Raw genomic sequence first — 57671 nt, 5'->3', positions numbered from 1 at the left:
GTCAGGCATGCCCCATCGCCGATCGCTGGATCGAAGCGGAAGGCCGCAACGCGGCGACGGTCCGCAATCCGGCGACAGGCTTGCCGCTGGGGGTGGTCCCTGACCTCGGTGCGGCGGAAACGGAAGATGCGATCCGCGCCTCCGTGATTGCCCAGAAGCTTTGGGCGAAGAAGACCGCCGGGGAGCGCGCCGCCGTTCTGAAGGCTTGGCACCGGCTGATGATCGAAAACCGCGACGATCTGGCGATGATCCTGACGCTGGAGCAGGGAAAACCCCTGGCCGAGGCCAAAGGGGAGATCACCTATGGTGCGAGCTTCATCGAATGGTTCGCGGAAGAGGCGAGACGCATCAACGGCGAGGTCGTACCGGGACATCAGCCGGACAAGCGGATCCTCGTCCTGCGCCAGCCTGCAGGCGTGGTGGCGGCGATCACGCCCTGGAATTTTCCGAACGCGATGATCACCCGCAAAATCGGCCCCGCGCTTGCCGCCGGCTGCGCCGTCGTTCTCAAGCCGGCGCTGCAGACGCCATTCTCCGCCATAGCGATTGCCGTTCTCGCCGAGCGCGCCGGCCTGCCGCCTGGGCTTCTCAACATCGTCACGGGTGATGCAGCGGCAATTGGTGGGGCGTTGACGGCAAGCCGTGACGTTCGAGTCCTGACATTTACCGGCTCCACCCGGACGGGCGAACTGCTTTACCGGCAATGTGCGCCGACGATCAAAAAGCTCGGTCTCGAACTTGGCGGTAATGCACCCTTCATCGTGTTCGACGACGCCGATCTCGACGCTGCGGTCGAAGGCGCGCTCATCGCCAAATTCCGCAACAACGGCCAGACCTGCGTCTGCGCCAACCGGCTCTATGTCCAGGACGGCGTCTACGAGGCCTTTGCCGCCAAGCTCGCCGAGGCCGTTTCGGGTTTGAAGGTGGGTAACGGTCTCGACCGTGACGTCGTGCTTGGCCCGCTTATTGACGACAACGCCGTCGCCAAGGTCGAAAGCCATATCAGCGATGCCGTAGCAAAAGGCGCCGGGATCGTCCTCGGCGGCAAGCGCCACGCGCTTGGCGGCCATTTCTTCGAACCGACGATCCTGCGCGATGTTGCTGCCGGCATGCAGGTCGCGCGCGAGGAAACTTTCGGGCCGCTTGCACCGCTTTTTCGTTTCCGTGACGAGCAGGACGTCATCGAACAGGCAAACGACACCGAGTTCGGGCTTGCGTCGTATTTTTACGCCCGCGACCTGTCGCGGGTATTTCGCGTGGCCGAAGCGCTCGAATATGGGATGGTCGGCGTCAATACCGGTCTCGTCTCGACCGCGGAAGCGCCGTTCGGCGGCGTCAAGATGTCGGGTCTCGGTCGCGAAGGGTCGAGGCACGGATTGGACGAATATACCGAGCTTAAATATGTATGCTTGGGCGGCATTGCCTGAGCTGGTCGGTGCTTGGGCTTTGCAACGGGCCGCGCTTCAAGCGCCATACCCAGTCGACCGTGAAGAATGCCAGCCGCTAAGCGGTGCGGGTGTTTTCTCTGCCGTGGAACCAGGCGAGCATCAGCCACAAAAGCTTCCTGAACCAGTTGAGGAGGAGGGAGAAGTTGTAGCCGGCAGCAGCCAGGATGGCATTGGTGGCATCGCCGTGTTCGCCGGCGAGATAGTTGCGGCCCATGAGGTGCTCGGCCTTGATATGGCCGATGACCGGCTCGACGGCCGCGCGCCGCCGCATCTGGCGCTTGATTGCCGGTGTGACACGGCGGTTCTGGCCGCTGGTGAAAACCCGGAACCTGTAGCTTTCCGGCGCATTGTGGCCGGGGTAGCCGGCGTCGGCGAGGATGCGCTCGATGTCGTTGCCGATGGTCTCTTCCATATCCGGGATCACCGTCGCCAGCGTGTGGCCGTCAGCAGCGTCCCGCTGCCAGTTCGGGCCGCATCCGAACACGAACCGTCGTAGCAGATCGCCGCAAAAGCCAGCAACCGCCGGATCTGATCGGTATCCTTCGTCTGTCGTGCGAGCTGCGAAAAGCAGCTCCGCCGTGTTGTCATCTCACCTCACCGCGATAGAGGAGGAAAAATAAACGACCACTAGATCTGTTGCGCGTTTTTCTGAGATTGGCTGCGATAGAATTGAACGCTGCCGCTACGCGAAATATACAGCACCGATGCTATGCTGAAACCCGCAACACCGATTCCAGCAACCAAATCGACGACATAGTGTCCGCCTTCGGTGATGGCAGCCAGCAGCATTAGCACATTTAAGAAAATCATCGGAAATCTTATCCATCGTATTGTCCATGCGCCCCAACTGCACAACACAGCTACCGCCGCATGGACCGACGGAAATGAGATGATGCCGCTTGCATGCTCCAATTGCAGGACAAAATTTGGGTCATTTCTGACGGCTACAATTTGTGGGACGTATTCAACTCCGAGTATGCCATTAATGTTTTTGAGATCGCCAGGGCGGAGGGAAAAATCTGTGTAGGTTCCGAGCGCTGGATACCAAATGGTGATGATACTCGCGATGACGCAAATGAGGCCATATGTCCCCACGACCTGATACGCGCGAGAGCGATGACCGCACAGGCTCAGCACCACTGGAAGGAATAAGAGCTGATAGTGGAATGTTTGATATGCAGTCATCAGTGACTTTGCGAGCAGCGGATGCGCGTCGAAAAAGGCAATCAAACTCAACCAGTCGATGCCAAGAAGGCGATCCATTTGGAGAAGCTGCTGATCCTGCAGGGGCAGCTTCAGCGCAAAAGCAACGTAGGTGGACACGACGAGCGGACTCGTTAGCAATAAGCCCATGCCAGTGCATTCAACAATGCAGAGCAGTGACGGGATCCCGCGCCAATAACACAGGAGGCCAAAGCCCAAGAGAAAAATCATGGCACCCGCGCTTAGCTGCGTGAAGCCTCTTGCATCCACCGACAGGCCAACGAGCCAAGCCAGTATCGGAACAATCGCGTAGGCACATCCGGTAAGGCCTATCAAAAAGGCTCGCGCTTTGGATGTCTCGGACATGAGATAACCTATTGACGTGTGCGGGACCTATTATCAATCATAAGTTAAGGTTTAGTGGATTTTGTGGCCGTTTGTTGCAACTTGAAAGCGTCACCTTTGAATCGAGCCACGAACGAACAATGCCAGTGAAGGTCCTTATCACTCCGAACCTTGAATGTAAGGAAAAATTCCATTACTTTGGTATTGACTTAAGAAGGAGATTTTCCATGCCTTCCCTTGCCGTCACAATGAAAGGGCAGATCACGCTGAGACGGGATTTGCTGACGCATCTTGGGGTCAAACCGGGGGAGCGGATCGAATTCGACAAGCTCCCCGGCGGCGAACTGCGGGTCAAGGCTGCTCGTCCAACGGGGACGATCGACGATTTTATCGGTCGGCATGCTGGCAAGACGAAAAAGCCGTTGACCATCGAAGAGATGAACGAAATCGCAGCTTCGGGCTGGGCCGGCGAGGAATGAAAGTCACAGTCGATACCAACATTCTTGCTCGGGCAGTCCTGCAGGATGATGCCGAGCAGGGAAGGGCAGCGGCAAAGCTCCTCAGGCAAGCATCGCTGATCGCGGTTTCCCTGCCGAGCTTATGTGAACTGGTCTGGATATTGCGTCGAGGAGCCAGGCTGTCAAAGGAAGATGTTTCACAGACGATCCACGACCTGCTCAACGCGGGCAATGTGGCGATGAACCGCCCTGCGGTCGAAGCAGGACTGGCCATGCTGGAGGCGGGCGGCGATTTCGCGGATGGTGTGATTGCCCATGAAGGAGCATGGCTTGGCGGCGAAAGCTTCGTATCTTTCGACAGGCAGGCGGTGGAACTGCTAATCCGCCAAGGCCAATCCGCGCATCTTCTCGCCTGAAATTCCGCCGGCTCATGAGCGAGACGGCGCGGACGTTAGCTTCAGAACCGATGTTCCGCTCCTTCGACCGGATTTGCCCAGACCGTCATTCCGGGCGCATACGGCGTCTCGCCTTCGGCGCGCACCACCATCTCGCCGAGTTCGGGAACATCGAGGTAGAGGATCGCGTCGGCGCCAAGCCGCTCGAGATGCCGGATCCTGCCCTGCCATTGCCCGACACCTTCCGAAAGCCTGATATGTTCCGGACGAATGCCGTAGGTCGTGCAGTTCAATCGCCGTGCGGTCTCGCCGCCATAGAGGTTCATCTTCGGGCTGCCGATGAAGCCGGCGACGAAGGGTGTTGCCGGATTGCGGTAGAGCTCCATCGGGCTGCCGATCTGTTCGACCACCCCGCCATTCAGGACGACGATCTTGTCCGCCATCGTCATGGCTTCGACCTGGTCGTGGGTGACATAGATCATCGTCGATTTCAGGCGGGCGTGCAGATCTGATATCTCAAGGCGCATCTGGGCTCTGAGCGAAGCGTCGAGATTGGAGAGCGGCTCGTCGAACAGGAAGACCTTGGGATCGCGGATGATCGCCCGGCCGATAGCAACGCGCTGCCTCTGGCCGCCGGAGAGTGCTTTCGGCTTTCTCTCCAGCAGCTGGGTGAGCTGCAGCGTTTCCGCTGTCGCCGCGACCTTGGCGGCGATTTCCGCCTTTGGGCGGCGGGCGAGCGAAAGGCCGAACCCGATGTTCTCGGCGACGGTCATGTGCGGATAGAGCGCATAGCTCTGGAACACCATGGCAATGCCGCGCTCGGAGGGTTCGGAATAGGTCACATCCTTGCCGCCGATGGTCAGCGTGCCGGAGGTCGTTTCTTCCAGGCCGGCGATGATGCGTAGCAGCGTCGACTTTCCGCATCCGGACGGGCCAACGAAAACGACGAACTCGCCGGAGGCAACCTCCAGATCGACTCCCTTGATGACTTCAAGGGCGCCAAAGCTCTTGCGAACCTGTTTGAGAGTGAGTTCAGCCATTTTGCTACCCCTTTACGCCGCCAGCCGTCATGCCCGCGACAATCTGCCGGTTGAAGAAGATGAAGACGATCAGCGGCGGGATCGTCACGAGGAGGATGTTCATGAAGAGGAGATTGTATTGGCTCGAATACATGCTCTGGAAATTATAGAGCGTCAGCTGCACGGTCACGTTCTCCCGGCCAGGAAGGTAATAGAGCGGATTGGTGAAGTCGTTGAAGATCGCGATCGACTGCACGACGATATTGGTCACGGTCACGGGTTTCAGAAGCGGCAGGATCACCCGGAAGAAGATCTGCCGGGGCTTGGCGCCGTCGATCAGCGCTGCCTCATCGAGATCGCGCGGTATGGTCGAGATGAACGACCTATAGAGCAATATCGAAAAGGAGAGATTATAGGCGACCTGGATCAGGATCATCCCGGTCATGGTCTTGAAGAGACCGATCTCCTGCAAGAGGCCGATGGTGGGCACGACGGCCGGCGGCATCATCAGGCCCATGAAAAGCGCAATGGAGGCCACCCTGTTCCAGATGGTCTTGCGGCGCTGCATGACATATCCGACCATCGCCGACAGCAGTATGAGGATCGTGACAGAGACGACGGTGATCACGGTGGAGTTGAAATAGGCGAGCACGAGCTGATAGTCGCGCGCCTTGAAGACGGCCACCAGATTATCCCAGAGCAGCCAATGCTCGGGCAATTCGAAATCCAGGCGAGACGCTTCGGATTTCGATTTGACTGCCTGGAGAGCGACGAAAACGAACGGCATCACGAAGATGACGGCCGCCACTGCAAGCGCTATCGCGCCCGTCACATAAGGGCGGCTGCTTCTCATTCTTCGACCCCGCGCCGGTTGAACCAAAGGGTGAATGGCAGGATGATCACGGCGATCAGCGCAAACAGGATGACGTTGCCGGCCGTCGACAGGCCGTAGAAACCGGCCTGGTACTGTTTGTAGATGACCGAAGCGATCACATCGGAGGAGAAACCAGGCCCGCCGCGGGTCATTGCCCATATCAGGTCGAATGACCGAAGCCCGCCGATCAGCGACAGCGTCACGACGATGACGGTGGCGGGACGCACGAGCGGCAGGGTGATCCGGAAAAATTGCTGAAGGCGCGTGGCGCCGTCAATTCTCGACGCCTCATAATAATCGGGGCTAATGGCGGCAAGGCCGGCGATGAAGATCAGCGTGGCGAGCCCGACACCCTTCCAGACATCGACCAGGGCCACTGAAAAAAGCGCCAGTGCCGGATTGGTCAGCCATCCAGGTCCCGGAATGCCGATCGTCTCGAGCGCGACGTTGATAATGCCCTTCGTGGGATGCATCATCACCGCGAAGGTGATGCCGATGCCGATCGTCGACACCAGGACGGGGAAGAAGACCAGCGTTCGCAGGAAACCGCGGGCAAAAATATTACTGGTCAGAAGCACGGCCAGCAGCAGCCCGCAGACCGTCTTCAGGCCGGACGTCGTCACAGCGTAGATCAGCGTGTTGACGAGCCCCTGGATCAGGAACGGTTCCGAAAAGAACTGCTGGAAGTTCTCAAGCCCGATGAATTCGGCGGTCGACAGATCCCAGCGCGTCATGCTGAACCAGAGAGATGAAATCGTCGGAACCAGAAACAGCACGCCGTAGATGATTGCGGCCGGAATGAAAAACCACAGCGGGTAGGGCGATTTTCGCGAGCGGGGGGGTGTCTCGATCATGACTACCTCTTCGATCGGGTGGAACCTCGCTCCTTCGGGAGCGAGGTTGCCCGCAATTCAAAGTGTTACAGCCTCCTTTGCGCGTCTGAAAAGACGCGCGGCGCTGTAGCCCGAAGGATCGCTACCAGTTCGGCAGACCGAGCTGCTTGGCCTGCTTGCGCACGTCGTCGTCATAGAGCTTTGCCGCGTCGGCCGGCTGGCGAATGCCGGAGCCGACTTCGACGGTAATCTGCTCGAGGGACGGTCCCTTGATCGGCGAAACGAATTCCAGTGCCGGTGTCGTCATGCCTTTGGTTTCGAAATAGGGGAGCATGTCCTTGACCACAGGCGGCACGTCGGCCGGCAGATCGCAGCCCTCGACGAGCGAAGGTCCCTGAACGGTGTTGATTTCCATCATGATCTTGCAGCCCTCGACGCTTCCGGCAAAATCCACGAATTTCTTCGCTTCTTCGATATGCGCGCTGGCGGCGGGAATGTAGAGGGCCGGCGGCATCCAGACGGTCAGGCCGTTGGTTGCGGCGGCGTCGCTCGGCTGGGCGAAGAAGCCGACATCGCTGAGGTTTTCGGGATAATTCTGCTTGAGCACGCCGACTGCAAAGGTCAGCATCGGATAATGCGCTGCCTCGCCCGTCGAAACCATTCTCAGGCCATCATCATAACTTGCCGCGCCGAAGTCCTCATTCATCAGACCGGCGTCGTGAACATCCTTCAGCCGTTCGAAGCCTTTCATGGCCGCAGGCGTCTCGGCATATTTCGCCTTGTTGGCGGTGTAGTCGGCGGCGAAGTTCGGCACGGCGGCATGCAGGTTGTAATAGTCAGCCAGAACGAACAGCTGCGAGGTCCAGGTATCGCGGTAGGTCTGCACCACTGCGACCTTGCCCGATGCCTTAACCTTTTCGTTGTTCGCCATGAAGTCCGCCCATGTCTTCGGGACGGTGAGGCCGAGGTCCTGGTAGATTTTCCTGTTATAGAGGATCCCGCCCGCCATCGCCGTGCCGAAGGGAACGCCGTAGAGTTTGTCGTCGGCGCGGACGACTGACTTGAAACCGTCGTCCACCTTCGCTTGCGACGAGAGGCCACTCAGATCGACAAGCGTCTGTGTCGGCTTCAGCGCCTGCAGCAGCGAACCGGAATTATAGAGGAACACATCGGGCATTTCACCGGTCGCCAGGCGCGTCTTGACGATGTTGTCGCCTTCGCCGCCACCGGGCCGCTGCTCGATTTCGATCGTTACGTCAGGCGCCTTGGCCTGGTAGGCGGCAACCAGCGCTTCGGCGGCCGCGACTGTGTCCGGGCTGTTGTCGATTAGCAAAGACAGCGTGGTGTCCGCATGCGACGGGCCAGCCGCGACCAGTGCCAAAAGCGCGGAGGCGCCCGCAAGAACGAGTTTAATCCGATGTGTCATGACGTTCCTCCTCTGAACGATGTGACGTGTATGCTCCTCAAGAATTGGGTAGGGAAAAGACGAGCCGGTGCGTCCCCGAGGGAAGAATGGCTTCCTCGACGACAGGCTCTCCGTTGAGCGACGGGTTTTGATGCCGTTTTCCGGGCCGGAACCGGCCGATGCAGCCCTCCGGAAGCGTCAGCACGTAGGTGACCTCGTTGCCGGCGCAATGCCAGCCGGCCTCGATGCGTCCCTGGCTGATATCGTGATAGGCCGAAACCGGCGAAAGGGATGGAATCGGTGCGGGATCGACGATCACCTCGATAAATCCGGGCGCGCTCGGGCTTGGCGAAATTCCGGCGACGCTTTCGAACAGCCACTGGCAGACGGCGCCATAGGCATAGTGGTTGTAGCTGTTCATGTCGGGTTCGTAGATGGTGCCGTCGGGCGCCATGGAATCCCAGCGCTCCCAGATCGTCGTCGCTCCCTTCGAGACCTGATAGAGCCAGCCCGGTACATCCTCCTGCAGGAAGACCTTTTCGGCCAGATCGTCCATCCCTAGTTTCGTCAGCGCCGGCAGCAGGGCAGGCGTGCCGATGAAGCCGGTGCCGATTTTGTAGTCGGCATCGATGATCACCTGTCGGAAATGCTGCTGTGCGGCTTGCCTATGCTCGGCCGGTATCAACTCGTGCAGGAAGGCCAGCGCATAGGACGTCTGGTCGTTGTGTGCGAGCCGTCCCGATGGCGTGATGAACTCGTTGGTGAATGCCAGCCGGATTTCGTTGGCGCGCTGTTTCATTCGCTCTTCAAGCGCATGCTCGCCGAGCGTGGCTGCGATCCTTGCCAGAAGGTCGGTCGAGATGAAATGGTAGAGTGTGGCCGCGCAGTCGTCGGCGATCGTCGGGCGAGGCTTCCGGTTGTCGCCGACCGGCTGCAGCCAGTCGCCGAAGGTAAAGCCGCGGTCGCCCCAGCGCGACGGTGGGCGCACCAGCGGACCATCCGAGATCGACCAGACGAAATCGACCCAGCGCACCATCGAATCCAGACATTCCGCCAGGACAGCCCGATCGCCGTAATGGGTGTAGAGAACCCAGGGGATGACGACGATCGCATCGCCCCAGCCGGTCGAGCCGGCATAGCCCGGGAAATTGGCCGGATGCAGACGTGTCGGATCCGGTGAAAAATGCGAGACGGCGCCGTCCTCGCGCTGGTCGGCCATCACGTCGCGCAGATATTTCCTGAGGAAGGATTGGCTGTCGCTCAGCCAGCAGGCGGTTGCGGCAAACACCTGGGCGTCGCCCGTCCAGCCCAAGCGCTCGTCGCGCTGCGGGCAATCGGTCGGCACTTCGACGAAATTGGCGCGCTGCGACCAGATGGTATTCTCGACGAGGCGATTGACCAGCGCATTGCCCGAGGTGAAACCGCCGGCCGGCTCGGGCACCGACGAAATCGGCACGGATGCGATCGCCAGGATCTTCGCGTCGCCCTTGACCGTCACCCTGGCATAGCGGAAGCCGTGGAAGGTGAAATGCGGCGCGTAAGTCTCCTCACCGTCGCCGCGCAGCGTGTAGACTGTATGTGCGGTGGCCGTGCGATAGTTGCGATTGTCGAAGTGACGATCAGGGCCGAGAACTTCCGAATGCTCTACCCGCACTTCGGCGCCGGCAATGCCGCGGACCGTGTATCTGATATAGCCGCCAGCATTCTGGCCGAAATCGTAGACCGTCCTGCCGTCATCGTCGGTCCAGCTTTCCACAGGGGCGAGTGGCCGCAACTCGCGCACCGCAGCAGTTTCATGCGCGACGAGCAATTCCCTGTCGAACGGCAATCTCTCGGTGCCGTGGGTTTCGACGCGGTTTTCCTGCCGGGCATCGTAGACCTCGCCGAAATAGATCCCCGACTTCAGGATCGGCAGAAGACCGCTTCGCCATGTGGTGTCGGTCGAAAGAATGGTGCCATCAGGTCCGATCAGATCGGCGATAGCGCCGATTCTGTCGCCCCAGCAGTTCGGGATCGCTTTAGCGCCCCACATCAAAGGCGACCGGTACCACCCGTCGGCAAGCCAGATCTCGATCCGGTTCTGGCCCGGCTTGAGCAGATTCGAGACATCATATCGCTGATAGGCAAGGCGATCGTCGTAGTTCGTCCAGCCTGGGGTCAACAGGTCGTCGCCGACGCGAATGCCGTTGATGAAGCAGCGATAGAGGCCAAGAGCGGAGATGAAGAGTTCGACCGGAAGCCCCGCGCCATCATGATCGAAGGTGCTGGAGACGAAGCTTGCGACCGTTCCCTGGCCGCCGTCCGACAGCGGCGCGATCATATCCCCGGACCAGGCGCGCGAAACGAGATTGCCGCTGACGGCTGCCGGCTGAAAGTTCATAAAGTCCTCCCGACAATTTGTAGAACGTTCTCCATATAACGTTCTACATTTTCTTCGGAAGCGCAATAGAAATTTCGTTGCCAGTCTGCCATGGTGGTTCAGCGGGCGCTGTTGACGACTCGCAGCCGCAAGCCAGAGATTTCATGCCCATCGAAGACAAACAAAAGCCGCAACGAAACGATCGCGTGACGATCCGGACCGTGGCAACCCATGCAGGCGTATCGGTCGCAGCGGTTTCCAAGGTGATGCGCAACGCCTACGGCGTCAGTGACGCGTTGCGCGCAAGGGTGACGGATGCCATCGAGGTGCTCGCATATCGCCCATCGCGGGCAGCCAGGGGGCTGCGCGGTCGAAGCTTCACCATCGGCGTGCTCCTGATCGACATTCGCAATCCCTTCCTTCCTGAGGTGATTGCCGGCGTGAACGGGGTGCTGGCGCCCTCGCATTATCAGGCGATGATCGGCGTCAGCGATGCGCGCGTGCAACTGGAGACGTCGTTGATCGAGTCGATGATCGACTACAAGATGGACGGCCTGATCCTCGTTGCGCCGCGCTTGCCCTCGGAGATCCTCGCAAAGTTCGCAGTCCAGATACCGATCGTCGCGGTCGGTTACCACGATGCCGGCGCGACGGCCTTCGACACCGTCAACACCGACGATCAGCGCGGCGCGGAGATCGCCGTGGAAGCGCTTCTTGCCTGCGGCTATCGCGACATCGAGATGCTCAGCCTTGGAGAGCGCGAGGGACACGCGGTCTCAGTCGTCCGCCAGCGTGAAATCGGGTTTCGCCGGGCGATGCAGCGCAGCGGGCTCGGCTCGTCTGCAGTGATCGGAAAAATTCCGATAGCCTCGCCAAAGCGGGAAGAGGCAATGCGAAAATTCCTATCGAGGAAGGACAGGCCGCACGCCGTGTTCTGCTGGAGCGATCTCGACGCGATCATCCTTCTGAGCCTGGCCATGGAGATGGGTGTGCGCGTGCCCGAAGACCTCGCCGTCATCGGATACGACAACTCGTCGACCGCGGCACTTGGCCTCGTCAATCTCGCAAGCATCGATCAGTCGGGCAGGGAGCTCGGCCAGGTCGCCACCAGGGCCTTGATTTCCAGAATAGAAGGCCGCACCAGCGCCGAGCATATTCTCCAGACACCGTCGCTGGTCAGCCGCAACAGCCTGATCCGTTCCGGCAATGGCACGGACAAATAATAGCGACGGCGCCGCCTTGTCTCTGTTCTTGCCGTCGTTTTCAGTCGGATCGAAGGGGGCTGCCGCACGATTGCCGCACGACCAGGCGACACGGCAATCTCGTGATGCCGGCAGGGACCGGTTCACCCTTGGAGAGGCTGAGGATTGCCAGGCCGGCGCGATGGCCCAGTTCCTTCAACTCCATGTCGATGGTGGTCAGCGGCGGGCGCGTCTGCCGTGCCACGACCTCCCAATTGTCGAAGCCGACCACGGCGACATCCGTGGGAATCTCCACATTGAGGTCGCGTAGCGCATCGATGACACCTCGGGCGATCTCGTCGCTGCCGCAGAAGATGGCGTCGGGTTTTGCGCCGGGCCGGGCAAACACCGTCTGAACGGCTTCGTGACCCCATTCCTCCGACCAGTCGCCGAACATCGCTTCGGCCCCGTCGCCGCAGGCGTCGAGATAGGATTGGGCACGGATGCGAGCGGCCAGATAATCCCGCGGCCCGGTGATGTGGAGGATCCGCGAGCGACCGAGCTCTTTCAGGTGATCGACGGCGAGGCGGGGGCCCTGTTCGTCATCCGGAAAGAAGGTGACGCTGTCAGCCGGCCCCTCGGCAAAGACGTAGACGACGGGTATCGGCAGGCGGGATAGCTGGACCGGCGGCGTGAGGTCGAGGCGCGTCGCGGTGAATATGATGCCGTCGACCTGCCGGTCGAGAAGCGCCTCCAGGTGCTGCTGGGCGAGCCTTGGATCATTGTTCGTGGCGCAGAGGAAGACGGACACGCCGTGATCGACCAGCACCTCCGATACCCCGGCCGCCATCGGCAGCGTCAGTCGCCCATAGGTATCGTTCGTCAGCATGCCGATCGCATGGCTTCGCTTGCTTAGCAACCCACGAGCGAGTGCATTGGGCCGAAATCCGATCTCCTCCGCCACGCGCCGAACCCGCTCGCGCGTCTCGGCGTTCGTCCGGCCCGTGCCGTTCAGTGCGTTTGACGCCGTCGAAATGCTGACGCCCGCAGCCTTTGCCACGTCGTAAATCGTCCGTCTCCGATCACCCGTATTGTTCAAGATCTGCCTCGTGTTCGATCCCTGATAAAAGCTTTTAGCAGAAAAAAATGAGCTGTTAAAAGGTTTTATCAATCGGACATCAGATTTATGCACACAGACTGTCGACATCAAAAAAAATCTGATCTAACGTCCATTTCGTCCGATGGCCTTGGGCCTGAACGAGAAAAAGGGGAACAAGCATGCTTCGACTGAAAACAACGATCACCGCTCTTGCGCTGCTGGCAAGCTCTTCTCTCGCCGGCGCCGAAGAAATCACCCTATGGGTGCGCACGTCGTCCGGCGCCGTCCTTCAGGGATTGGCCGACAAATACAACGCCTCGCACTCCGACAAGGTCAACGTCACCCAGATCACGGCGGAGCAGATGGTGCCGAAGCTGGGTGCGGCGATTGCCGGCAGCGCGGCTCCTGACGGTGCCGTGCTCGACCTGATCTATCTCCCTACCTTTGCTGCCGCGGACGGTCTCGAGGATATCTCCGACTTCGTGAAGGGCCTGCCTTATTCCGCGGCCATGAGCCCGTCCCACATCCGCCTTGCCACCTATGACGGCAAGATCTACGGCGTGCCGGCCCTGCCGGATGCCTCGATCATTGCTTATAACACCGATCTGTTCACCAAGGCCGGCCTCGATCCGAACAAGGCGCCGGCATCGATGGAGGAGATTGCCGCCGACGCCAAGAAGATCGCCGCGCTCGGCAACGAGACCTATGGCTTCTATTTCGTCGCCAATTCGGGAAGCTGGCTGATCTACGACTTCCTGCCGCATCTCTGGGCCGCCAATGCCGATGTGCTGAGCGATGACGGCCGCAGCGCTACGGTCGACACGCCGGCGCTGCGTGAGACCATTGCTGCCTATCGCGATATGTGGAAGGCCGGCGCGATCCATCCGACCTCGCGTTCCGGCAACGGCAACAATGCCGTCGAAGCCTTCGCCTCGGGCAAGGTCGGCATCCTGATGACCGGCTCTTACATCGTCAATCTGCTGACCAGCAAATATCCCGACGTGAAATTCGCCGTCGCACCGATCCCCGGGCCTAAGGGCGGTGAATCGAGCTTTGCCGGCGGCGATACGCTTTCCCTGATCAAGGGCATCAGCGAAGAGAAGAAGAAAGTCGCGCTCGACTTCGTCAATTTTTACATGCAGCCCGAGCAGCAGGTCTACATCACCCAGGAATCGGGGATGCCGTCGCGTACCGACCTCGCAGCGGAAGCCTATGCGAAGTTCGATCAGCGCAATCTCGTCGCCTACAATATCCTCGCCAAGGCGCGCACGCCCTACACATTTTCGTCCGACGAACTCTTCGTCAGCCGCACCGGACCCTTCCTCAATCTGATCCAGGGCACGATCTTCGGTGACGACGTCGACGCAACGATCGCCAAGACGCAGGCCGACTTCACCCGTATCCTCGAACGCACCAATCCGAACTAAGCCGACGCGTTTCGGCAGGGTATCCGCGGATGCCCTGCCGTCGCCTTCACATCTCGATTTTCAAGCGGAAGGAGGAGTAGCGGTGATATCCTCGACACTTCGCAGCCGGAGGCGCGCGGTCGCGACCGGAGAACCGGAGCCAAAGGGTTGGCTTGGCCTTGCCTTCATCCTGCCGGGCTTGCTGTTCATCGTCGTGCTTTTCCTCGTGCCGCTTGTCATGACGGTCTGGATGAGTTTCTACAACTGGCCGCTTCTTGGCCGGACTAAATTCATCGGCCTCTCCAACTATGCCGAGCTGATCGGCGATACCCAGCTCTGGCATTCTCTGGGTTTCACGCTGCTCTATACGGTGCTCGTCACGGCTGCGATCTTCCTGGTGGCCTTTCCTCTGGCGCTGCTCGTCGACCGGCCGCTGCGCATCGCCGGCTTTTTCCGCACGATCTATTTCATGCCGGTCGTCATCGGCTTCGGGGCGGCCTCGACATTGTGGATGTGGCTGCTCAATCCCGATAGCGGCGTCTTTGCGCAGTTGCTGCGCGGAGCAGGCATCATCGACAGCGCCCCGAGGCCGCTCGAAAGTTTCTGGCCGGCACTCGGCGTCGTCATTCTGATGGTCGTCTGGAAAACAGCCGGCTTCACGATGATCATCCTTCTGACCGGCCTACAGAGCATATCCAACGACGTCATCGAAGCGGCCAGGATCGACGGAGCCAGCGTCTGGAGCCGGTTTCGGCGCATCACGCTGCCCTTGATGAGGAACTCGGTCGTGCTGGCGCTCGTCCTCAACGTCACCTCGTCGATGCTGGCCTTCGACCAGTTCTTCATCATTACCCAGGGCGGCCCTGAGAACAGCACGATCTCCGCGGTCTTCTCGATCTATCTCGCCTCGTTCTCATCCTACCGTCTCGGTTATGGCTCGGCGATCTCCTTTGCCCTGCTCGTCGTCCTGGTGGCGATCAGCGCGATCCAGTTCGTCCTGCTGCGCCAGCGGCCGGAGGAGGGTTGATGGAACGGCTCAACCACAATCTCGCAGTCAAGCCGGCGAGCGAGCGGCTCGGTTATCTCGCCTTCGTTCTGACGGCATGCGTCTTTGCCGTCTTCTTCGTGATGCCGATCGTCTGGTCCTTCGCCAATTCCTTCAAGCCCGCGGCCGCAGCACTTGCCGACCCGGCAGCGCTTTTCTCGAAAGCCTTCTCGCTTGAAAATTACCGCCGCCTCGAACATGTCGGTGCAGGCTGGTACGTCTATGCCGGCAATTCGGTGCTGATCGCCGCCGGAACGGTGATCCTGACGGTGCTCGTCTCGGTGCCGGCGGGATACGGATTTTCGAAATTCCGTTTTCCCGGTCAGTCGCTGCTCTTCGTGCTGATCATGGCGACGATGATGATCCCGTTCCAGTCGATCCTGACGCCGCTTTTCCTGATCCTGAAGGTCTTCCGGCTGCAGAACAGCCTTTTCGGACTGGTGCTGATCTACGTGACCTTCCAGCTTCCTTTTTCCGTTTTCATGATGCGCAACGCCTTCGATGCGGTGCCGAAGGCGCTGATCGAAGCGGCTCGGATAGACGGTGCGTCGCAGGCGACGATCCTGCGCCGGATCATGCTGCCGATCGCGCTTCCCGGTGTCGCCACCGTTGCGATGTTCGCCTTCCTGAATTCCTGGAACGAGTTCCTCGCTGCCCTCATTTTCCTGTCCGACCAGAACAAGTTCACGCTGCCGATCATGCTGGTGAATGTTTCGTCGGGCATCTACGGCATCATCGACTGGGGTGCGCTGCAGGCCGGCATAGCCGTGACCATGGTCCCCTGCATCCTGCTTTTCCTTCTCTTGCAACGATATTACGTGCGCGGCCTGACGGCCGGCGCCGTGAAGTGACAGCGCTCGTTCCGCACAGGAGTCCTCATGACCAGCTCACCTCGTTTTCAACCGGCACGCGCTGCGGGACGGCGGCGATACAGGCCCGCCGATCATTCCAGTGTCGTATTCCATGGCGGTTTCTGGCAGAGCTGGACGGAGACGGTCCGCAACGTCACCATCCCGACGCAGCACAAGCGGTTGGAAGAGGAGGGCTTCCTCGAGGTGCTCGATTTTGACAAGCCGGCCGGGCCGCTGGTGCGCCCGATCCAGCCGAGCGGACTGTCGATGCAGCATTTCTTCGATTCCGATTTCGGCAAATGGATCGAGGCCGCAAGTTACACGCTGAAGGCTCACCCGAATGCGGCGCTCGAGACGAAGATCGATGCTATCGTCGAAAAGCTCGAAAAAGGGCAGATGGCGGATGGCTACCTCAACAGCTGGTTCATTCGCCGCGAGCCGGGCAGGCGCTGGACCAATCTGCGCGACCTGCACGAGATGTATTCGATGGGTCACTTGCTGGAAGGGGCCGTGGCCTATTACGAGGCGACGGGAAAGCGTCGGTTCCTCGATGTGATGGTCCGCGCCGTCGACCATATCATCGCCACCTTCGGCGCGGAGCCCGGAAAGCTTAGAGGTTATGACGCCCATGAGGAAATCGAGCTGGCGCTGGTCAAGCTCTATCGCGTGACGCGCGAGCCGCGGCACCTGAAGCTTGCGACCTACTTCGTCGACGAACGTGGCCGGATGCCCTCATATTACGACGAAGAGGCCCGCAAACGCGGCGAGAGCCCTGATGATTACGTCTACAAGACATATGCCTATAGCCAGGCTCATATGCCGGTGCGCGACCAGCACCAGGTCGTCGGCCATGCGGTCCGCGCCATGTACCTGTTTTCTGCGATGGCGGATCTCTCCCATGAAAACGACGATCCGACATTGAAGGAAGCCTGCGACCGGCTTTTCGACAATCTGGTCAGCCGCCAGCTCTACGTGACCGGCGGCCTTGGCCCGTCGGCATCCAATGAAGGGTTCACCCGGGAATTCGACCTGCCGAATGAGACGGCCTATGCCGAGACATGCGCAGCCGTCGCGCTCGGCTTCTGGAGCCATCGCATGGCGCAGGTCGATCTCGACAGCAAGTTCACCGACAGGCTGGAAACGGTGCTCTACAACGGCGCGCTTTCCGGCATCTCGCGCGACGGCGAGCATTATTTCTATGAGAACGTCCTTGAAAGCCACGGGCAGCACCGCCGGTGGAAATGGCACTACTGCCCCTGCTGCCCGACCAACATTGCCCGTTTCATCACGTCGCTCGGCCAATATTTCTATTCGACTGATGATCATGAGCTCGCTGTTCATCTCTACGGCACCAATTCGGCTGAGCTGACAGTCGGCGAGAATTTCGTGCGCCTGATCCAGGAGACGCAATATCCCTGGGATGGCGACATCAGCCTTCGGTTCGCCGTCGAGCGGCCAAGCCGGTTTCAGCTTCGTCTTCGCATCCCCGGATGGTGCAGGCAGGCGCAGATCTCGGTTAACGGCGTTGCCGTCGATCTCGATCAATGCGTGACGAAGGGTTATGCGGCAATATCAAGAGAATGGCGCAATGGCGACGAGGTCCGCATCGGCTTCTCGATGCCCGTCGAGCGCATCTACGCGCATCCTGCCGTCTCCGAAGACGGTGGACGCGTCGCGCTGCGGCGCGGGCCTGTCGTCTATTGCATCGAGGAGACGGACCTCGGCGGCGAGCCGCAGCGGCTCCGCCTGCCGGCATCTGAGGAAATTTCCGCACGCTACGATGCCGTGCTTCTCGGCGGAGCGACCGTCCTCGAAGGCTCTGCGCTCGAAGCCGATATATCCGATTGGCAGAATGCGCTCTATCGCACCGCGCCTCCCTCGCTGAAGGAGCGGCCCTTCACGGCGATCCCCTATCACCTCTGGGCCAATCGCGAGCCCGGAGCGATGGCGATCTGGTTGCAGGAGGTCTAGGAGAAAACCATGGCACGGCTGGAACTCAAGAGCATCGTCAAATCCTATGGCATCTACGAGGCCGTGCGCGGCATCAGCCTTGACATCGAAGACAATGAATTCGTCGTTTTCGTGGGCCCGTCGGGATGCGGAAAATCGACGACATTGCGCATGATCGCGGGTCTCGAACACATCACCGGCGGTGAGATCGTGATCGGCGATCAGGTCGTCAACCGGCTTGGCCCGGGCAAACGCGATATCGCCATGGTCTTTCAGAACTACGCGCTCTATCCACACATGACGGTGCGGGAGAATATTTCGTTCTGCCTGGAGCAGCAGAAGCTTGCCAAGAGCGAGATTGACGCGCGTATCATCAGGGCGGCGGAAACCCTGCATATCAGCGAGCTGCTCGGCCGGCGTCCGGGCCAGCTTTCAGGCGGCCAGCGCCAGCGCGTCGCGATGGGACGCGCCATCGTGCGGAACCCGAAAGTCTTTCTCTTCGACGAGCCGCTGTCCAACCTTGATGCCAAGCTTCGCGTGCAGATGCGCACGGAGATCAAGCGGTTGCACCAGCTGTTGCCGACGACCACCGTCTACGTCACGCACGACCAGGTTGAGGCGATGACCATGGCGGATCGTGTCGTGGTGATGAATGGTGGCATCATCGAACAGGCGGGGCCGCCACAGGCACTCTATCATCGGCCCGTCAGCCAGTTCGTCGCCGGCTTCATCGGCTCACCGTCGATGAATTTCCTGTCCGCGACGCTGCTATCACGAGAGAAGGGTCTCGTCGTCAAGCTGACCGACGGCAGCGAGCTTCCAGTGCCGGAGATGCGCGCCGGCGACTATGCCAGCCATGCCGGTAAATCAGTGGTGTTCGGGATCAGGCCGGAATCGATCACCGACCGCCAGACCCGCCCTGGTTATGCCAACATCGAAGCGAAGATTGATCTTGTGGAACCACTCGGGCCGGAGACCATGGTCTATTTCGGCATCGGCGAGGCAAGCCTTTGCGCCTGCATCGATCCAGAGAGCGGGCCGAGGCCGATGTCGACGATGCCGCTCTCGTTCAACATGAACCAGATGCATCTGTTCGATCCGGCGAGCGGCCGGTCGCTGGCCCTTGCCTGAAGAGCAAACACGGAAAGGCCGGCAACCGCGGGGTCGCCGGCCTCGTTGATCAGGCAGCCTGGCGGATCTTCGAGGGACGCGTGGCGGCGGCCTTCTCGACCATCGCGGTGACTTCGGCGCGGCGGGCGCCCGAAAGCGGCAGGCGCGGCATGCGAACGCGTTCGGAGCCGCGGCCCATGATCTGCTCGGCGAGCTTGATCGACTGGACGAGGTCGTGCTCGGCATCGAGGTGCAGAAGCGGCATGAACCAGCGATAGATCTTGCGGGCCTCTTCCCAGTCACCGCGTTCGGCGGCGGCGACGAGCTGCACGGATTCCTGCGGGAAGGCGCTGGTCAGGCCGGAGACCCAGCCCTTGGCGCCGAGCATCAGGCCTTCAAGCGCTACGTCGTCGAGACCCGCGAAGATATCGAAACGATCGCCGAATTCATTGATGAGATCGGTGAAGCGGCGTGGATCCGGCGCACTTTCCTTGACCGCCTTGATGTTCGGCACGTCGGCAAGCACCTTCAGCACATCGGCGCCGATATTGACGCGGTAGGCCGGTGGATTGTTGTAGAGCATGATCGGCAGTGAGGTCGCTTCGGCGACGGTGCGGAAATGTGCAATCAGCTCTTCGGGCTTCGGCACATAAACCATGGCCGGCAGCAGCATCAGCCCGTCGGCGCCGAGCTTTTCGGCGTCGCGAGCATAGGCGACGGCACGGCGCGTGTCGAATTCGGAAACGCCGGTGACCACGGGAACGCGGCCGTTGACGACCTCGACGGCCGCTTTCAGGATCGTGCGCTTCTCCTCGGGGTCCAGCGAATTGTTTTCGCCGCATGTGCCCATGACGATCAGTCCGTTGACCCCGTCGCTCACAAGCGCGTCCTGGACACGCTGGGTCGAGGGCAAGTCAACGGAAAGATCTTCGTTGAACTGCGTCGTTACGGCGGGAAATACGCCCTTCCATCCTGTGGTCATCGATCGAGCCTCGTTGAAACTGGTTGCTTTATATACAAACTGTCGACAAGATTCAATGATGTGATCTTGCAAATTTGAACCCCCGAAGACCGACATTGCGAGAATCGGCCGAAACGAAATACAAGGCTCTAACGAAAGAGGGCAGACGGATGCGGAACGACGCGGAAAATGTGCGGGTGCGCGGCTCTGGCACGCAGAGCGTCTATGTGACGCTCAGGCAGGAAATCCTGTCGATGGCGCTGGAACCCGGCAGTCCGCTCGACGAAGTGCGGCTGTCGGAGCGTTTCCGGATGTCGCGGACTCCCATTCGTGAGGCGCTGTTGCGGCTCGCCGCCGACGGGCTCGTCACGACGCTGCCGAACAGGAACACGATCGTCGCGACGATCGATTTCGCAAGCCTGCCCACCTATTTCGAAGCGCTGACGCTGATGTACCGGGTGACGACCCGCGGCGCGGCGCAACGGCGAAACGGCGAGATCATGAAGACCGTCCGCCGGCATCAGAAGGACTTCGCCGAAGCCGTTGCGGCGCGCGATGCCTATGCGATGATCGAGGCTAACCGCGAATTTCACGTCGCGATTGCCGAACTTGCCGGCAATTCCTATTACACGGCCTTCTTCGCCAGGCTGCTCGACGAAGGCCGCCGCATCCTGCGCCTTTACTACTCGACATTCGACGACCGCCTGCCGCGCCAGTATGTCGACGAACATGAGGAGATCATCGCCGCGATTGAGGCCGGTGACGTCGAGCGGGCGGACCGCCTGGCGATCGCCCATGCCGGGCAGATCGTTCGCCAGATCCAGGAATATATCGCCCGCGATCTGGACCGGCCGGTAGCGATCAGCATGTCCTGATGCGACGAGAGCAATGAACCATTCGAGCCTCAGGAGGCGAGGGGGCCGCCCTGTTCCCTGACCAAGGTCATCAGCCTGCGCAGGACAGCCGCCGATTGGCGAACACCGTCGTGCTCGAATTCGTTGGTTACCCATGCCTGCACGTTGGCGACGTGGCGCGCTGTTTCGAGTGAAAGCCCGGCATCCACATACATGTCGTCATGATAGATGACGGCGGCGACCGGCACCTCGTTTGCAGCGAGACGTGCCGGTGCATAGAGCGGCAGGTACCGCTCATGCGTGGCCAGCGCCTCGACACCCGCCCTGAAGGCCCTGAGCGAGCGAATTTCTTCGAACATCCAGGGATACATCATCTCCCCCGTCAACAACAGCGGCCGCCGGTCGCCGGCAAAGGCTGGATGCTCGGCGCGGATGCGTTCGGCCGCCCAGGCAGTCGGCGTCCCGGCCTGGCCATAGATGCTTTCCTGCAGAACGGCGAAGAGCGGATTGTCGTCATAGGAGGTCAGGGACATCACCGACGCGAGGAAGCGATCGGAGAGACGGTCTTCATTGGGACCGGAGAAAGCCTCATCGATCAACCAGTGGATGTTCTCGTAGCCCGGCGCCATACCGAAATCGATGCCGATAGTCTGAAAGCGGCGAACGGAGAGGCGATCGCCATCGGGCAACCGCACCTCATTGGTCTCGATATAGTCGGCAATCCGGCCGATCCGCTCGGCATCCCCGGGGTAGCGGCGGTAATAGGCGGTGTTCTTTTCGGTGACGCGCGGGTAGGTGCGCCGATAGACATCATCGGCCGTCGCCCCAAGGCCGGCAAGGCCGCCGGTGACATAACAGGCGGAAAGTCCCTCCGGCGCCTTCGAGAGATAGGTAAGGGTCAGGAAGCCGCCATAGCTCTGGCCGAGCGTCTGCCAGCGCCCGCCGCCGAAGACGGTTTTCCGCAGATGTTCGCAATCGGCAACGATGCTGTCGGCGCGAAAGAGGGTGAGATAGTCGGCTGCGGCCCTGCCGTCCGCAAAACGCTCCATCGTCGCACTTTCGATCCGGCTGCTGCGCCCGGTGCCGCGCTGGTCGATCAGGATAACGCGGTGCGTCTTCAGGGCTTCGGCAAGCCATGGCGGCCCGCCGTTGCTCGGCCGCGGCGATTTTCCGCCAGGACCGCCTTGAAGGAAAGCCAGCAACGGCAGTGTTTCGCGACGGCGGGCGGATCGCACACTTCACGTGCGAAAATCCGGATCGTCTCCCCCTCCGGCTTGGACCAATCAAGGGGAACGTCGACCATGTGATCGCGTATCAATATGCCCGGTATGGTGTATTCCACTGCCATCGCCATAACCTCATTTTTCATGTCGACATATTGCCTACAGCGGCATTAGTGTCGGTTCAAGATCCTGGCTGCAAGGCCAGGGCTTCATCGATCCGGACGCGCAGGAAAAGCAGGAAAACAACATGTCATGGCAGCACCCCGTACCCCGCATCACCGAGGACGAACGGCAGACCCGCCTCGCCAGGCTTCGGCAAGTGATCGACGCCGAAGGGCTGGTCGGCCTGCTTCTTGGGCCGACCGAAAGCCTGCGTTACTTCACCGGGCTCGTCTGGCATCAGAGCGAAAGGTTCCTCGGCGCGCTCGTCACGCCCACGACCATTTCCTATATCGTTCCGGGGTTCGAGCGCAGCCGTGTCGAAACGCTGCCGCATCTGCCGGGGGAAATCCTGGTCTGGGAAGAGGAGGAGAGCAGTGCCGCTATCATCGCCCGCCTTGTTGCCCAGGGCGGCAGACTTGGCCTCGACGATGGTTTGCCGCTTTTCTTCTATCATGCATTGGCAGCGGAGATGGGCGCGGCGAGGCTTGCCGATGGCGGGCGGCTGATCCGCGACCTGCGTCGGATCAAATCGGCCGCGGAGATTGCCCTCATTCAGTATGCGATGGACCTGACGCTTGACGTCCACAGGCAAGTGCACGGGCTTTTGAAGCCGGGTATCAAATCATCCGAGGTGGTCAATTTCATCGACCGGCAGCATCGCCAGGCCGGGGCCGATGCCGGCTCGACATTCTGCATCGTCTCCTTCGGCGCCGCGACCTCGCTTCCGCATGGCGCCGACGGCGATCAGGTCCTTGGTCGCGACGACGTCATTCTCATCGATACCGGCTGCCGGATCGACGGTTATCATTCCGATATCACCAGGACCTATATGTTGGAGGGCGGCAACAGCGCGTTCGAACGGGCCTGGTGGATCGAGCGCGAGGCACAGCAGGCCGTCTTCGACGTAGCCGGGATCGGCGCCGCCTGCGCGAGTCTCGACGATGCGGCCCGCAAGGTGCTTGCCAAACACTCCCTCGGCCCCGACTATCGCCTGCCAGGTTTGCCGCATCGCGCCGGTCATGGCCTCGGGCTCGAGATCCACGAGGAACCCTACATCGTTCGCGGCAACGACGCGCCGCTTGCCGCCGGCATGTGTTTTTCCAACGAACCGATGATCGTCTTCCCCGGGAAATTCGGGATCCGGCTCGAAGATCATATGTACATGACCGCCGAGGGACCATGCTGGCTGACCAATCCGGCGGCGGGACCGACCGAGCCATTCTCCTGAGCAGGCCCGATCTCCTGCCCGCTCAGACAGCGTCGGTTTTCAACTGCTGTCAGGCTGGACGAGCATGAGGAGATCATCGCCGCGATCAAGGCGCCGAGCGGGCCGACCGGCTGACGAACGCTCACGCCGCGCAGATCGTCCGACAGATACAGGAATATATGGCCCGCGATCTCGACCTGGCCGCTGGCGATCAGCATAGCCTGAAGCGACCGGATTGAAGAGGCGGAGGCTGCCCCGGCCCGGACATTGGCCAGGGTAGCCGGTAATTCGGTCCGTAAAGTATTACCTCGCAAACGTTACTTGCTTTCTGACGTGGTAAAAGGTTGACTATGGTTAACCCTATAGTCTCGAGGATAGGATGATGGATTTGTTCAGAAAGGAGGGGAATGACCGCGCTCAACTGCAGAAAATGACACTGACTGGCAGATATAGAAATATAGCGGCGATGCTTTCGATAGCAGTGGTTGCCCTGTCTATATTCTTGATATCGATTGGTGCTTTAATTGAATTTTTTCAACCTGAGTTTTTGTCAAACGTCATTCTCGATGACGTCCCTTTGCGCTACATCGCCTGGTTCATGATTACCTTCGGGATCACTATCGCCGTCATCAACGTGGTTTTGGCGGCAAGGCGGGAGATCGAGCAGGAGACGGCCGAAAGCATGCTTCCCTCGGACGCAGCCGAGATCAAAAGGCAGGCATTGCGTGACCTTCGAATACATCGAAACGGCTATGCGCGCTCCTCCAAGGTCAATCAATATCTCTGGAATTTTCTCACATTGGGGATCATCGTTTTGAGCGGTCTCTCATCGTTGTTTTCCGCCTATGGCCCGGTTGTCCCCAATTGGCTGCCGATGGCCGCTTCCGCGCTCGTGGCACTTTTCGGCGTGATAATGGTTCAATTTCGCGTCAGGGATGTCTGGCAATTGAGAGAGCAGGGAAGGATTGAAGCGGAGATGCTCGTCGCCGATGCTCACCTCATCGAGACAACAGACAATCTTGCAACACTCAAACAGGCAGCCGCCCTCAGAAAGCGCGCCCATGCGCTCGAGATGAAACAACTCAACCAACTCTTCGTGGAGACCACCGAAGCCAATCCTTGAGCCACTGTCGGTGTATGGCGGGGCTGACGGATCCGTTTATCTGGGCGCGCATATGCCCGCTCAGGCAATCTATCTCAACTGCACAATCATCCGCCGCCCTTTAATCCTGAATGCCAGAGGTGCTTCCCGCCTTGAGCTTAACTTCGATGACCGGGACCACGATCTGAGGCCGGCGCACCGGCAGGACGAATGTCATTTGATCTTCACCGACGGGGAACTGAGTGTTCGCCCACAAGGTATTGGAGGACGGGCGTAGCCAGGTGACCTCGCTGCCATCATGCAGGAACTGCGCGTATTCGACTTTTCCTGCCAGCGCATCGAAATGCAGATGGCGATAGGGCCAGTTGAAGAGGTGGATATAGAGGCGATCGCCATTCTGGGTCAGGCGGCAGTCGGCCGGCGCGGCGAAGTCGGACTGGGTGCAGCCGACGATGCTGCGCTCGTGCAGTGTCATCCACTCCTCGTAAGCGGCAAGGGCTGCAATCGCGCGGTGGTCGAGCGTGCCGCGCGCCGTCGGCCCGACATTCATCAGCAGATTGCCGCCCATGGCAACGGTGCCGACCAGCATCTGCACCAGTTGTTCCGTGCTCTTCCAGGTGTCCTCGTCGCGGTGATAGCCCCAGGAACCGCTGAGCGTATGGCACGCTTCCCAGACGACTCGCCTGCCATCGCGGAGCGGCCGGGCGCGCGGCATGTATTGCTCCGGCGTGACGATGTCGGGCTGCAGGCCGGCGAGATCGAGCCGGTTATTGATGATGATATCGGGGGCGAGTTCACGCACCAGGCGCACGAGTTTCTCGCTTTCCCAATCCTGATGGCCCTTTCCGACCAGCTCCCCAAGCTTCCATTGCGGATAGCTGAAATCGAACCACATGATGTCGATCTGGCCGAAGTCTGTCAGCAACTCGCGGACCTGCTCACGCATGAAGGCGGCGTAACGCTGCATGTCCCGGCCTTCGTTGATTTTCAGCGCATCGGGATGATTGCGCTGCGGGTGGCGCGGATCGACCGTGAAGTCCGGATGATGCCAGTCGATCAGCGAATAGTAGAATCCTATCCTCAGGCCCTCGGCGCGGAAGGCGTCGACGAATGGGCCTAGCAGATCCCGCCCATAAGGCGTGTTGGTCACCTTGAAGTCGGTGGCCTTGGTATCCCAGAGGCAGAAGCCTTCATGGTGTTTGGTCGTCAGCACGACATATTTCATGCCGGCAGCCTTTGCGCGTCTGGCCCATTCACTGGGGTCGTAGAGATCAGGATCGAAATGATCGAAATATTTCTGGTAGTCGGCGTCGTTCAGTTCTTCGCGGCTCTTGACCCATTCATGGCGTGCCGGCAACGCATAAAGCCCCCAGTGCACGAACATGCCGAAGCGGTCGTGGACGAACCAGGCCTTCTTCTCCTCAGGCAGGGCCAGTGACTGCAGATTGTTGATATCCATCGGATATTCCTCCAGTTGATGGGGGAGTTCAGGTTGTTTCGCGGATAATGAGTTCGGGCACGATGACGATGCCGTGCTGGCGGTTTCTGGTGGCGATGCGGCTGAGCAGCAGACGCACGGCTTCCTCACCCATTTCCCGCTTCTGCACCCGCAAGGTGGTTAGTGCCGGAGACAGCAGTTCGGCAGTCGGAATGTCGTCGAAACCGATCAGGGCGATTTGCCCGGGGATCGAAACGCCGGCAGCCCGGCAGGCCTTCATGGCGCCGATCGCATTGAGGTCGTTGTAGCAGACGAGGGCATCGATGCCGGGTGTCTCCGCCAGCAATTGCGCCGCCGCCGTCTGGCCGCCCGCTGCGGTCGGATCGCAATAAACGATGCCCTGTGCCTTGAGCCCGTGGACCGCCAGGGTCTTGCGAAAGCCGACAAGACGGCCCTTGCCACCAAACGAACTGCGCGGCCCGGCGATGATCGCTATCCTGCGGCGCCCGCGCTCGACCAGATGGTCGATGGCACGCGACGCTCCCGTTTCGTAATCGGTGACAATCGTCCCGGCGACCTCGTTGGGCGCCTCGCGATTGATGAGCACCACGGCACGGTGGAGCGCAAGCGCCTTATGCAGTGCGGCATCGGGCAGCCGCGGGCTGCAGACGATGATCCCGTCGACCCGGTGCCGCAGCAGCGTCTCGATGAGTTCTTCCTCCCGCTTGCTGTTTTCGACGACATTGGACAGAAGCAGGTTGTAGCCGGCAGCGCTCGCGGCATCCTCGGCTCCCCTGATGACTTCGGGAAAGAATGGATTGGTGATGTCGGGAACGAGAAGGCCGATGGCCTTCGATCGATCGGACCGCAATCCGCGCGCAAAGGGATTGGGCCGGTAATTGAGTTCGCTCGCCGCTAAAATAATCCGCTGACTGGTCTCCGCACTGGCTCCGCCGCGATCATTGAGCACGCGCGATACCGTCATCGGCGACACCCCTGCGGCGCGGGCGACATCGGCGATGGTTATTTTGGATTCTGGCTCTTTGGCGCGGCTCAATTGGATTGTCTCTTTAGGATGGGCAGGAATTTGCGATAACGATAACTAACACAATTTCCAGGAAAGCCAAGGCTGAGCAGGCCTGGTGCAATGCGCCGAGAATCTCTTTGACAAGATTTAACGGTAACGATAACGTTAGAGAAAGAGGAGATGAGCATCGATCACCCCGTTCCTCCAATTGAAATGTCTTCCAGTAGAGCATGACGCTCTATTCGAACGGTTTCTGCGCGAGATTGGATCCCGGGACTTAAGAAAGCAGCAATTGAGATATTCTTTGAATCAAGCTTCAGCAACCACCGCCAAATCTCGGCAAATATGACTTTCCGCTCCGCGAAGCGGCAACGCAGAATATTTCGATGTGCCTTGGACATACGACACTCCGGATTGAACTGAGGTCGAACTCTAATAGCTGTGTGGAGGTTAAGCGCGGTTAAGGAAGTGTAAAGTTCGGTAAAGGTTCATTCTGCGACGCGGGCGAGGTAGGCTGTTGGCAGAGAAGATGCAGGACGCGCAGGCGGCGCGAGGCCGCCTGCGGGGGAATACGTCCCGCGGTCTCGTTCCGGGGGAGGGAATTCGACCGAAGAGGTTGTCATGAAAGTCGCCAGCGTCGCCCGTATCGGGCGCGGCCATCTTGCGAATAACGTGCCAAAAGCAGTCATCTCTGACCTTGCCCTCGCTTCGAAAGCCCGGGCTTGAAGGTGATCGCCGCGCGATCATTGGATGCCTGCGGTTCCGAGTCGGCGGTATTAGGCCCGGTCGGGCGCACGAGGCGCTTGATTGCCTCGTTGAGGTCGTCGACGAAGGTGAAGATGACAGGGATGACGATGAGGCTGAGCAACGTCGACATCATCACCCCGCCGATCACCACGATCGCCATCGGCTGGCGGAAGCTGGAATCGCCGCCTGTCAGGCTCAGAGCGACCGGAAGCATGCCGAATGCCATGGCGATGGTGGTCATGATGATGGGTCGCGCGCGCTTGTGGCAGGCATCTACAAGGGCGTCGAACCGCGACATGCCCTGGCGACGCGACATGATCGCGTATTCGATGAGAAGGATGGAGTTCTTCGTCACCACGCCCATGAGCATGAGCAGCCCGATGACGGCGGACATCGAGAAGCTGGTTCCGGTCACCACCAGCGGCACCAGCGCACCGCCGAGCGAGAGCGGCAGAGCCATCAAAAGGGTGAGTGGCTGCAGGAAGTCGTGGAAGAGCAGGACGAGGACTGCGTAGATGCAGAACACACCGATCGCCATTGCAAGGCCAAAACTCTGGAACAACTCCGAACTGCGCTGAAGTTCGCCCTGTTCGACGAGGATGACACCTGGCGGCAGACGCTGGAGTGCCGGCAGAGCCTGCGCCTCGCGGTTGACGTCGCCCAGGATGCGGCCGTTGAGCTCGACGGAAAGGGTGACATTGCGCATCCGGTCGATGCGGTCGATCTCCGACGGGCTGCCGCCGATCCGGATATCGGCGATCGATCCGAGATCGACATTGCCGTTCGTTCCTGACACGCGCATGTTCTTGATGTCGTCGAGCTTCGTGCGCGTCTCGGGGCTGAAGCGGACGACGATCGGAACCTGGCGCTGCGGAAGGTTGAGCTTCGGCAGGTCGGCGGAGTATTCCCCGTTCGTGGCCACGCGCACGGCCTCGGCGATGGCGCTCGAGGTCACCCCGAGCGCTGCTGCGCGGGCGAAGTCGGGCGTAATCTGAATCTCCGGCGCCTGTCTGGCCGCGGTCGATGTCACCGCGCCGATGCCCTGCAGCGTGCGGAGCTGTTCTTCGAGCGCCGTGCTTGCGCCGTCAAGCGTGTCGGCATCGTCACTGGCAAGGGTGATCTCCAGCTTCGTGCCGTTGCCGCCGCCGCCGACCGCGACCCGCACGCCGGGAAGGACCGAGAGCGCCTGCCGGATGTCGTTTTCGATTTCCGACTGTTTGCGATCACGCTCGCCGATGGGCGGCAGCACAGCGACGATCGTGGCGGATCCGACGCTGCTCGTGGTGCTGGAGTCGGGGCCGCCGCCCGAGGATGCGGAACCGACCGAGGAAAAGACATGTGTCACGTCCGTGAGCTTGCCGACGATATCGGCGGCCTTCGTGGTCGTGGCGTTCGTCTGCTCGATAGTAGCACCCGGCTGCATGGTGAGCGTGATCTGAGCTCGCGCGTCGTCGGAAGCAGGCAGGAAACCGGATTTCAGGAGTGGGATGGTGGCGAGCGAAAGTGCGACGACGACGGCAGTCACGGCCACCGTGGTCTTCCTGCGGTTCATGGCGGCTTTCACGATTGCCAGATAGGCGCGCATGATGCGGCCGTCCTTTTCCTCGGTCGGATGGGCCTTCATGAAATAGGCGGCCATCATGGGCGTCAGCAGCCGTGCGACGACGAGCGAGACGAGGACCGCCACTGCGGCGGTGATACCGAACTGGCGGAATATAAGTCCCGGTATGCCGCTCATGAAGGCTGTCGGCAGGAAGACCGCGACCAACGTGAAGGTGGTGGCGATGACGGCGAGCCCGATCTCGTTGGCCGCCTCCAGAGCGGCGTCGATCGGCCGCTTGCCCATCTGCAGGTGGCGGGCGATGTTCTCGACCTCGACGATAGCATCATCGACGAGGATGCCGACCACGAGCGACAGCGCCAGCAAAGTGACGATATTCAGGCTGAAGCCGGCCAGGTACATGACAAGGAAGGTTGGTATGACCGACAGCGGCAGCGCCACGGCCGACAGGATCGTCGCACGCCAGTCCCGAAGGAAGAGCCAGACGACGATGATCGCCAGAATCGCGCCTTCGTACAGCATGTGCATCGAACCATCGTAGTTGTCGATGATCGGTCCGATCGTGCTGTAGGCCTCCTCGATCTGGACGTTGGAATGCTTGGCTGCGAACTGTTTCATCGCCTGGTCGACATCGTCCGCGACACCGCTGTCCGAAAACCCGTTCGAACGCTTGATCTCGACCGCGACCACCGGTTTGCCGTCGAGATAGGCCATCGAGGAGCGCTCCGCGAAGCTGTCCGTGACGGATGCGACATCGTCGAGACGAACCTGCTGCCCGTTGGCGAGGGGAATTCTAAGCTCCTTCAGAGCATCGACCGATGCCACGGCGCCGAGCGTGCGCAATGTCTGACGAGTGCCGCCAATCTCTCCAAGGCCACCTGAAGTATCGGCCTGAACCGACTTCAATTGCGCCGACACAGTGGTCGCCGTGACGCCGAAAGCGGCCATCGTTGTCGGATCGAGGTCGACGTGAACCTCGCGGTCGACACCGCCGATGCGGTTGACCTGTCCGACGCCCGGTACCGACAGGAGCGCCTTGGTCAAATCGTTGTCGATGAACCAGGAGAGCTCGGTTTCATTAAGGGCGGCAGACTGGATGGCATAGGTGACCAGCGCCGAACTCTGCACGGTGACTTTGGTGACGCTTGGCGTTTGCATCTGCGCCGGCAGATCGGCCTTTGCGCTGTCGACGGCGTTGCGAACCTCGTTCAGGGCCGTTTCGCTGTCCTTTTCCAGTTTGAAGGACACGCTGATCGACACAGTGCCGTCGGTGATCGTCGTGGTGACGTGGTCGAGATAGCTCAGCGAGGCAAGATTGTCCTCGATCGTGCGGGCGACCTCCGTTTCGAGCTGCGCCGGTGCTGCGCCATCGAGCGTCGCGGTCACTTTGATGGTCGGGAGGTCCATATCGGGGAAGTTCTGAATCGGTAATTGCTTGAAGGCCAGCAAACCGCCGACGGCAAGCATCGCAAAGAGCAGGATTGCCGGTACGGGATTGCGGATCGAAAATGCGGAAAAATTCATCAGCCTTCTCCCGCAGTCTTCACGAGATCGTTGTCGGACAGAAACGCTCCGCCTGACGTCACCACTCTCGCCGACTTATCTATGCCGGAGATGATCTCGACTTCGCCGTCGTTGCGGCGTCCGGTCTCCACCCGAACCCGCCTTACTCGCTTGTCCTCGCCGGCAGTGAAGACGTAGTTTATGCCGTCACGGAACACGATCGCGGTCTCCGGAACCGTCAGTGCCGGTGTGGTCCTCAGTTCGATGGTGCCGGTGACATAAAGGCCGGTGCGCGGCTGAACATCCTGCGGAAGCGCGACATACACGATTGCCCGGCTTGTATTGGTGTCGATCGAAGGTCCGACGAGCCTTACCTTGCCCTGAACGGGACGTCCGTCCGGCCCGTCGATGTCGACGCTCAATCCCTCCGAGATGCGTGAGAGGTAACGAGCCGAAACCTCGGCCTGCCATTCGACCCGCTGCTGGCGGACCAGGCGAAACAGTTCGGTGCCCGACGAGACGACCGCGCCGAGTTCGGCCGATCGCGAGGTTATCAGGCCGTCGTCGACGGCCGTGACGGTTGTCTGGTCGAGCTTGATCTTCTGGCTGTCGAGCGCCGCCTCTTCAGACGCAAGACTTGCCGTCGCCGTCTGTTCGTCAGCGAGATATTCGACGATCTTTTCATCCGAGAGGGCGCCCGAAGAGCGTAGCTGCCGAGCCCGATCCGCATTGGCCTTCGCCTTTGTCAGGTTTGCCTGAGCGGTGACGACGGCCGCCTCCTGCTTGCGAAGGTCGGCCTGCACGCTGTCCTGCGACAGCCGCACGAGAATCTGCCCCTTCTTAACCACGGAGCCGACGTCGGCCAGGATTTCGGTTACGCGCAGACCGCTCGTCTCGGAAGCGATGATGGCTTCCTGCCAGGGTTTCAGCCAGCCGCTTGCGGGAACGGTTTCCGGCCAGTCTCGCTCAGCCGGGGTCACCAGCGACACGGTAAGGGCGGGTGCGGCGGATTGATCCGCCATGGCATTGCGCAGGGGAAGCAGGAGCGCTGCCGCAACAAGAGCGACAGCGAGTATTCTGGGCGGTTTTCTCAACGATGCACTCCTTGTGGGCAAAGGCATGGGGGCCCTTTCCCGATCCGTGCCAACTCGACGCAGGATTGCGGCTCATGATGAGGCAACCCGATCCTGGCCCGCGTGATGTCATGGAATGATAAGTAACGGGGTGAACGTTAAGTGCGGTCAAGTTAGTGTTAAGTTAGGTAAAACTCGGTCGCGCGACTGCGTTTGTGCTGTATGGCTGCCTGGGATTAATGACGGACGAAGTGAATGAACAAGGTTCTCCTCATCGACGACGATGCCGAGCTGACGACGCTACTGCAGGAATATCTGGTCGAAGAAGGATATGAGGTCGTCACCGATACGGACGGTCGCGCCGCGATTGCCGCTGCTGCCGGCAATACGGTCGATATTATCGTGCTCGACATCATGATGCCCCGGATGAACGGGATCGAGGTTCTGCAGAGGATCAGGAAGCTCAGCCAGGTCCCGGTCCTGATGCTGACCGCAAGGGGCGATGACGTCGACAGGATATCGGGACTCAATCTCGGCGCCGACGACTATGTGCCGAAGCCATGCTCGCCGGGCGAACTTGCGGCGAGGTTGCGCGCCATCCTCCGTCGGGCAGGTCAGCCTGCGGCCGGCGCGACGACCGACACAATAAGGGCGGGAAAACTCGTGATTCATCCGAGCAGCAGGATCGCCGAATGGCGCGGCGAAACCTTGGAACTGACGGGCACGGAATTCAGCCTGCTCGAGGTCCTCGCTCGCAGTGCCGGCCAGCTCGTATCGAAGCAGGACATTTCGAAGCGGGCCTTCGGCAAGCCGCTGACCCCTTTCGATCGGCGTATCGACGTCCATATCAGCAGCGTTCGTCAGAAGCTCGGACTGAGGGAGGATGGACAATCCTGGATCCAGTCCGTTCGCGGCCAGGGCTATCAACTTCTCGTGGACTGACCATGCCTCGGCTTTTCTGGAAATTCTTCACGACGATCTGGCTGACGATGGCGGCGACAGTCGGCGTGATCTTCCTGCTCGTCAATTTTCTCCAGGGGGTTCCTTTTGCGCGCGAACTGGAGGAAGAGCGGCGAGCGATCGCCCTGAACCTGACCGCAAACGTGCTCGCCAGAGATGGCGAAGATGCCGCCAGGTATTTCATCAGCACAAGTGAAGAGACGCTACCGCCTGGTCTGACGATTTCCAAAACTGCGAAAGCCGATGCCTGTGCGGTTCCAAAGACCGTCGATACAAGATCCGTCCTCAAGGACGGGATTTGCTATCAGATTTCCCTGCCGGTTCGGGCGACGTTCACGTTCGAGAACTTCGGCCCGTTCTTGCCGTGGCTCACGATCCTGATTTCGAGCACGATATCGGCAGGCGCGCTCGCCCGCTACCTCATTCGTCCCGTCGTGCACCTGCGCGATGGCTTGAGTGCGCTCGCCAATGGCCGCTTCGATTTCCGCATCGGCGACAAGATGGCCGGCCGAAAGGACGAGGTTACCGCGCTTGCGCATGACTTCGATTCCAGCGCCGCCCGGCTTCAGGAGTTGCAGGAGGCGCAGCAGAGGCTGTTCCATGATGTCTCCCACGAGCTGCGTTCGCCCTTGTCCCGCCTGCAGGCCGCTGTCGGCGTGCTCCGGCAGAGCCCGGCCAAACTCGGCGCCATGCTGGACCGCATGGACCGGGAGGTCGAACGGCTCGATGCACTGGTCGGCGAAGTTCTGACGCTTGCCAGGTTGACTGCCGGATCCAGCCGGCCGCTGAAAACGCACACTCTCGATGTCATCGAGCTGCTGAACGAAATTCTCGGCGATGCGGCATTCGAAGCCCAGGCGCGGGACGTCTCGATCACGACCAGTGTCGAGGGCGTCTTCGCAGCCGAGGTCGAAGGTGAGCTGATCTACAGGGCGCTCGAAAACGTGGTCCGCAACGCCGTCAAATATACCGCCGAGCATTCGCGCATATCCGTGTCCTGCGAGGCGACGGCCGAGCGGCTCAAAATCTATGTCGCCGATCAGGGGCCAGGTGTCAGGCGGGACGAACTCGAACGGATCTTCCAGCCGTTCTCACGCGGGAACGAGGCTGTAACGAGAGGCGGATACGGCTTGGGTCTGGCAATCACCAGGCAGGCGATCGAACGCCATGGCGGGCGTGTGCATGCGTCGTTGCCGGATACGGGTGGCCTGGCAATCACCCTGGAGCTTCCCAGAAAACCGACGCCCTATGGTTCGGCTGACGACCAAGCCTGATCCGGATCCCCGCGATTTTACCTAACTTTACAGTGTCTTTACCGCCATTAACGTTGGCGCCGTTAAGCCTGAACCCACGATCCCGGTTCAGAAAGCTCGCCAGTGAATCCGTCGCTCTGCACGAAAATATCATCGCTCCGCTACGCCGCATCGGCGGTCACGCTTCTGCTGGCAGGCTGCGTCGCCGGCCCGGATCATGTTCCGCCGCAGACGCCGCTTCCTGCTAAATTCAAAGAGGGTGGCAGCAAGAGCAACGGCGATGTCGTGACGGCAGAGTGGTGGACGGCCTATCGCGACAAGCAGCTCGACAGCCTGGTGGCTCATGGCCTTAGCGAGAACCTCGATGTGCTCGAGGCGCTCGAGAGTATCAATTCGGCTTCCGCCAATGTCACGGTTGCCGGCGCCGGCAGTCTGCCGAGGCTCAGTGTCGACGCATCGCACACGGTGTCCGGCGAGAAGGGTTCTGAGCGTACGACGATCGGCACCACGAATACGACAGGCAGCGAGGCCAGCCTTGCCTGGCTGCTCGACTTCTTCGGCCAGTACCGTCGCTCGAAGGAGAGTGCGATTGCCTCGCTGGGGGCCGCCTATGCAACGGCCGACAATGCAAAGCTCACCTTCCTGAAAGATCTGGTCGAGAGCTATATTGACGCCCGTTATTATCAGCAGCGCATCGCGCTTTCACGGACGAATTTGAAATCCCGCCAACAGACTTACGAACTGACGCAGCTGCAGCTCAAGGCAGGTGCGGCCTCCCGTCTCGACGTCGTTCAGGCCGAGGGCCTGGTACAGTCGACAAAATCCGACATTCCTGGCCTCGAACAGAGTTTTGCCGAATCGGCCCATCACATTGCCACTCTGCTCGGGATGCCGGCGGCCTCGCTGATGGGCGAGCTGCAGAAAAGCGCCGGCCAGCCGGTTTTCCGCGGCGACGTTCGCGCCGGCATTCCGGCCGACCTCATCCGCAACCGTCCCGATATCCGCAAGGCAGAACGCGAGCTGGCGGCGGCCGTCGCCGATATCGGTGCTGCCGAAGCCCAGCTTTATCCATCGATCTCGCTATCGGGTTCGATCTCGCCGAGCTGGGTCAAATCATCCGGTGCCAGCGGCGGAACGCTGACCAGCTGGTCCTTCGGACTGACGCTCAACCTGCCGATCTTCGATGGCGGCAAATTGCGGGCGAATGTCGATATCGAAAAATCCGATGCCAGGACCCAGTATCTCGCATGGAAAGCGGCGGTGCTGAACGGGGTCGAAGAGGTGGAAAACGCGCTGTCGGCCGTTCGCCGCGACACGCAGACGCTCGAACCGTTGCGCAGACAGGTGCAGACGGCGCAGGAGTCGCTCGCGCTTTCGACCACGAGCTACAAGGATGGCGCCTCGTCATTGCTCGATGTCCTGGACGCGCAGCGGTCGGTCTCCGATGCCCAGGCAAGCCTTGCAGCCACCGTGCAACAGGTTGCCAAGGACTATGTGGATCTCTACGTCGCCATTGGTGCCGGCTACCTCACCCGAGAGAACGCCGCCTCCAAGCAAACCGCAAAGGCGGGCTAATTGGCGGCGCATTTGCTCTATCGCCCGGCCACATCGAGAATGCGGGTCGCAAGCTTGAGATGCGGCAAATCCAGCATGCGCCCGTCAAGCTGGACGACGCCTGCGTCCGGCCTGGCGGCGAAGGCGGCGGCGACTTTCTCGGCCCAGGCGATCTCGGACGGATCCGGGGTGAAGGCGTGATTGATCACTTCGACCTGGCTTGGATGGATGGCCATCATGCCGGAAAAGCCGTCGCGCCGGGCGCGGCCGACATAGGCCCTGAGACCGCCCAGATCGCGGAAATCGGGATAGACGGTGTCGATGGCCGGAACGGCGGCGGCATGGGCTGCGAATAGCGTGAGCGAACGGGCAAGCTCGTAAGGCGGCGTATAACGGCCATCCGTTCGCCGCGCGGTCGCAGCCCCCATCGCGGCCGGCAGATCCTCAGCCCCCCAGGTCAGGCCGCAGAGGCTGGTCGCGACATCCCGGTAGCTGCCGATCTCGAAGATCGCGGATGGCGTTTCTGTCGCAATCGGCAAGATTGGGATAGCAGATGGAAGAGAGCCTGCGAGTTTCAGCACAGAAGCGGCCCCTTCGGCCTTCGGCAACATGAGCGCGAAAGGATGAAGGCCGCTCAAAGCGGCAAGGTCGTCTTCGAATTCTTGCGAGGCGAGGGGATTGATGCGGATCAGGAGAGCGGTCTCGCCGGCATGATGCAGGACGAACTCGTGCACGCTCTCGCGTGCTCTCGGTTTGTTTGCCGGCGCAACTGAATCCTCCAGGTCGAGAATGACGGCATCGGCGCCTGAGGCGAGCGCTTTTTCGAAACGCTCCGGCCGGTCACCGGGCGCAAAGAGCAGCGAGCGCAGCCTCATGACGGTTTCACCTTGAGCATTGCCGTGCGCAGGCATTGGCAGACGATCTCGCCGCGCTGGTTCAGGGTGATATGCCGGAAGGTGACGATGCCGGCATCGGGGCGGGAGTTCGAGCGACGCAGCTCCATCACCTCCGTTTCCACCCGCAGCGTATCACCGATGAAGACCGGCTTCGGCATCGTCACCTTGTCATAGCCGAGATTGGCGATGAGCGTGCCGAGCGTGGTGTCGCCGACCGAAAGGCCAACGGTGAGCGCGAAGGTGAAGGTGCCGTTGACGACGATCCGGCCGAATTCGGTGCCGGCAGCATAGTCGGCATCGAGATGCAGCGGCTGCGGATTATGGGAGAGCGTCGTGAACAGCAGATTGTCGGTCTCTGTGACAGTGCGGCGGATCTCGTGGGCGATGCGGTCGCTGACCGTCCATTCGTCGAAATAGCGGCCGGCCATCAATCCTGCTCCTTCACAATGCTGACGACCAGCTGGTTTTCCGAGACCCTGATCCCCGAGGAAACCTGCATTTTTTTAACAATCCCGTCGAAAGGCGCACGCAGAGAATGTTCCATTTTCATCGCTTCGACCGTCAGCAGGCGGTCCCCCTTGGCGACACGATCTCCGTCGGCGACATCCACCGAAATGACGAGGCCGGGCATGGGCGAAAGGATCGCGCCATCGCCGGCACCCTGACTTGCTTCGACTTCACTTGCGACGGGCAGGCTGATCGGCCAGGCGTTGCCGGCGTCGAAAAGCACCGTGGTTTCACCGATCGTGACGGTATTTGCCTCAAGCTCCGGACGTGATTGCCCCCAATGGAGGTGATCGCCGATACGGATGCGCACCCTCTTGTCATCCGTGCCGGCGATGCGGAACCCGGTCAGCGCGGTCCAGGGATCACCATCGGTGTTCCTTAAAAGCGCCGTGGCCGCGGTGTCGATTGCGGTGTCGCTCGGCTCCGTCGCCACAAGCCTGTCGTCATGGCGGTCGAGAAAGCCGGTATCGATCCGAGCTGCGCAAAAATCCGGATCGACGGCGATGCGGGAAAGAAGGCCGGCATTGGATTTGACCGGCCAGACCTCGATACCGGCGCAGGCGGCTGCGAGCTTCGAAAGTGCCGCCTCGCGGTTCGGCCCATGGGCGATGATCTTGGCAATCATCGGGTCATAGAAGGCGGTGATTTCATCGCCTTGTTCGGCGCCGCTATCGACGCGGATTGTGTCTGGCAGGCGCAGATGTTCGAGCCGGCCTGTCGAGGGCAGATAGCCGGCGGCAGGATTTTCGGCATAGAGCCGGGCTTCGAAGGCCCAGCCGTTCATGGCGATCTCGTCCTGCATTTTCGGCAAGGGTTCGCCGCAAGCGACCTTCAGCTGCCAGAGCACCAGATCCTCGCCAGTAATTGCCTCGGTGACCGGGTGTTCCACCTGCAGCCGCGTATTCATCTCCATGAACCAGATGCGATCTTCGCGAAGGCCCTCGGAGGCATCGGCGATGAATTCGATGGTGCCGGCGCCGACATAATTCACCGCTCTTGCGGCTTTCACCGCCGCATCGCAGATCGTCGCGCGAGTGGCGGCATCGAGGCCGGGGGCAGGGGCCTCCTCGATGACCTTCTGGTGACGGCGCTGCAGCGAACAATCGCGCTCGAAGAAATGAACGCAGTTTCCAAGCTTGTCGGCGAAAACCTGCACCTCGATATGGCGCGGATTGGCTATATAACGTTCGATCAGTACGCGGTCGTCGCCGAAGGCGGCGGCCGCTTCGCGACGGCAGGAGGCGAGAAGTTCGGCGAAATCCTGCGGGCGCTCGACGCGGCGCATGCCCTTGCCGCCGCCGCCGGCGACCGCCTTGATGAGCACGGGATAACCGATAGTGTCCGCCTCGGCCGCCAGCATCTCTTGGCTCTGGTCCGGCCCGAGATAACCGGGGGTCACAGGCACCCCGGCCGCCTGCATCAATTCTTTCGCAGCATCCTTGAGACCCATCGCCCGGATGGCAGCCGGGGGCGCGCCGACCCAGATGATCCCAGCCTTTTCCACCGCTTCGGCAAATCCGGCATTTTCCGAAAGGAAACCATAGCCGGGATGGATCGCGGCAGCGCCGGTTTTCCGGGCGGCCTCCAGGATGCGTTCCTGCGAGAGATAGCTTTCGCGGGCCGGCGAGGGGCCGATGGCGATCGCCTCGTCCGCCTCGCTTACGAAGGGTAGGCCGGCATCGGCCTCGGAATAGACGGCGATGGTGCGGATGCCGAGTATCTTGGCCGTGCGGATGATGCGGCGGGCGATTTCGCCCCTATTAGCAATGAGAAGACTTTCCATCATCGGCGCCTCACATCCTGAACAGGCCGAAGCGCGGCCCCTTCGGGATCGGCGCGTTCAGGCAGGCGGAAAGGGCAAGGCCCAGCACATCCCGCGTCTGGCGCGGATCGATGATGCCGTCATCCCAGAGGCGGGCGGTGGCATAATAAGGGTTGCCCTCGGCCTCGTAGCCCGCACGGATCGGCGCCTTGAAGGCTTCCTCCTCTTCAATAGGCCAATTCTCCCCACGCGCCTCCATGGAGTCTCGGCGGATGGTGGCAAGCACGGAGGCCGCCTGTTCGCCGCCCATCACGCTGATGCGGCTGTTCGGCCAGGTGAAGAGGAAGCGCGGGCGATAGGCGCGGCCGCACATGCCGTAATTGCCGGCGCCGAAGCTGCCGCCGATGATGACGGTGACTTTCGGCACGGTAGCGGTTGCAACCGCCGTCACCAGCTTTGCCCCATCCTTGGCGATGCCGCCGGCCTCATAGCGGCCGCCGACCATGAAGCCGGAGATATTCTGCAGGAAAAGCAAAGGCACGCGGCGCTGGCAGGCTAGCTCGATGAAATGCGCCCCCTTCAGCGCGCTTTCGGAAAACAACACGCCGTTATTGGCGATGACGGCAACGGGCATGCCCCAGATGCGGGCGAAGCCGCAGACCAGCGTGGTGCCGTAGAGCGGCTTGAACTCATGCAGTTCGGAACCATCGACGATCCGGCCGATGATCTCGCGCACATCATAGGGCGAACGCACATCCTCCGGAATGAGGCCGCAGAGATCCTCGGGATCGAGTTTTGGCGGCCGTGGCGGCTGGAGGTCGATATCGACCGATTTCACGCTGTTGAGGGTGGCTGCGATGTCGCGGACGAGCAGCAGTGCATGTTCGTCGTTTTCGGCGACATGATCAACGACGCCGGAGCGGCGGCCATGGGTCTCGGCGCCGCCGAGTTCTTCGGCCGAAATGATCTCGCCGGTCGCGGCCTTCACCAGCGGCGGGCCGGCCAGGAAGATCGTGCCCTGATTGCGCACGATCACCGTTTCGTCGGACATGGCGGGCACATAGGCGCCGCCGGCGGTGCAGCTTCCCATCACGCAGGCGATCTGTGGGATTCCCTCGGCCGACATCTGCGCCTGGTTGTAGAAGATCGCGCCGAAATGGTCGCGGTCGGGAAAGACTTCGGCCTGGTGCGGAAGATTAGCGCCGCCGCTATCGACGAGATAGAGGCAGGGCAGCCGGTTCTGCAAGGCGATCTCCTGCGCCCGCAGATGTTTCTTCACCGTCATCGGGAAATAGGCGCCGCCCTTCACCGTCGCATCATTGGCGACGATCATCGCCTCGCGGCCGGACACACGGCCGATGCCGGCGATGATGCCGGCGCCGGGCGCCTCGTCATCATACATGCCGTTGGCCGCCAGCGTCCCGATCTCCAGGAACGGGCTGCCGGCATCGAGCAAAAGCTGGATGCGGTCGCGCGGCAGCAGCTTGCCCTTGCCGGTATGGCGCTCGCGCGCTGCCTGCGATCCACCTTCGCGCGCTTTCGCCGAGCGGTCATGGAGCTCGCCGATAAGCGCCTTGTTCTTGCTGGCATTGGCCTTGAAGCTGTCGCTGTCGCGGGCGATCGCAGTCGAAATCACCGTCATGACGCAATGAGCTCCCGGCCGATCAGGTAGCGGCGGATCTCGTTGGTGCCGGCGCCGATATCGTAGAGCTTGGCGTCGCGCAAGTAGCGTTCGACCGGCCATTCCTTGGTATAGCCGGCGCCGCCGAGCGCCTGGATCGCTTCCAGCGAGACCTTTACGGCATTTTCGCTGGCAAAGAGGATCGCAGCAGCTGCATCCGTGCGCGTCGCGCGGCCGGCATCGCAGGCCCGGGCGACGGAATAGACATAGGCACGCGCCGAATTCAGCGCGACATACATATCGGCGATCTTGCCCTGCATCAGCTGGAAATCGCCGATCGCTTTGCCGAATTGTTTGCGATCGCGCACATAGGGCAGCACGACGTCGAGGCAGGCCTGCATGATGCCGAGCGGTCCGGCGGCAAGCACGGCGCGCTCGTAATCGAGGCCGGACATCAGGATTTTCACGCCTTCTCCCTCCCGGCCCATCAGCGCCTCGGCCGGCACCGCACAATCCTCGAAGACCAGTTCGGCCGTGTCGCTGCCGCGCATGCCGAGCTTGGAGAGCTTCTTGGAGACGCTGAAGCCCGGCAGACCCTTTTCGATGATGAAGGTGGAAATGCCTTTCGGGCCGGCTGCGGGATCGGTCTTGGCATAGACAACAAGCACGTCGGCATGCGGCGCGTTGGTGATCCAGAACTTGGTGCCGTTCAGAATATAGCGGTCGCCCTTTTTCTCGGCACGCAACCGCATGGAGACGACATCGGAACCGGCGTCGACCTCCGACATGGCGAGCGAACCGACATGTTCGCCGGAGATCAGCTTCGGCAGATAGCGGCGCTTTTGTTCCGGCGAGGCCCAGCGGCGGATCTGGTTGACGCAGAGATTGGAATGGGCGCCGTAACTGAGCCCCACGGAAGCAGAGGCGCGTGAGACTTCCTCCATGGCGACGACATGATCGAGATAGCCGAGACCGGCGCCGCCGAATTCTTCTTCGACCGTGATCCCATGCAGGCCGAGCGCACCCATCTCGGGCCAGAGCTGGCGTGGAAAGGTGTTGCTTTCGTCGATCTCCGCGGCCAGCGGAGCAATATGATCGGCGGCAAACCGCGCCGTCGTTTCACGGATCGCGTCCGCGGTTTCGCCGAGCGAAAAATCAAACATGGCACTCCTCCCGCTAAAATATGTAGCGCGGGTTGCGGCGGGGTCAAAGTGCCCTTGAATGATACGGCCGAAGAGCCTTGCGAATTCTTGTCGAGCCTGTCCAGTCGGTTGCTCGCGCACCCGGAACTGAGGCCCTCCCGGCTGCATGTCTGCTGCCGCCCCATGACATCGCCGGCCAGGCCGGCCAAGCGGCCCGTGAAGCTGGAAGATCTTCCGCGCCAGTCCGCGAGCAGACCCGAGAAGATCCCCCACCTTCCGCGCCACGCCACTTGACAGTCCCGCCCGCCGCCGTGCGCTTTGGTGTAGTTGTCAGTGGGTAATCCGAGTCCGAAAGATGCCCGGCTGATAAGGCTTACCGTTGCAAGTCAGCGACGGGCGGACTGCCGAACATGCTCTTGTACTCCCGACTGAATTGCGACGGGCTAACGTAGCCGACCTCATAAGCAACACGCGACACGTTGGCGGAACCGGAGGCGAGGAGCTTTCGAGCTTCCAAAAGACGGATATGGCGTTGAAAAGCAAGCGGGCTGAATCCCGTCACACCCTTGAAGTGTCGATGAAACGAAGTGACACTCATTCCCGCGGACGCTGCCAAATCGGGGATATTGATGGGCTCGTTGTGGTTGGAAGCAAGCCAATCGGCCGCCGCCTTGAGTTGCTGGAACCGCTCGTTTCGCTGACCGATCTGACGTAGCGTATCTCCCATCGTACTCTGGAAAAGGCGGTAGTAGAGTTCAGTCTCATAATGCGGCGCAAGCATGCCGATATCGTCCGGAGAGTTCAAAAGCCCAACAAGCCGAGCCAGTGGCTCGCCGACCAGGCCGTTCAGTTCTCCCGCCGCTACCGCGCAGGTCCAGCGGTCGTCGCGTTTGGGCATATTGAGCATGACGCGCGTAAGCATAGTCGTATCAAGATGAAGGCTGATCGCGACGTAAGGCAGATCGGGCGTGGCGTCGGTGAACTGATGGATAAATGGCAGACCAAAGGATGATGCCGCGCACATGCCAGCCGACAGTTCGAAGCGATTGGCGCCCATGATTAATACTTTTGTCCCACGCAGGACTGCGTAAAACATGGGTTCGAACACGGCTGGCGTCGGTAAAGTCGGGACCGTACTCGTCCAGACCGTCAGACGTGGGACAGGTGTCGCAATCCCGACAGTTCCCGTACGGCCGGCAACAACAGGAGCGACGTCGTCCAGCAGGCGACCTGTCACGTTCTCGGAGATGTTCATTGACGACGATATGACAAATTTGGAAGGATCAGGCAAGCATGAGGTGGGATCGGAGATGTTGATTTTCTCGTGACCGCTTATCTAAAGGGCGGAGGGGAGCGGAAATGACGACCTTCCCGGGCCCGAAAGTGGGCCTCCGAAACATGAAGCAAAAGGATGTAAAATGGCTGATCTTATGGGGAAGCGCGCTCTTGTTACCGGAGGGTCTCGGGGGATCGGCGCCGCGATCGCGCTGGTGTTGGCCGAGAAGGGCGCAGACGTGGCAATTACATACAACAAGTCGCCGGAGCGAGCGGACGGCATCGTGTCTTCGATCGAAAAGCTGGGGCGCCGTGCGCTGGCCGTGCAGGCCGACAGTGCCGATCCAGACGCTGCCAAGCGGGCCGTGACTGAGACTGTCGAAAAGCTCGGTGGCCTCGACATTTTGGTGAATAGTGCGGCCATCGGACTGGCCGGACCAATCGCCGACCTCGATCTGACGCAATTTCAGGCCCTCATGGATATCAACGTGCGCGCGCCTGTCGCTTTTTCAAAAGCGGCTATTCCGCACTTTTCCAAGGGTGGGCGTATCATCTCGATCGGATCCGCTCTCGGCGACCGCGTTCCTTTTCCGGGTGTGACAGCCTACGCGATGTCGAAATCGGCATTGCACTCGTTCACACGCGGCCTGTCGCGAGAACTTGGGCCACAAGGCATTACGGTCAACCTGATCTCGCCCGGATCGACCGATACCGAGGCAAATCCGGCAGACGGCGCGACCGCTGATTTCCAACGGAGCCTGTCATCAATCGGGCGCTTTGCGGACCCCCGCGAAATCGCGGGTGTTGTTGCATTTCTGGCAAGCCCCGGCGCAAATATGATCACCGGTACAACCGTTACCGTAGACGGAGGCGCAAATGCTTAAGTCAGGCCGAGACTCAATTCGCTGACCACTTGATCGGGTGCAAGCCCTGGCAACAGAACCTGCCGCCTCGGGGTCAGTCAATGTAGCCTGGTTGTTTCCCGCTTTCGCTCCGCGCGTCCGGTCGGACCGCGCGGAGCGATTTCAGCTTTCACGCGACCATTCTGCGGGGGGGCTGACCCGCTGATCGAGATCATCCCTGCGGATCTGGACGACGAACGCGGACGATCTCCGATAATTTAACTTCTGCGGGCGCTCAGCCGAGATGGATGAGATTGCCTTTGTGTGTTAGCGAACGGCCTCCTCACGCCACGACCGCCGGTACCATTCTATCCACACAGTCTCGCTTGCTGGGGCGCCTTGTTGCGACTGCCGGCCAGGGAATGCGGGTGCGCAAGCTCGGCGGCAACCGGGCTCCTATCCGCCTGGGTCTGCGCCCGCCTCGGCGGGTGGACCGGCTACTACGGCAAGCCAGGCCCGATCGTCATGCTCGACGGCTGGCAACAGTTCCAGGCCGCCAAGCGCGGCGTATCCTCCTCCTCAACGCTTTCGATGATGTGTGAATCTGATAGCCCCGCTGGGGAGAAGAGGGAGCAAGCTTGGCCTACCTAGCGTCGCCCAGCGACCCTGCTTCCTCCCGGCGAAAAACCTCGGGGCTCTTGCCCATCCATTTCCGGAAGGCCCGGAAGAAGGCGCTCGGCTCGGAATAGCCGAGCTGCACGGCAATCTCTCCGATGGTCTTCGATGTGTTCAGCAGCAGTTCGACGGCGAGGTCGCGACGGATGTCGTCCTTGATGGCGGCATAGCTTTGTCCCTCGTCGTGCAGGCGGTGGCGCAGCGTCGAGGGCGGCATGCGCATGTCGGCGGCGAGCTCGGCGAAGCTCCGCCACATGGCAGGTGTTGCCTGGCTCAAGCGCCGGCGCACAGTGGCGGCGATGCCGGCATCATAGCGATAGCGCACCAGAATATTGGCGGGCGCGCCGCGCAGGAACTGTTTGAGCGCCTGTTCGCTACGCGCCACCGGCAGGTCGAGCAAGGCGCTGTCGAAGCCGAGCCGGCTGATGGTTTGCGAGAAACGCACCGGGGCGCCGAAGAAGAGCCGGTAGTCGGCGCCTTGTTTGGGTTCCGCGCAGCGGAAATCGACGAGCCGGATCGGAATGCGCCGGCCGACCAGCCAGCAGATGATGCCGTGCAGGATGATCCAGTAGGTGCGGTAGGCGAAGGCCGAACGTGGGCCGCCGGCGTCGCTGAGTTCGATCTCGGCCAGACCGTCGCGGATGACGAGCCGTCCCCGGGGATCGTCGAGCACGACATCGAGGAAGCGTAGCGCCCGGCGGAGCGCATGACCCAGTGTCGGCGCATGCAGCACAGAGTGGCACAGCAGCGTGAAGCTGCCGCTGCGCATCGGCCGTGCGCCCATGCCGAAGAATTCATCGTCGAGCTCGGCGGCGATCGCCAGCCAGAGCGCGCCATAGGTCTCTGCCGAAACCGGCTGATCGACGGGGGATGCCAGACCGACGCGGGAAAGGATCGGCGCCGAAGGCTTGCCGAGCCGCCGCAGGCTGTCGAGTGCCTCCTCCACGAAGCCCGGCGCGATCATGCGTCGCTCGATCTCGGCCATTCTATCCTCGCTATGGCAAAACTGGCTGAAATAATGGGGCAGTTCTGTCATCGCTTGCAATAGGTGGAGCGAATAGAATCGTATCCGTCGGTTGCGCTTGGAGGGGGTGCGGCCGACAGGAGGAAGAGATTCATGCTGATCCGTGGAGCAAGTTTCATCGTGACCGGCGGCGGCTCCGGCTTGGGTGCGGCAACAGTGCGCGCGCTTGTAGAAGCCGGCGGGCGCGTCACGATCGCCGATCTCAATACGCAAGCGGGCGAAGAAATCACCCGGGAATTCGGACGCGATGCCTGCTTCGTCAAGGCCGATGTGACCGATGCCGAGCAGGGGGCGGCGGTGGTTGCCGCTGCTGTCGAAGCCTTCGGCGGCTTGCGCGGATTGGTGAATTGCGCGGGCGTGGCGCCGGCCGAAAAGGTGATCGGCCGCGACGGGCCGCACCGGCTGGAGAGTTTTGACCGTACGGTGAGCATCAATCTCATCGGCACATTCAACATGATCCGGCTTGCCGCCGCCGCAATCCAGAAGACCGAGCCGGATGCGGAAGGCGAACGCGGCGTCATCGTCAATACGGCCTCGGTTGCCGCCTTCGATGGCCAGATCGGTCAGGCAGCCTATGCCGCCTCCAAGGGCGGGGTGGCGGCGATGACCTTGCCGATCGCCCGCGAGCTTGCCCGTCACGGCATTCGCGTCGTCGCGATCGCGCCCGGCATTTTCGAGACACCGATGATGGCTGATATGCCGGCCGAGGTTCAGGCAGCACTCGGCAAGAGCGTGCCCTTTCCACCGCGGCTCGGTCGGCCGGCGGAATTTGCCGGGCTGGTACGCCATATCTTCGAAAACAACATGCTGAACGGCGAGGTCATCCGCCTCGACGGCGCATTGCGGATGGGCGCGCGCTGAGCGCTTCGCCCGAAGGAGGAAAGATGGTTTTGCAGGATCCCATCGTGATCGTTGGTGCGGCGCGCACCCCGATCGGCAGCTTTCAGGGAGAGCTGAAGGAGGCGACAGCGCCGGAGCTGGGAGCAACGGTGATCCGCGCGGCACTGCAGCGGAGCCGCGTCGAAGCCGAGGCGATCGAGGAGGTCGTCTTCGGCTGCGTGCTGCCGGCGGGACAGGGGCAGGCGCCGGCGCGCCAGGCGGCGATCCATGCCGGCCTGCCCTTCGCCACCGCGGCAAGCACCGTCAACAAGATGTGCGGCTCAGGCATGAAGGCCGTCATGATGGCGCATGACCTGATCGCCGCCGGCAGCGCCTCGGTGGCGGTTGCAGGTGGCATGGAAAGCATGACCAATGCGCCCTATCTCCTTGACAAGGCCCGTGGCGGCTACAGGCTCGGCCATGGGCGTGTCGTGGATCACATGTTCCTCGACGGGTTGGAGGATGCTTATGACAAGGGGCGCTTGATGGGCAGCTTCGCGGAGGATTGCGCCGAGGCCTATCAGTTCACGCGCGAGGCGCAGGATGCCTACGCCATCGCCTCGCTGACGCGGGCGCAGAAGGCGATTGCTGAGGGCTGTTTCGAAAGCGAGATCGTGCCGGTCACGGTGAAATCCGGCAAGACCGAGCAGGTGGCGAGCCGCGACGAACAGCCCGGAAAGGCGAAGCTCGACAAGATCCCGACGCTGAAGCCCGCCTTCCGCGACGGTGGTACGGTGACCGCCGCCAATTCCAGCTCGATCTCCGATGGTGCGGCAGCCCTGGTGCTGATGCGCCGCACCGAGGCGGAGCATCGCGGCCTGAAGCCGCTTGCCACCATCCTTGGCCATGCCACGCATTCGCAGGCGCCCAATCTTTTCGCCACTGCACCGATCGGTGCGTTGCAGAAACTGTCCGATCGCACCGGCTTATCGTTGTCGGAGGTCGATCTTTTCGAAATCAACGAGGCTTTCGCCGTCGTCGCCATGGCGGCGATGCGCGATCTCAACCTGCCGCATGAAAAAGTGAACGTGCATGGCGGCGCCTGCGCGCTCGGCCATCCGATCGGCGCCTCGGGAGCCCGGATCCTGGTGACGTTGCTTGCAGCACTGGAGCGACACGGTCTGAAGCGCGGCATGGCCGCGCTCTGCATCGGCGGCGGCGAGGCGACCGCCGTTGCCATCGAACGGCAATAGGAGAGGGGAGAACAGATGATCCTTTCCGACCTCCAGCAGCAGATCTCAGATCTCGCCCGCGATTTTGCCCGCGACCGGCTGGCGCCGGGGGCAGCCAAACGCGACCGGGAGCATCTCTTCCCGCGCGAGGAATTGAAGGAAATGGGTGAACTCGGGCTGCTCGGCATGCTGGTGCCGGAAGCCTATGGCGGCTCGGATACCGGTGTTGTCGCTTATGCTGCCGCACTGGAGGAGATTGCCGCCGGCGACGGACCCTGTTCGACGATTATGAGCGTACACAGTTCCGTCGGCTGCGTGCCGATCCTGAAATTCGGCACCGAGGAGCAGCGGCAGCGCTTCCTGCCGAAACTTGCGAGCGGCGAATGGTTTGGCGGCTTTGCGCTGACCGAGCCGCAGGCCGGATCCGATGCCTCGAACCTGAAGACCCGGGCGCGGCGTGACGGTGACCACTATGTGCTCGACGGCTCCAAGCAATTCATCACCTCGGGAAAAAACGGCGATGTCATCATCGTCTTTGCCGTCACCGATCCGGACGCTGGCAAGAAAGGCATTACCGCCTTCATCGTTCCGACGAATACGCCGGGCTATGAAGTGATCCGCGTCGAGGAAAAGCTCGGACTGCATTCCACCGATACCTGTCAGATCGCCTTCAACAACATGCGCATCCCGGCCGAGCTGAGGCTCGGTGCGGAAGGCGAAGGTTACCGCATCGCGCTCGCCAATCTCGAGGGCGGGCGGATCGGCATAGCGGCGCAGGCGGTCGGCATGGCGCGGGCGGCATTCGAGGCGGCGCGCGACTACGCCCGCGAGCGTACGGCCTTCGGCAAGCCGATTTTTGAACATCAGGCCGTTGCCTTCCGCCTTGCCGATATGGGGGTGCAGATCGAGGCGGCGCGGCAGCTCGTCTTTCACGCCGCCTCGCTCAGAGAGGCCGGGCTGCCCTGCCTGTCGGAAGCCTCGATGGCGAAGCTCTTTGCCTCCGAGATGGCCGAGCGCGTCTGCTCCGACGCGATCCAGGTCCATGGAGGTTATGGCTACATGGCCGACTATCCGGTCGAGCGCATCTACCGCGACGTGCGCATCTGCCAGATCTATGAAGGAACGAGCGACGTTCAGCGCATGGTGATTGCCCGCAATCTATAAGAACCACATCCGGCCCTGCTTCCGGAGGAGAGGAGCAAGGCCGGCAAAGGGAGGAAAGAAAAGATATGGTGGATTCCGCTCGTTTGAGCCTGCATGTCCCCGAACCCGCTGTTCGCCCCGGCGGTCAGCCTGATTTTTCCAATGTCAAGATTGCCAAGGCCGGCTCGGTGCCGCGGCCGGAGGTGGATGTCGCATCCGAAGATATCCGTGATCTCGCCTATTCGATCATCCGCGTTTTGAACCGCGACGGCGAGGCGGTCGGCCCCTGGGCAGGCTCGCTTTCCGATGAGGAATTGCTGACCGGGCTTCGCAACATGATGAAGCTGCGGGCCTTCGACGCCCGCATGCTGATGGCGCAGCGGCAGGGCAAGACCTCCTTCTACATGCAGCATCTCGGCGAGGAAGCCGTCAGTTGCGCCTTTCGCAAGGCGCTCGAGAAGGGAGACATGAATTTCCCGACCTATCGCCAGGCGGGCCTTTTGATTGCCGACGACTATCCGATGGTCGAGATGATGAACCAGATCTACTCGAACGAGAGTGATCCCTTACGCGGCCGGCAATTGCCGATCATGTATTCCTCCAAGGAACACGGCTTCTTCACCATCTCGGGCAATCTCGCCACCCAATATGTGCAGGCCGTCGGCTGGGCGATGGCCTCGGCGATCAAGAACGACAGCCGCATTGCCGCGGCCTGGATCGGCGACGGATCGACGGCGGAATCGGATTTCCACTCGGCGCTGGTTTTCGCCTCGACCTATAAGGCGCCCGTGATCCTCAACATCGTCAACAATCAGTGGGCGATCTCGACCTTCCAGGGCATTGCCCGGGGCGGCTCCGGCACTTTCGCGGCGCGGGGCCTCGGCTTCGGCATTCCGGCGCTGCGTGTCGACGGAAACGACTACCTCGCCGTCCATGCCGTCGCCCGCTGGGCGGCCGAGCGCGCGCGGCGCAATCTCGGGCCGACGCTGATCGAATATGTGACCTATCGCGTCGGCGCGCATTCGACCTCCGACGATCCGAGCGCCTATCGGCCCAAGACGGAATCGGAGGCCTGGCCGCTCGGCGATCCCGTGCTGCGGCTGAAGAAACATCTGATCGTCAAGGGCGCTTGGTCGGAGGAGCGGCATGTGCAGGCCGAAGCCGAAATCATGGACGAGGTGATCGAGGCGCAGCGCCAGGCAGAGGCTCATGGCACGCTGCATGCCGGCGGCAGGCCTTCGGTGCGCGACATTTTCGAGGGCGTCTATGCCGAGATGCCGCCGCATATCCGCCGCCAACGGCAGCAGGCGGGGTACTGACATGGCCAGGATGACGATGATCGAGGCCGTGCGCAGCGCCATGGACGTCTCGATGGCGAAGGACGACAATGTTGTCGTTTTCGGTGAGGATGTCGGCTATTTCGGCGGCGTCTTTCGCAGCACACAGGGCCTGCAGGCAAAATACGGCAGAACGCGCTGCTTCGATACGCCAATCAGCGAATCCGGCATCGTCGGCACGGCGATCGGCATGGCGGCCTATGGGCTGAAGCCCTGCGTCGAAATCCAGTTCGCCGATTACATGTATCCGGCCTATGACCAGCTGACGCAGGAGGCGGCGCGCATCCGCTACCGTTCCAACGGCGATTTCACCTGCCCGATCGTCGTGCGCATGCCGACCGGCGGCGGTATCTTCGGCGGCCAGACGCACAGCCAGAGCCCGGAGGCGCTTTTTACCCATGTCTGCGGGCTGAAGGTGATCGTGCCTTCCAATCCCTATGATGCCAAAGGCCTGCTGATCGCGGCGATCGAAGATCCCGACCCGGTCATGTTCCTGGAGCCGAAGCGCCTCTATAATGGCCCCTTCGACGGCCATCACGAGCGGCCGGTGACGCCCTGGTCGAAACACGACCTCGGAGAGGTGCCGGACGGCCACTACACGATCCCGATCGGCAAGGCCGAAGTGCGGCGCGCGGGATCGGCAGTGACGGTCGTTGCCTATGGCACCATGGTGCATGTGGCGCTTGCCGCGGCCGAGGATGCCGGGATTGATGCCGAGGTGATCGATTTGAGAAGCCTGCTGCCACTCGATCTCGATGCCATCGTCAAATCGGTGTCCAAGACCGGCCGCTGCGTCGTCGTGCATGAGGCGACCCTGACATCCGGCTTCGGCGCCGAGGTCACAGCACTGGTGCAGGAACATTGCTTCTATCATCTCGAAGCGCCGGTCGTGCGTGTCGCCGGCTGGGACACGCCCTATCCGCATGCGCAGGAGTGGGATTATTTCCCCGGTCCCGGCCGTGTCGGGCGGGCGCTTGCCGAAGTCGTGGAGGCCTGAGCCATGGGCGAATTCATCATCAAGATGCCCGATGTCGGGGAGGGGGTCGCCGAGGCCGAGATCGTGGAATGGCTCGTGAAGACGGGAGATCCCGTCCGCGAGGACATGGTGATCGCCGCCGTCATGACCGACAAGGCCACCGTGGAAATTCCGTCGCCCGTCCATGGCACCGTCATCTGGCTTGCCGGCGAGGTCGGAGACCGCATCGCGGTCAAGGCCCCGCTGGTGCGGATCGAGACGGCGGGAGATGTCGGCGAGACGCAGCCTGTGGTGATTGGGCAGGCGCCGATTGCCGAATCCCCCAGGGCCGAAATTGTAAAACCTGCCCCGGCAGCGCCAACTCCTGCGCCGGCGCCAGTGCCGGCGGCTGTATCGGCGGAAAAGCCGCTTGCCGCTCCCTCGGTGCGGCTCTTCGCCAGGGAAAGCGGTGTCGATCTCAGGCAGGTGCAGGGGACAGGACCGGCCGGGCGTATCCTGCGTGAGGATATCGAGCAATTCCTGACCCCTGGAGCCGCTCCCGCAGCGGTGAAGAACGGTTTTGCCAGGAAGACGGCGACCGAGGAGATCAAGTTGACCGGCCTGCGCCGCCGCATCGCCGAGAAGATGGTGTTTTCCGCCTCGCGCATCCCTCACATCACCTATGTGGAGGAGGTAGATATGACTGCACTCGAGGAGCTGCGCGCCACGATGAACGGCGATCGCAGGCCTGATCATCCGAAGCTGACGGTTCTGCCCTTCCTGATGCGGGCGCTGGTCAAGGCGATTTCCGAGCAGCCTGACGTCAACGCCACTTTCGACGACGATGCCGGCATCATCACGCGCTACGGTGCCGTGCATATCGGCATCGCCACGCAGACGCCGGCCGGCCTGACCGTGCCGGTGGTACGGCATGCGGAAGCCCGCGGCATCTGGGATTGCGCCGCGGAGATGAACCGGCTGGCGGATGCGGCGCGATCCGGGACGGCGACGCGCGATGAGCTTTCCGGCTCGACCATCACCATCAGTTCGCTCGGCGCGCTCGGCGGCATCGTCTCGACACCCATCATCAACCGTCCCGAGGTGGCGATCATCGGCGTCAACAAGATCGCCACGCGACCGGTCTGGGACGGCGCGCAGTTCGTGCCGCGCAAGATGATGAACCTCTCCTCCAGTTTCGATCATCGCATCATCGATGGCTGGGATGCGGCAAACTTTGTGCAGCGCATCCGCACGCTGCTCGAAACACCGGCGCTCATTTTCATCGAAGGCTGATCCATGAAAGAGATTGTCTGCAAGCTCCTCGTCATCGGCGCCGGCCCGGGCGGTTATGTCTGCGCCATCCGCGCCGGACAGCTCGGCATCGATACCGTCATCGTCGAGGCCGGCAAACCGGGTGGCACCTGCCTGACGGTCGGCTGCATTCCCTCCAAGGCGCTGATCCATGCGGCGGAGGAATTCGACGCGACGCAAAAGATGCTTGCCGGCAAAAACCCGATGGGCATCCGCGTCGAAGGCGCCTCGATCGATCTCGGCAGAACGATTGCCTGGAAAGACGGCATCGTCGGCCGGCTGACCAGCGGGGTCTCGGGGCTGCTGCAGAAGGCGCGCGTCAAGATCGTCCACGGCCGGGCGCGCTTCCGCGACGGCAAGACGGTGGAGGTGGAGACGGAAACCGGCCAGCAGATCATCCGCGCCGAGACCGTGGTGATCGCCACCGGTTCCGATCCGGTGGAGCTTGCCAACCTGCCCTTCGGCGGTCGCGTCATCTCCTCGACGGAGGCGCTGTCGCTGACGGAACTGCCGAACAAGCTCGTCGTGGTCGGCGGCGGTTATATCGGGCTGGAGCTCGGAACGGCCTTTGCCAAGATGGGCTCGGAGGTGACTGTCGTCGAGGCGATGCCGCAGGTGCTGCCGCAATATGATGCCGAACTCGTGCGGCACGTCATGCGCAAGCTGACCGAAGGCGGCATCCGGGTGTTGACCGGCGCCAAGGCGATCGGCCTTGCCGACAATGGCGAGGCATTGATCGTCGAAACGCCGGATGGCCGGCAGCAGAGCCTGCCGGCGGACCGCATCCTCGTCACCGTCGGCCGCCGCCCGAGAACGGCAGGATCGGGTCTCGAAGAGCTCGATCTCGATCGTGCCGGTCCTTACCTCAGGATCGACGATCGCTGCCGCACCTCGATGCGCGCCATCTATGCGATCGGCGACGTGACCGGCGAGCCTATGCTTGCCCATCGGGCCATGGCACAAGGGGAGATGGTGGCTGAGATCATCGCCGGCAAGAAGCGGGCCTGGGACAAAAGATGCATTCCCGCCATCTGCTTCACCGACCCGGAGATCGTCAGCGCCGGCCTGTCGCCGGCAGAGGCGAAGGCGCAAGGCTATGAGATCCGAACTGGCCAATTTCCGTTCAGCGCCAACGGACGGGCGATGACGATGTTATCCGAAGAGGGCTTCGTGCGCGTGGTGGCCCGCGCCGATACCAACCTCGTGCTCGGCCTGCAGGCGGTGGGCGCCGGGGTCTCCGAGCTCTCGGCGGCCTTTGCGCTGGCCATCGAGATGGGTGCACGCCTGGAAGACATCGCCGGCACCATTCACGCGCATCCGACCCGCAGCGAAGCGGTGATGGAGGCGGCGCTGAAAGCTTTGGGAAGCGCCCTGCATATCTGAGCTGAAGTCCAGGTCCGGACATCGACAATGCTGGAAGACATCGATCGCGACTCCAATTCTTGGAGGACAAAGGTTGGCACCGCGGTCCTTCCTATACGAGAAGGCAGCCAGACTTTCCCGCTGGAACCAGGAGCTCAGATAGGCTTCACGCCTTGCTCTTGCGGACGACGTCCGCAATCGTCACCTGCTTGGGAATGAGCTTCAGTTTGAAAAACGTGTCGGCGATGTTCTGCTGCTGCGCGACGACAGTGTCATCCAGGCTCTTGACCCCGTAGGACTGGCGCTCGAGTGCCTTGACGAGCACAGGTTCGGGGATGCCGACCGACGGTGACAGCTCCGCAGCCGCAGCCGCGGTATCGGACTTGGTCCATTCGTCGATCTCGGAAATGGCCTCGATCAAGACATCGATCGCCTCGGCGTGAGCGTCAATCAGCGCCTTGGTGCCGAGATAGAACTGGTGATTGGGAACGATGCCCTCGCCGTTTCTGAGTTCTCGCGCTTCGACCGCCACTTCCGCTGCTGCCTGGAAGGGGTCCCAGATGACCCAAGCATCCACTGCGCCCTTTTCGAAGGCTGCGCGGCCGTCGGCTGGGGCGAGGAAGGATGCTTCCACATCCTCATAGGTCAAGCCGGCTTCTTCGAGCGCCTTGACGAGCAGGTAATGCACGTTTGAGCCCTTGTTGAAGGCGACCTTCTTGCCCTTCAGTTCCGCGACCGACTTGATGGGGCTGTCCTTCGGGACAAGTATGGCTTCGCCGCGCGGGGCAGGGGGCTCGTGCGCAATGTAGACGAGCGGAGCATTGGCGGCCTGGGCAAAGATCGGCGGCGTTTCGCCGGTCGATCCGAAATCGACAGCGCCGGCGTTCAGCGCTTCGAGCAGTTGGGGGCCGCCTGGAAACTCGGTCCACTCAACCGTGTAGCCGATGGTTTCAAGCTTCTTCTCCAGCGTGCCTTTGCCCTTGAGAAGCACCAGAGTTCCATATTTCTGGTAGCCGATACGCACGACCTTGTCAGCTGCGCCAGCCAGTCGAACATGCGTCAAAGGTGTCGCGATGGCGCCTGCCACCACCGCCGTGAAAGCGCGTCTTGTAATCTTCATCATAGCCTCCGGAATAGGATGAGGCTAAATTAAAGCGTCTCTATATTTTTCATAGAATTTACGTGCTCCGGCATCGGCTTCTCCGGGATTGGCTTTTTTGTTCTGTTCCGACAACGAGCAAAAAAGAACCGCGCCGCGAAATAGAAAACGCCAAGGCGATGTTTCAGGGCGCGACGCGCACGATCAGCTTCCCGAAATTCTTCCCTTCCAGAAGACCGAGAAAAGCCTCCGGAGCGTTTTCAAGTCCGTCAACGACATCTTCCTTGTACTTGAGCCGTCCTTCGGAGATCCACGCTCCGGCCTGCTGATAGAAGTCAGGACGCTGTTCGGCAAATTCGCGCTGGATGAAGCCTCGGATGGTGAGGCTTTTCCGCAGGATGGCGCGCATCACCGCAGGAAGCCGATCATGTCCGCTCGAGACAGAGGATGCTTCGTTGTAGTGTGCGATCAGCCCGCAGACCGGTATGCGCGCGAAGTCGTTCAGCAGTGGAAACACAGCGCTCCAGACATGGCCACCGACATTCTCGAAATAGACATCAATGCCCTTCGGACAAGCGGCTGCAAGTTGTGCCGGAAAATCGCTTGCATAATGGTCTATGGCGACATCGAAGCCGAGCGCTTGGCGTATGTAGTCACATTTCTCAGGCCCGCCTGCGATTCCGACGACACGCGCACCGTAAATCTTTGCCATCTGTCCGACTGCCGAGCCAACCGCCCCGCTCGCTGCCGCAACCACAAGCGTTTCGCCTGCTTTGGGTTTGCCGATATTGCGAAGCCCGGCATAGGCCGTGAAGCCGGGCATTCCAAGAGTGCCGAGGGCTGTCGTGATCGGTGCGATTTGCGGATCGAGCTTCCGCAAGTCCCCACCATCTGAAATCGCGTGGCTCTGCCAGCCGGAATGCGAAAGCACGATATCCCCCGCCTTGAACGCCGCGTTGCTGCTGCGTGAAACACGCGCAACCGTGCCTCCTTCCATCACGCCGCCGATGTCGACCGGCTTGGCATAGGATTTGGCGTCGTCCATGCGGCCCCGCATGTAAGGGTCCAGGGAAAGATAAAGCGTCTCAAGAAGAACCTCGCCCTCGGCGAGATCCCGAACCGTCTCCCGCTCGAGCCGGAAATTCGCCGCCACTGGCTTTCCGGATGGGCGCGAAGCGAGAACGATGCGGGTGGCAACGGGTTGACCGGTCATGGATGTATTCCTCTTCGGATTTTTCCTTGGTGTATCAGGAGTTTGCTTCGAAAATTTGGCCTCGCCATCTGGGCCGTGCCTGCTTGGCGACCGTGCGTTGCCGTGACGCCCTCGGTACCGCATCATCGAAGGTCGCCGGCAACTCGTCGCTTGCGGAATATTCCGGTGCCCAATGGGCGGGCGGATCGAGCTGCGTGCCGAGCTGATCTGTAGTCAGCAGGTAGCTCGTCGCTTCGAAACCATGCTTGTCGTAGGTGTAGACGTCGCCCTGCTTGGCGAAGCCTTCCAAATTCGCACCCGCCTTTGCCGGTGCAAAGGTTGAATTGCCGAAGCCCGCCCACACGGGGATTTTCGGGGTGATGGTATGGGTCAGATCCACATATTTCGCGCCCTTGAAGGCGTCGTTATAAACCTTCCAGAGCCCCGGCTCGTCGGCCTGAGCAGCCGCAACGGCCGAGAAAAATGTCATCCCGAAAATCATGGCAAATGCGTGTCGCGAACCGCCTCATTGCTAATCTCCCTTCCACCTCGATGTCATCGATAGTGCGCTCTTGGAATCTCACGACAGCGCCGCGCGTATTTCCAGATACGCAGAGGGCGCTGTCGCACTTTGACATGCTGCATGATGTTATCCTTCAATCGATGCCGATTTAAGGAATTTTGCAGCAACCGACTTCCAGTGGATTCCGGAGCCTGCGCCAGCCGAGGCGATCAGCACGGCAAGCGCATGCGAATTTCATGTCGTTCCGCTGTCCGGCCGCGCTCATGCGGCCTTTGCTTTCAGCCTGGCGGCCTTGACGTGGGTGATGCTGCGGCGACCGTCGACACTGACGGGGACGTCGCCATCGACGGTGGCGCGGCGCACGACCCGGTGCTGGTCGCCATAGTCGTTGACCGCATAGTGCTGGGTCGCACGGTTATCCCAAATTGCGACATCTCCGGCTCTCCAACGCCAGCACACGGTATTTTCCGGGGCGGTCACGTAGGACTGGAACACCTCGTAGAGTTTCGCGGAGTCGCTCTTCGACAGGCCGACCAGACGCTGAACGAAATTGCCGAGCAGCAGCGATCTTTCGCCGGTTTCGGGATGGACACGCACAACTGGATGCTCGGTCTCGTATATGGTCGAGGTGAAAACTTCCTCGAAATGCTTCTTCTCTTCAGCGGTGGCGCGAGGGCGCACGGCTGCGTAGTCATAGGCATTGCTGTGAATGGCCCATAAATTGTCCGCCAGCAATTTGAGCGGTGCCGGCAGACTTTCATATGCGGCATGCGTGTTGGACCAGATCGTATCGCCTCCAGCCGCCGGAATGACGACGCCGCGAAGGTCCGAGAATTTAGGATAGGCATCCACGAAGGTGACATCGGTGTGCCACTGGTCCGCCCTGCCGCCGCCGCGGCTGGAATCGAGATTGAGGATGGAAGCCGTGCCCGCAACCGGGCCCTGGGTTGGATGCGGCACAAGATCGCCCAGGCGGCGTGCGAAGGCTTCCTGTTCGGAATCGTCGAGATGTTGCTGGTCGCGGAAGAAGATGACCTTGTGTTTCAGGAGAAGCTGGTTGATGGCTGCCACCGTCGCGTCCGAAAGCTCTCCGCCAAGGCGGATACCCCTGATTTCGGTGCCGACACGGCCGGTCAGCGGCACGACATCGGACTCGGGAATGATCTGATTTACGAGAACTGGATTGCTCATGGAAATCTCCTGGTTGATCTTGGAAGAAGACGGCAAGTCACATGCACCCGATGTGCATCCACCGGGCGATCGAAAATCTCATCGCTAAACTCGACAGGGCTAGAGCGTGAACTCATTAATCCGCTTGTCAGATCAAGCCTTGCAACGCGGGCATCAG

At 61.3% G+C, this 57671-nt stretch carries 46 protein-coding genes and 2 pseudogenes (1 of these 48 running past the window's edge); 23 read left to right on the top strand and 25 right to left on the bottom strand.

The annotated features are described in order from the left end of the window. Positions 1 to 1427, top strand: partial view of an NAD-dependent succinate-semialdehyde dehydrogenase gene (locus G9X64_RS31050; protein ID WP_171378075.1) — the 3' portion only. 28 nt of this gene lie to the left of the window's left edge; only the last 1427 of its 1455 coding nucleotides appear in the window; the start codon falls outside the window, past its left edge; it ends in the stop codon at positions 1425 to 1427. 76 nt (positions 1428 to 1503) lie between these two features. Here the strand turns inward: G9X64_RS31050 and G9X64_RS31045 are convergent. Next, positions 1504 to 1893: pseudogene (locus tag G9X64_RS31045) on the bottom strand (transposase); the annotation flags it as partial. A gap of 182 nt (positions 1894 to 2075) precedes the next feature. Next, on the bottom strand, positions 2076 to 3017 hold the full coding sequence (locus tag G9X64_RS31040; protein WP_171378074.1) for a phosphatase PAP2 family protein: 942 nt from the start codon (positions 3015 to 3017) through the stop codon (positions 2076 to 2078). A gap of 206 nt (positions 3018 to 3223) precedes the next feature. Here G9X64_RS31040 and G9X64_RS31035 point away from each other — a divergent pair, with 206 nt between their 5' ends. Both G9X64_RS31035 and G9X64_RS31030 read left to right on the top strand, forming a co-directional pair. Then, positions 3224 to 3475, top strand: a complete 252-nt coding sequence (locus G9X64_RS31035) for an AbrB/MazE/SpoVT family DNA-binding domain-containing protein (protein WP_168311861.1) — start codon at positions 3224 to 3226, stop codon at positions 3473 to 3475. Continuing rightward, positions 3472 to 3870 carry a type II toxin-antitoxin system VapC family toxin gene (locus G9X64_RS31030; RefSeq protein WP_171378073.1) on the top strand — a complete coding sequence of 133 codons (399 nt, stop codon included), beginning with the start codon at positions 3472 to 3474 and terminating at the stop codon, positions 3868 to 3870. Before G9X64_RS31035 ends, G9X64_RS31030 begins: the two co-directional genes overlap by 4 nt. Before the next feature lie 41 nt (positions 3871 to 3911). Here G9X64_RS31030 and G9X64_RS31025 read toward each other — a convergent pair whose 3' ends face one another. The 5 genes from G9X64_RS31025 to G9X64_RS31005 all read right to left on the bottom strand — a co-directional run bounded on the left by G9X64_RS31025 (position 3912) and on the right by G9X64_RS31005 (position 10360). Beyond that, positions 3912 to 4889, bottom strand: a complete 978-nt coding sequence (locus G9X64_RS31025; protein ID WP_168311821.1) for an ABC transporter ATP-binding protein — start codon at positions 4887 to 4889, stop codon at positions 3912 to 3914. Between the two features lie 4 nt (positions 4890 to 4893). Next, a complete protein-coding gene (locus G9X64_RS31020; RefSeq protein WP_168311820.1) occupies positions 4894 to 5721 on the bottom strand; it encodes a carbohydrate ABC transporter permease in 828 nt (275 codons plus the stop codon). Continuing rightward, positions 5718 to 6596: a carbohydrate ABC transporter permease gene (locus G9X64_RS31015; RefSeq protein ID WP_168316477.1), complete on the bottom strand. Its 879-nt coding sequence runs from the start codon at positions 6594 to 6596 to the stop codon at positions 5718 to 5720. Before G9X64_RS31015 ends, G9X64_RS31020 begins: the two co-directional genes overlap by 4 nt. Positions 6597 to 6717: 121 nt before the next feature. After that, positions 6718 to 8001: an ABC transporter substrate-binding protein gene (locus G9X64_RS31010; protein WP_171378072.1), complete on the bottom strand. Its 1284-nt coding sequence runs from the start codon at positions 7999 to 8001 to the stop codon at positions 6718 to 6720. A gap of 37 nt (positions 8002 to 8038) precedes the next feature. Further along, positions 8039 to 10360 (bottom strand): family 78 glycoside hydrolase catalytic domain, encoded by a 2322-nt coding sequence (locus G9X64_RS31005; RefSeq protein WP_171378071.1) that lies wholly within the window; start codon positions 10358 to 10360, stop codon positions 8039 to 8041. A 143-nt stretch (positions 10361 to 10503) separates the two neighbouring features. Between G9X64_RS31005 and G9X64_RS31000 the strand changes: the two genes are divergently transcribed. Next, the gene (locus G9X64_RS31000; protein ID WP_168311816.1) at positions 10504 to 11562 is read left to right on the top strand and encodes a LacI family DNA-binding transcriptional regulator; all 1059 of its coding nucleotides are present in this window, start codon (positions 10504 to 10506) and stop codon (positions 11560 to 11562) included. 40 nt (positions 11563 to 11602) lie between these two features. On the opposite strand, the gene G9X64_RS30995 is transcribed toward G9X64_RS31000, so the two are convergent. Further along, positions 11603 to 12619 (bottom strand): LacI family DNA-binding transcriptional regulator, encoded by a 1017-nt coding sequence (locus G9X64_RS30995; RefSeq protein WP_171378070.1) that lies wholly within the window; start codon positions 12617 to 12619, stop codon positions 11603 to 11605. Positions 12620 to 12798: 179 nt separating this feature from the next. Between G9X64_RS30995 and G9X64_RS30990 the strand changes: the two genes are divergently transcribed. The 5 genes from G9X64_RS30990 to G9X64_RS30970 all read left to right on the top strand — a co-directional run bounded on the left by G9X64_RS30990 (position 12799) and on the right by G9X64_RS30970 (position 19002). Then, entirely contained in the window at positions 12799 to 14046 is a 1248-nt protein-coding gene (locus tag G9X64_RS30990; protein WP_168311814.1) for an ABC transporter substrate-binding protein, read from the top strand. A gap of 82 nt (positions 14047 to 14128) precedes the next feature. Then, positions 14129 to 15052, top strand: a complete 924-nt coding sequence (locus tag G9X64_RS30985; RefSeq protein WP_064654374.1) for a carbohydrate ABC transporter permease — start codon at positions 14129 to 14131, stop codon at positions 15050 to 15052. Then, the gene (locus G9X64_RS30980) at positions 15052 to 15921 is read left to right on the top strand and encodes a carbohydrate ABC transporter permease (RefSeq protein ID WP_171378069.1); all 870 of its coding nucleotides are present in this window, start codon (positions 15052 to 15054) and stop codon (positions 15919 to 15921) included. Before G9X64_RS30985 ends, G9X64_RS30980 begins: the two co-directional genes overlap by 1 nt. Positions 15922 to 15948: 27 nt before the next feature. Then, on the top strand, positions 15949 to 17892 hold the full coding sequence (locus G9X64_RS30975; RefSeq protein ID WP_171378068.1) for a glycoside hydrolase family 127 protein: 1944 nt from the start codon (positions 15949 to 15951) through the stop codon (positions 17890 to 17892). A 9-nt stretch (positions 17893 to 17901) separates the two neighbouring features. Then, positions 17902 to 19002 carry an ABC transporter ATP-binding protein gene (locus tag G9X64_RS30970; protein WP_168311812.1) on the top strand — a complete coding sequence of 367 codons (1101 nt, stop codon included), beginning with the start codon at positions 17902 to 17904 and terminating at the stop codon, positions 19000 to 19002. Positions 19003 to 19051: 49 nt separating this feature from the next. On the opposite strand, the gene G9X64_RS30965 is transcribed toward G9X64_RS30970, so the two are convergent. Next, complete coding sequence (locus G9X64_RS30965) at positions 19052 to 19963, bottom strand: dihydrodipicolinate synthase family protein (RefSeq protein ID WP_168311811.1); 912 nt, start codon at positions 19961 to 19963, stop codon at positions 19052 to 19054. 149 nt (positions 19964 to 20112) lie between these two features. Between G9X64_RS30965 and G9X64_RS30960 the strand changes: the two genes are divergently transcribed. After that, the gene (locus G9X64_RS30960; RefSeq protein ID WP_017968568.1) at positions 20113 to 20817 is read left to right on the top strand and encodes a GntR family transcriptional regulator; all 705 of its coding nucleotides are present in this window, start codon (positions 20113 to 20115) and stop codon (positions 20815 to 20817) included. Between the two features lie 29 nt (positions 20818 to 20846). On the opposite strand, the pseudogene G9X64_RS30955 reads toward G9X64_RS30960, so the two are convergent. Further along, positions 20847 to 22144: pseudogene (locus tag G9X64_RS30955) on the bottom strand (alpha/beta fold hydrolase). 122 nt (positions 22145 to 22266) lie between these two features. On the opposite strand from G9X64_RS30955, the gene G9X64_RS30950 reads away from it, so the two are divergent. Next, positions 22267 to 23409, top strand: a complete 1143-nt coding sequence (locus G9X64_RS30950; protein WP_168311810.1) for a M24 family metallopeptidase — start codon at positions 22267 to 22269, stop codon at positions 23407 to 23409. Between the two features lie 361 nt (positions 23410 to 23770). After that, positions 23771 to 24511: a hypothetical protein gene (locus G9X64_RS30945; protein ID WP_168311859.1), complete on the top strand. Its 741-nt coding sequence runs from the start codon at positions 23771 to 23773 to the stop codon at positions 24509 to 24511. Between the two features lie 100 nt (positions 24512 to 24611). Here G9X64_RS30945 and G9X64_RS30940 read toward each other — a convergent pair whose 3' ends face one another. The 4 genes from G9X64_RS30940 to G9X64_RS30925 form a co-directional block, all read right to left on the bottom strand. After that, positions 24612 to 25949, bottom strand: a complete 1338-nt coding sequence (locus tag G9X64_RS30940; RefSeq protein WP_168316469.1) for an alpha-L-fucosidase — start codon at positions 25947 to 25949, stop codon at positions 24612 to 24614. 28 nt (positions 25950 to 25977) lie between these two features. Next, entirely contained in the window at positions 25978 to 26985 is a 1008-nt protein-coding gene (locus tag G9X64_RS30935; RefSeq protein ID WP_171378067.1) for a LacI family DNA-binding transcriptional regulator, read from the bottom strand. Between the two features lie 655 nt (positions 26986 to 27640). Then, entirely contained in the window at positions 27641 to 30787 is a 3147-nt protein-coding gene (locus G9X64_RS30930; protein ID WP_171378066.1) for an efflux RND transporter permease subunit, read from the bottom strand. After that, positions 30787 to 31887, bottom strand: coding sequence for an efflux RND transporter periplasmic adaptor subunit (locus G9X64_RS30925; protein ID WP_171378065.1), 1101 nt, complete (start codon positions 31885 to 31887; stop codon positions 30787 to 30789). The genes G9X64_RS30930 and G9X64_RS30925 overlap by 1 nt, the downstream gene beginning before the upstream one ends. 207 nt (positions 31888 to 32094) lie before the next feature. On the opposite strand from G9X64_RS30925, the gene G9X64_RS30920 reads away from it, so the two are divergent. The 3 genes from G9X64_RS30920 (at position 32095) to G9X64_RS30910 (ending at position 35627) form a co-directional block, all read left to right on the top strand. Further along, positions 32095 to 32781, top strand: a complete 687-nt coding sequence (locus G9X64_RS30920) for a response regulator (RefSeq protein ID WP_168311796.1) — start codon at positions 32095 to 32097, stop codon at positions 32779 to 32781. A gap of 2 nt (positions 32782 to 32783) precedes the next feature. Continuing rightward, positions 32784 to 34073, top strand: a complete 1290-nt coding sequence (locus G9X64_RS30915) for a HAMP domain-containing sensor histidine kinase (protein ID WP_171378064.1) — start codon at positions 32784 to 32786, stop codon at positions 34071 to 34073. A gap of 102 nt (positions 34074 to 34175) precedes the next feature. Next, positions 34176 to 35627, top strand: a complete 1452-nt coding sequence (locus tag G9X64_RS30910) for an efflux transporter outer membrane subunit (RefSeq protein WP_171378063.1) — start codon at positions 34176 to 34178, stop codon at positions 35625 to 35627. A 17-nt stretch (positions 35628 to 35644) separates the two neighbouring features. On the opposite strand, the gene G9X64_RS30905 is transcribed toward G9X64_RS30910, so the two are convergent. The 6 genes from G9X64_RS30905 to G9X64_RS30880 form a co-directional block, all read right to left on the bottom strand. Then, a complete protein-coding gene (locus G9X64_RS30905) occupies positions 35645 to 36481 on the bottom strand; it encodes an HpcH/HpaI aldolase/citrate lyase family protein (protein ID WP_168311793.1) in 837 nt (278 codons plus the stop codon). Then, complete coding sequence (locus tag G9X64_RS30900) at positions 36478 to 36930, bottom strand: MaoC family dehydratase (protein WP_168311792.1); 453 nt, start codon at positions 36928 to 36930, stop codon at positions 36478 to 36480. Before G9X64_RS30900 ends, G9X64_RS30905 begins: the two co-directional genes overlap by 4 nt. After that, on the bottom strand, positions 36930 to 38795 hold the full coding sequence (locus G9X64_RS30895) for an acetyl/propionyl/methylcrotonyl-CoA carboxylase subunit alpha (protein WP_171378062.1): 1866 nt from the start codon (positions 38793 to 38795) through the stop codon (positions 36930 to 36932). The genes G9X64_RS30900 and G9X64_RS30895 overlap by 1 nt, the downstream gene beginning before the upstream one ends. 7 nt (positions 38796 to 38802) lie before the next feature. Continuing rightward, positions 38803 to 40413, bottom strand: coding sequence for a carboxyl transferase domain-containing protein (locus G9X64_RS30890; protein WP_168311790.1), 1611 nt, complete (start codon positions 40411 to 40413; stop codon positions 38803 to 38805). Then, positions 40410 to 41555: an isovaleryl-CoA dehydrogenase gene (locus G9X64_RS30885; RefSeq protein ID WP_168311789.1), complete on the bottom strand. Its 1146-nt coding sequence runs from the start codon at positions 41553 to 41555 to the stop codon at positions 40410 to 40412. The genes G9X64_RS30890 and G9X64_RS30885 overlap by 4 nt, the downstream gene beginning before the upstream one ends. Before the next feature lie 352 nt (positions 41556 to 41907). Further along, the gene (locus G9X64_RS30880) at positions 41908 to 42789 is read right to left on the bottom strand and encodes an AraC family transcriptional regulator (protein ID WP_171378061.1); all 882 of its coding nucleotides are present in this window, start codon (positions 42787 to 42789) and stop codon (positions 41908 to 41910) included. 163 nt (positions 42790 to 42952) lie between these two features. On the opposite strand from G9X64_RS30880, the gene G9X64_RS30875 reads away from it, so the two are divergent. Beyond that, positions 42953 to 43693: an SDR family NAD(P)-dependent oxidoreductase gene (locus G9X64_RS30875; protein WP_171378060.1), complete on the top strand. Its 741-nt coding sequence runs from the start codon at positions 42953 to 42955 to the stop codon at positions 43691 to 43693. Positions 43694 to 44294: 601 nt separating this feature from the next. Here the strand turns inward: G9X64_RS30875 and G9X64_RS30870 are convergent. Continuing rightward, positions 44295 to 45362, bottom strand: a complete 1068-nt coding sequence (locus tag G9X64_RS30870) for an AraC family transcriptional regulator (RefSeq protein WP_171378059.1) — start codon at positions 45360 to 45362, stop codon at positions 44295 to 44297. A gap of 81 nt (positions 45363 to 45443) precedes the next feature. Between G9X64_RS30870 and G9X64_RS30865 the strand changes: the two genes are divergently transcribed. From G9X64_RS30865 to lpdA, 7 genes are all read left to right on the top strand, one after another. After that, a complete protein-coding gene (locus G9X64_RS30865) occupies positions 45444 to 46211 on the top strand; it encodes a 3-hydroxyacyl-CoA dehydrogenase (RefSeq protein ID WP_171378058.1) in 768 nt (255 codons plus the stop codon). Positions 46212 to 46234: 23 nt separating this feature from the next. Continuing rightward, complete coding sequence (locus G9X64_RS30860; protein WP_171378057.1) at positions 46235 to 47422, top strand: acetyl-CoA C-acyltransferase; 1188 nt, start codon at positions 46235 to 46237, stop codon at positions 47420 to 47422. A gap of 15 nt (positions 47423 to 47437) precedes the next feature. Further along, the gene (locus G9X64_RS30855; protein WP_171378056.1) at positions 47438 to 48565 is read left to right on the top strand and encodes an acyl-CoA dehydrogenase family protein; all 1128 of its coding nucleotides are present in this window, start codon (positions 47438 to 47440) and stop codon (positions 48563 to 48565) included. A 65-nt stretch (positions 48566 to 48630) separates the two neighbouring features. After that, positions 48631 to 49863: a 3-methyl-2-oxobutanoate dehydrogenase (2-methylpropanoyl-transferring) subunit alpha gene (locus G9X64_RS30850; protein ID WP_168311782.1), complete on the top strand. Its 1233-nt coding sequence runs from the start codon at positions 48631 to 48633 to the stop codon at positions 49861 to 49863. A 1-nt stretch (position 49864) separates the two neighbouring features. Continuing rightward, a complete protein-coding gene (locus tag G9X64_RS30845; RefSeq protein ID WP_168311781.1) occupies positions 49865 to 50878 on the top strand; it encodes an alpha-ketoacid dehydrogenase subunit beta in 1014 nt (337 codons plus the stop codon). 3 nt (positions 50879 to 50881) lie between these two features. Further along, complete coding sequence (locus G9X64_RS30840) at positions 50882 to 52129, top strand: dihydrolipoamide acetyltransferase family protein (protein WP_171378055.1); 1248 nt, start codon at positions 50882 to 50884, stop codon at positions 52127 to 52129. A gap of 3 nt (positions 52130 to 52132) precedes the next feature. After that, a complete protein-coding gene (gene lpdA / locus G9X64_RS30835) occupies positions 52133 to 53530 on the top strand; it encodes a dihydrolipoyl dehydrogenase (RefSeq protein WP_171378054.1) in 1398 nt (465 codons plus the stop codon). Positions 53531 to 53675: 145 nt separating this feature from the next. Here the strand turns inward: lpdA and G9X64_RS30830 are convergent, their stop codons facing one another. The 4 genes from G9X64_RS30830 to G9X64_RS30815 all read right to left on the bottom strand — a co-directional run bounded on the left by G9X64_RS30830 (position 53676) and on the right by G9X64_RS30815 (position 57514). Further along, the gene (locus tag G9X64_RS30830; RefSeq protein WP_171378053.1) at positions 53676 to 54629 is read right to left on the bottom strand and encodes a sulfonate ABC transporter substrate-binding protein; all 954 of its coding nucleotides are present in this window, start codon (positions 54627 to 54629) and stop codon (positions 53676 to 53678) included. 163 nt (positions 54630 to 54792) lie between these two features. After that, positions 54793 to 55821 (bottom strand): NADPH-dependent curcumin/dihydrocurcumin reductase, encoded by a 1029-nt coding sequence (gene curA / locus G9X64_RS30825; RefSeq protein WP_171378052.1) that lies wholly within the window; start codon positions 55819 to 55821, stop codon positions 54793 to 54795. Between the two features lie 34 nt (positions 55822 to 55855). After that, entirely contained in the window at positions 55856 to 56290 is a 435-nt protein-coding gene (locus G9X64_RS30820; RefSeq protein ID WP_171378051.1) for a cyclase family protein, read from the bottom strand. 294 nt (positions 56291 to 56584) lie between these two features. Beyond that, complete coding sequence (locus tag G9X64_RS30815; RefSeq protein ID WP_171378050.1) at positions 56585 to 57514, bottom strand: TauD/TfdA dioxygenase family protein; 930 nt, start codon at positions 57512 to 57514, stop codon at positions 56585 to 56587. Positions 57515 to 57671: the final 157 nt, after the last annotated feature.

The organism is Rhizobium sophorae (genome assembly GCF_013087515.1).
GTDB classification, from domain to species: Bacteria; Pseudomonadota; Alphaproteobacteria; order Rhizobiales; family Rhizobiaceae; genus Rhizobium; species Rhizobium sophorae.
This window is presented reverse-complemented; position numbering and strand designations above follow the sequence as displayed.

What these genes read in the sequence shown, in the direction of transcription:
- G9X64_RS30895 (WP_171378062.1), bottom strand. Translation starts at nt 38,795, where the DNA reads ATGATGGAAAGTCTTCTCATTGCTAATAGGGGCGAAATCGCCCGCCGC.
- G9X64_RS30950 (WP_168311810.1), top strand. Translation starts at nt 22,267, where the DNA reads ATGTCATGGCAGCACCCCGTACCCCGCATCACCGAGGACGAACGGCAG.
- G9X64_RS30980 (WP_171378069.1), top strand. Translation starts at nt 15,052, where the DNA reads ATGGAACGGCTCAACCACAATCTCGCAGTCAAGCCGGCGAGCGAGCGG.
- G9X64_RS30970 (WP_168311812.1), top strand. Translation starts at nt 17,902, where the DNA reads ATGGCACGGCTGGAACTCAAGAGCATCGTCAAATCCTATGGCATCTAC.
- G9X64_RS30875 (WP_171378060.1), top strand. Translation starts at nt 42,953, where the DNA reads ATGGCTGATCTTATGGGGAAGCGCGCTCTTGTTACCGGAGGGTCTCGG.
- G9X64_RS31015 (WP_168316477.1), bottom strand. Translation starts at nt 6,596, where the DNA reads ATGATCGAGACACCCCCCCGCTCGCGAAAATCGCCCTACCCGCTGTGG.
- G9X64_RS30855 (WP_171378056.1), top strand. Translation starts at nt 47,438, where the DNA reads ATGATCCTTTCCGACCTCCAGCAGCAGATCTCAGATCTCGCCCGCGAT.
- G9X64_RS30850 (WP_168311782.1), top strand. Translation starts at nt 48,631, where the DNA reads ATGGTGGATTCCGCTCGTTTGAGCCTGCATGTCCCCGAACCCGCTGTT.
- G9X64_RS30890 (WP_168311790.1), bottom strand. Translation starts at nt 40,413, where the DNA reads ATGACGGTGATTTCGACTGCGATCGCCCGCGACAGCGACAGCTTCAAG.
- G9X64_RS30925 (WP_171378065.1), bottom strand. Translation starts at nt 31,887, where the DNA reads ATGCCTTTGCCCACAAGGAGTGCATCGTTGAGAAAACCGCCCAGAATA.
- G9X64_RS30975 (WP_171378068.1), top strand. Translation starts at nt 15,949, where the DNA reads ATGACCAGCTCACCTCGTTTTCAACCGGCACGCGCTGCGGGACGGCGG.
- G9X64_RS31030 (WP_171378073.1), top strand. Translation starts at nt 3,472, where the DNA reads ATGAAAGTCACAGTCGATACCAACATTCTTGCTCGGGCAGTCCTGCAG.
- G9X64_RS31020 (WP_168311820.1), bottom strand. Translation starts at nt 5,721, where the DNA reads ATGAGAAGCAGCCGCCCTTATGTGACGGGCGCGATAGCGCTTGCAGTG.
- G9X64_RS30860 (WP_171378057.1), top strand. Translation starts at nt 46,235, where the DNA reads ATGGTTTTGCAGGATCCCATCGTGATCGTTGGTGCGGCGCGCACCCCG.
- G9X64_RS30865 (WP_171378058.1), top strand. Translation starts at nt 45,444, where the DNA reads ATGCTGATCCGTGGAGCAAGTTTCATCGTGACCGGCGGCGGCTCCGGC.
- G9X64_RS31010 (WP_171378072.1), bottom strand. Translation starts at nt 8,001, where the DNA reads ATGACACATCGGATTAAACTCGTTCTTGCGGGCGCCTCCGCGCTTTTG.
- G9X64_RS31040 (WP_171378074.1), bottom strand. Translation starts at nt 3,017, where the DNA reads ATGTCCGAGACATCCAAAGCGCGAGCCTTTTTGATAGGCCTTACCGGA.
- G9X64_RS30840 (WP_171378055.1), top strand. Translation starts at nt 50,882, where the DNA reads ATGGGCGAATTCATCATCAAGATGCCCGATGTCGGGGAGGGGGTCGCC.
- G9X64_RS30945 (WP_168311859.1), top strand. Translation starts at nt 23,771, where the DNA reads ATGGATTTGTTCAGAAAGGAGGGGAATGACCGCGCTCAACTGCAGAAA.
- G9X64_RS30820 (WP_171378051.1), bottom strand. Translation starts at nt 56,290, where the DNA reads ATGACATTTTTCTCGGCCGTTGCGGCTGCTCAGGCCGACGAGCCGGGG.
- G9X64_RS30845 (WP_168311781.1), top strand. Translation starts at nt 49,865, where the DNA reads ATGGCCAGGATGACGATGATCGAGGCCGTGCGCAGCGCCATGGACGTC.
- G9X64_RS30830 (WP_171378053.1), bottom strand. Translation starts at nt 54,629, where the DNA reads ATGAAGATTACAAGACGCGCTTTCACGGCGGTGGTGGCAGGCGCCATC.
- lpdA (WP_171378054.1), top strand. Translation starts at nt 52,133, where the DNA reads ATGAAAGAGATTGTCTGCAAGCTCCTCGTCATCGGCGCCGGCCCGGGC.
- G9X64_RS30880 (WP_171378061.1), bottom strand. Translation starts at nt 42,789, where the DNA reads ATGAACATCTCCGAGAACGTGACAGGTCGCCTGCTGGACGACGTCGCT.
- G9X64_RS30870 (WP_171378059.1), bottom strand. Translation starts at nt 45,362, where the DNA reads ATGACAGAACTGCCCCATTATTTCAGCCAGTTTTGCCATAGCGAGGAT.
- G9X64_RS30990 (WP_168311814.1), top strand. Translation starts at nt 12,799, where the DNA reads ATGCTTCGACTGAAAACAACGATCACCGCTCTTGCGCTGCTGGCAAGC.
- G9X64_RS30915 (WP_171378064.1), top strand. Translation starts at nt 32,784, where the DNA reads ATGCCTCGGCTTTTCTGGAAATTCTTCACGACGATCTGGCTGACGATG.
- G9X64_RS30930 (WP_171378066.1), bottom strand. Translation starts at nt 30,787, where the DNA reads ATGAATTTTTCCGCATTTTCGATCCGCAATCCCGTACCGGCAATCCTG.
- G9X64_RS30905 (WP_168311793.1), bottom strand. Translation starts at nt 36,481, where the DNA reads ATGAGGCTGCGCTCGCTGCTCTTTGCGCCCGGTGACCGGCCGGAGCGT.
- G9X64_RS31005 (WP_171378071.1), bottom strand. Translation starts at nt 10,360, where the DNA reads ATGAACTTTCAGCCGGCAGCCGTCAGCGGCAATCTCGTTTCGCGCGCC.
- G9X64_RS30900 (WP_168311792.1), bottom strand. Translation starts at nt 36,930, where the DNA reads ATGGCCGGCCGCTATTTCGACGAATGGACGGTCAGCGACCGCATCGCC.
- G9X64_RS30960 (WP_017968568.1), top strand. Translation starts at nt 20,113, where the DNA reads ATGCGGAACGACGCGGAAAATGTGCGGGTGCGCGGCTCTGGCACGCAG.
- G9X64_RS31035 (WP_168311861.1), top strand. Translation starts at nt 3,224, where the DNA reads ATGCCTTCCCTTGCCGTCACAATGAAAGGGCAGATCACGCTGAGACGG.
- G9X64_RS30920 (WP_168311796.1), top strand. Translation starts at nt 32,095, where the DNA reads ATGAACAAGGTTCTCCTCATCGACGACGATGCCGAGCTGACGACGCTA.
- G9X64_RS31000 (WP_168311816.1), top strand. Translation starts at nt 10,504, where the DNA reads ATGCCCATCGAAGACAAACAAAAGCCGCAACGAAACGATCGCGTGACG.
- curA (WP_171378052.1), bottom strand. Translation starts at nt 55,821, where the DNA reads ATGACCGGTCAACCCGTTGCCACCCGCATCGTTCTCGCTTCGCGCCCA.
- G9X64_RS30965 (WP_168311811.1), bottom strand. Translation starts at nt 19,963, where the DNA reads ATGACCACAGGATGGAAGGGCGTATTTCCCGCCGTAACGACGCAGTTC.
- G9X64_RS30885 (WP_168311789.1), bottom strand. Translation starts at nt 41,555, where the DNA reads ATGTTTGATTTTTCGCTCGGCGAAACCGCGGACGCGATCCGTGAAACG.
- G9X64_RS30940 (WP_168316469.1), bottom strand. Translation starts at nt 25,949, where the DNA reads ATGGATATCAACAATCTGCAGTCACTGGCCCTGCCTGAGGAGAAGAAG.
- G9X64_RS31025 (WP_168311821.1), bottom strand. Translation starts at nt 4,889, where the DNA reads ATGGCTGAACTCACTCTCAAACAGGTTCGCAAGAGCTTTGGCGCCCTT.
- G9X64_RS30815 (WP_171378050.1), bottom strand. Translation starts at nt 57,514, where the DNA reads ATGAGCAATCCAGTTCTCGTAAATCAGATCATTCCCGAGTCCGATGTC.